This window comes from Gracilibacillus orientalis (assembly GCF_900114645.1).
GTDB classification, from domain to species: Bacteria; Bacillota; Bacilli; order Bacillales; family Amphibacillaceae; genus Gracilibacillus; species Gracilibacillus orientalis.
The window spans coordinates 288,357-343,630 of the sequence record NZ_FOTR01000001.1; the positions used below are offsets into that span (position 1 = coordinate 288,357).

Consider the following 55,274-nt stretch of genomic DNA (forward strand, 5'->3'; position numbering starts at 1 on the left):
TAGACTTGTCCACGAATCGAACCATTGATATCAGGGTCATTTAATAACGCATATTCTTGTTGGAAGGTCATTTGATCTGGAACTAAATATATAATCGGAGGCCCTTGAGGATTTTGTTGTAGTTCTTGTCTTATCTCTTGCAAGCATTGCTCGCTTTTATTCACCGTTGCACTTCCAGTTAAAAATCGCAACAAAGAAAACACCTACTTTCTCTATCTTCACGTCTATTTTATCATACATTATAGCAAACGAATGTTCTGTGGTAAAGCTAGATGTTCCGACGATACGTTTTTATGTAAGTGAGACATAAAAAAGAAAAGTGTACCCATTAATTAGGAATATACTTTTCTTTAATCATTTCTCTCTCTTTTCATTGTATAATACGACGAAATTCTTTGTTATTTTTTCTATATTGGTTCGGAGTTATTCCTGTCCTCTCTTTGTACCTCCTATTGAAACTGGATGCCGACATAAAACCAACATATTCCGCAATTTGATGAATCGGCATTTCCGTATCTGACAGTAGTTTATTAGCTTCAAATAATCTCCTTTGCAATATATATTCTTGAATAGTCACACCGAATTCCTTTTTAAAAAAGTGCGATAAATAATACTTATTCATATGTAATCTTTTGGCGATGTTTTCTAGACTCCAACCTTTATTCCATACCTCATTAATTTCTTTAATGATTTTATCATGAACCACTACTGGCTTTGTTTGCTGCTGTTCAATCGTTAAATGATGTCCTCAATTTTCATCCTTCATTTCTCGACAGATAAATAACAACAATTCTAACAGATATATCTCTAATGCTCCTTTTTGTTGCCAATTGTCTTCACTTTGATCTTCAAGCAGTAAGTGATCCATAATCGTTTGCAGTTTATCTGTTTGCCACACAAATAAATCTAACATAAAATGCGGGAAAAGTAATTGATCTAGAAAATCATAAAACGTCTTTGAAATAGGATGATCAAAAGGAAGAAAATCTTCTGTAAACATAACAACTATTCGCTCATAAGCTGCCTCTTCTCTTAAACTAACTCGATGAAATTCTGAACTTTTAAAAAGAAGTAGCGAGTTTTTTCTTAATCGATATACCTTCTCTTCAAAAACATACAATGCTTCTCCTTCCTTTAACCAAACAATCTCATAGCCTAAGTGCCGATGAAAAATGGGCATCGGTGAGTGATCTTTCTTATAATGAATTAAAAAACCTGGTACATGTTCATCTTGAAATGCTACTTGATGATTCATTTCTTTCATGGAAGATCACCCCCCCTTCCTTTACTATCTTACACAACAGTTTCTCATATAGTTACGAAACGCTTCTGCTTCTACTGTTGATAATTCTCTTCTGGTATCATGAACGATTGCACCAACACCTTGATTGCAATATTCATATAACCTTGCATCCATTGGTGAAAAACCGCCCATTTCTGTCCAGGCTTCAGGTTTAATATGTGCACCCATTTTACATTGATCAAATAGTACACTTGCCACTGCATTTGGATCTCCTCCAGGATGCCATGGTCTACCCAAATAAACGGTTTCATTTTTCATGTCATCTACTTCTTTCAATAAGTTACAAGCTTCGAATAGATAACCATATGGTGTGTGTATTGACGTACTTGCTGCTGTGATAAAGCCATTATTAAAAGTGTCACCTCTATCTAATGAAATAATATCACACGCTTCAAAAACGGCTTGACCTGCACCAAAGATGAAGTCAACTGCCCCTTCGATTATGCAGTCTTTAAAATAATGTGTCCCTTTATCTACAAGCAACGTGTCTTGATAACCTATGAAGCGACAGTTTTCTATTCTAGTCTGATCACTGTCGTCAGCAGTACGAAAGGCAACAGCTTGGATGTTCTTCATTCTAGTGAGATCATCCTCATCCTTCTTGTGTTCAGTCATATAGTCAAAACCGTTCTCAAATGTCATATTAACAGCTGTGAAATTAGCATTTCTGACAATAACACTTGCACTATCAAAAGTACCGTATGTTGTGCCATCATTCTTCTTTGTTCCACTAGCTGCATTATAAGTGATGACAGTATGATCTCTATCTTCTCCAATGAAGGTAATAGCTGGCCACTCAACTTCTAGCTTTTCGTAATAGGTTCCATTTGCAATAAAAACAGTGCCAGATTCCCCTTCCATACTGTCTAAAGCAGCTTGAACAGTAGGAAACACTATTGTTGGTATGCTGCATTATATTCTTCTATGACTTGCTCTCCTCCGTCTTCTTTCCACCTTTCTATTTCTTCGTGGTAGCCATCTAAGTCAAGATCACCAAGCATATAGTTAACTGTGGCATCATCAATGATTTGTTGAAGTGCTCCACCCCTATCACCAAAAGTCTCTGAATCTAGCGGAGCGGTTGGATCATTGATTAAAATATTATTATTATCCATGATTTGCTCATATTGCTTAGCATATAGTTCGTTTTTCGGATATGGCTGAAGGGCATCAACAGTTGATTCATCGCCAATAACAAGGCCAAGCACTGGACGAACTTCACGTTGAGAAAGATCAGATGCAGATTCTATAACCTTTGCTTTTCCCTCCACTACTTCATAGTGTGTTCCTTCTATCCCATAAGTTAACAAATTATAATTTTCTGGTTTCATTAATTCATTGAAAAAGGCTAATACTTTTCTCAAATCTTCTTCCGTTTCATTAGAAGATTTCGGAAATAACACAACAGCACCGTATCCTGAATTAGACCAATTACCAGGGCCATTATTAGGTCCTGAAATACGGTTTTGTACATCTAATGTTGCATCTGGATTATTTCTTTGTAATTGATCTTGCATACCTCCTGCACTACAAATACAACTAATCAATGCCCCTGCTTTACCCGTGAGTAACATATCATTTTGATCGCTTTGACTAGTAGCAGGGAAGTCTAAGTTAACATAGCCATTCTCCCTTAATTTTTTAAAGAAATTCATTGTGTCGGTGTAACCGTCAAACATGAATTCAGGTAATAATTCGCCATCTTTCTCTCCCCAGTTATTCGGTGTTACAAAATAAGAGCTAGTAAATTTAAACCCACCATACACTAGATCTGAGGCGGCCGCTACCCCGATTGTATCATCATCTCCACTTTCATTTGGATCATCTTCGGTAAAAGCTCTAAACATTTCAAACAATTCTTCCGTATTTGTTGGAGCTTCTAAACCGAGGTTTTCTGCCCAATCCTTCCGGTAAATTAAGCCCCAACGAGATGCGGGGCGTCCAGAATATAAAGAATATAACTTATCGTTTACTTTCGTATTATTCAGTACATCTGGATTGAGATTACTTAAATATTCGTAATCTTTGAGGTATGGCTCAATGTTCCAGTATTGTTCTTCATTAATCGAATCTTTCATCTTTTTAAAGGAATCCTGATTTTTAACAAATAGAGCTTGTGGGGCAGTATCAGTTGCGATAACAGCATTCATTTTCTCGTCATATACTTCATCCATTACCCATGTGATGTCTAATGTCGTATTTGTTGATTCTTCTATTTTTTCTATAATAGGATTATCAGATGCTGGTGTTTGAGCTGATGTTAAATTTGCCATAATAGTAATTTCTTCCGATCCACCACCAGTACTCGAACTGCTTGAACAAGCAACACCTAGTATTAAAAGCAAACCAAACAGACCAGTTAACAAAAAATGATATTTATTCATTCTGAACTCCTCCTCAAAATAATAATGCTCTGATAATGGAACCTTGAACGATAAACACTTTCTGTTACACTCAATTATCGTTAATTATTCTATCTATACCAGTGATATAGACTCGTTTTGGTAAGCGCTTCCAACAAGATTGTACCACATTCTTATATGTATGCCATTAACTATCATTGTTAAAAAAGTTTACCGATATTGCTATTAGAGATTTTTTTATGATTGTTGTTTAGGAGGAGTAAACTTGGAGGATTACCGATTAGGTTTTTTAATAGAAATCCTTCATTATCAAAAGGATTAGTAATGCCAGTAAAAATGAAAGTGTGAATGGTCGACAAAGCCTAATGATTTATAAAAGGATTGATCAGCAATAACATACGCCTTTTTGGCACCTAAGGTATAACACCTTTTTAACGCCTCTAATAACACCGCTTGACCAATACCCTTTTTACGATATCCAGGAATTGTACAAACCGGTTCTACATAAGCATAATCGGTATTTGAATTAAACCAGCACCCACAGTAGGCCACATACTCACCATCTTCTTTTTCTGCAACGATATGTATATATGAATTTAAATGAGGTGCAGAAAGCATTCTTTTTTGTTCATTTATCGTTTTTTCATCATCCGGTAGATCTCCATCATTTTCAAACCCTTCCCATAATACTTTTTGATGCTTATATAAATCGGTTTTAGTATTAAGACTTTTCGTTCGAATTCCTTTAGGAAGGGAATAATCAAAACTATTACTCTCTAAATTACTTTCTAAGATGTTTTCAGCATTGTCATTCATTACAAATCCATTACTAACTAAAAAGTCTATGGTGTGACTATCATAATCATTAACTGCAATGCCAAGTCCAGTCTCATTACTGAAATTGTTAAGTGCATATCCTAATATTTCTTTTTCAAGTTCTTCATAGCCTTTCTTGACAGCATAAAACGCCTCTCCGAAATAATGATCAAAGGTCGTCATACCTACTAATTCATTACTAGTACTACTAAACCATAAACCTATTCTATCAGCTAAATTATTTTGAAACTCAGGATGAAATACCATCCATTCCCATCTTGCCCAGTTCCAGTTTATATGTGTGCGATTATCTTTTGATAAATTAATCAAAAAATAACAAACCATGTCATAATAAGAACTATCATAAGTTCTGAATACTATTTTCATTAAAATCCTCCTACGATTGATACTGTTTAATACTTATAAAATCAAATCTACGTCATATTTCTTGTATCATCTCTACCCGATTACCAAAAGGATCCCTGAACTCAAAACGTTTGAAGTTGGGTATTGGTACGGAATCAAATATTTCAATATGATTTTGTTCCAATACTTCCCTCCAATAATCTATATCTTCCACTTGGTAAGCTATGTGTGCTTTTGTTTTTGTTCTATCAATACCATCTTCAGTTCCTACATGTACATCTCTATCACCAACACGTAACCAAAACCCTCCACGGCCTTTTAATGTTTCAGGCTTTTCCATTTCAGGTAATCCTAGTACATCACAGTAAAATTTTCTTCCCTCATCTTCTGCACCCTTTGGAATCGTTATTTGAGCATGATGTAAACCTAAAATCATATTAATTCCTCCTCCATAGTTATCTAGATCATTTAAACAACTCTATAATATTTTCTAATCCCATAAATACTATCCAAACTAAAATGGGTATTCCTAAGCTTTTTATCGCAACATTCCATTGATTAATGTTCTTTTTTCGTAATACATAATCAACTATAAAAAATAAAACAGCTACCAATAAACTATACCAAAGTAAGATTAAACCAAAAAGAATGTGTAAAACAAATGAGAAATAAAGTTTAAAATGTTCTCTAGTATATTTCGCTATCAAACTAGCGACTATATCACTTATGATTGATGTAATCGTGCCATAGACTAGAATTATTGGAAAGCTGTACATCAAATAAATTGGTACAATACCAATAAGAGCTTCAACATAATCTCCAACAGTTTGAATGTTACCACCAAGAGGAGTAGGTACAAATATGGTTAGAATGATCGCATATATTGATCCCGAAATGGAAGCAGCAACCATTTTTCTAGCTATTTGTATTTCGTCTTTCCAATTCATATCAATCATCCTTCTACTACCATTACTGATTCCATTCCTAGAAATAGTTCCTAACCTCTTATACTTCTAGTTTTACCTCTCTTATAGTAACATCTAGTATATCACCCTTCCTAATAATTGGAAACTAGATCTACTGAACTGATAAGTTTTCACTTCATTCCTGTTATCACAACTCTCCTTAAAAAAATATTAATTTTTTTGTTATTTATTGAAACTTTTTACAAATTCCATACGTTAAATATAAAGGAGGCGTCTGTTTAAAAATCACCAATAGAAATCTATGCTTCCGTTTTTTATTGGCAATTTTCTTCATCATTTTAAAAAATACAAGAACAGGGGGAACGAAATGAATTTTTTAAAACGTGGTTTATTAAGTATTACCAGAAGAAAAGGAAAATCTCTAATTTTACTTGCTGTCCTATTTATCTTAGGGAATGTAATTGCTGGTGCCATCTCTATTTCACAGGCGACAGCTAACGTGGAAGAATCAATTAAAGATAAACTCGGAACGGCTGCAACCGTCGAGTTAGATTATGAAGAACTTGAAAGTATGGATGAATCTGAAATGATGAATTTTGAGATTCAAAATTTAGATGAAGAATTAATTAACCAAATTGGTGAGCTTCCTTATGTAAAATATTATGATTATAATACTACGACCTACCTAGCTTCCGAAGAAATCGATAGCTACAATGGAATGGAAGAAGAAGACGGAGAATACATAGAGCAAGGCATGGGTATGGAGTTCCAACTCAAAGGAGTAAATTATGCTCCAGTACTTGATATTGAAGAAGGTAAAAGTAATCTAGTTGAGGGGCGTGTTTTCACCGAGGAAGAGATCGAAAACGGAACTCCTGTAGCGATTATTTCTAAGAAACTAGCTGAAAAAAATAACATCCAGGTTGGAGATACACTTTCATTAATGAACCAAATATATGAATTTAGTGAATCTGGCGAGGAAGAAATTACAGATTCTCGGGATGTACCACTAGAAGTGGTTGGTATTTTTGAACCGCAAACTGTAAATACCGATTCTGAAAACCAAGAACAAGCTGACTTCATGGATATGGAGTTACAAAATACGATCTATGTAGCAAACGAAATCGTTTCGCAAGAAATTAAATATTCTGTAGGCGATCAAGCAGAATACGAGGATTATTTTATCCCAGCCTTTGTATTAAATAAGCCAGAAGATGCAGAAGCATTTGAAGAAGAAGTAACTCCATTACTACCTGAACTATTTATTGTTCGCCATGCAACTGATTCCTATGAATCTATTGCTGCACCGATCGAGTCAATGTCCACTCTATCTAAATATGTACTTATTGTTTCGATTATTACAACAATCCTTATTATTGGTTTAGTTGTCTTATTATTCCTTAGAGATCGAAAACATGAATTAGGTATTTATCTATCCCTAGGTGAATCTCGTATTCGAGTGATTGGACAAATCGTAACAGAAGTTTTAATAGTTTCTATTATTGGGATGACATTATCTTTATTTACCGGAAATTTATTAGCCCAAACAGTCTCTGATTCTATGATTGATAATGACAATAATAATCAGAGAGAAGAACAGATGTATTACTCAGAAATGCAAACAGATCTAACAACAGATGACGTATTAGAAGCTTATGAAGTGAACTTAACTGGAGAGTTCATTTTACTATTTTATGCTGTGGGAATTATCACTATCCTACTCTCAACATTAATTCCTTTAATTTATATTATTCGATTAAACCCAAAAAAAATTATGATGTAAGAGGAGGTTAAACGTATGATCTTAGAAACTAAAGAGTTGAATTATTATTATCAAGATGGGGAAAGTCGTCGCTTTGTCTTAAAGGATACCAATGTTTCCTTTGATAAAGGGAAATTTTATACGATTTTAGGACAATCAGGGTCTGGAAAAACGACTTTGTTGTCCTTGCTTAGTGCAATGGATACACCACACAACGGAGAAGTTGTTTTCGACGGGAAAAACATCCTAGAGATAGGCCATGATAATTATCGTAGAAATAAAGTTGGAATTATTTTTCAAAGCTATAACCTGATACCAACTTTTACAGCAGTTGAAAATGTACTGGTTTCTATGTCCATTACAGAAAATGAATTACCTGATGATCATAAAACTGTTGCTTATAATTTGTTAGATTATATTGGCATTTCCCAAGACAAAGCAAATCGTACGGTTAATAAACTATCAGGGGGAGAGCAACAACGTGTGGCAATTGCGCGTGCCTTATCTACCAACGTTGAACTGATTCTTGCCGATGAGCCTACTGGAAATTTGGATGAGGGAATGGAGCAGGAAATCATTGATATCTTCAAAAAATTAGCACACGAACACAACAAATGTGTGATTATGGTTACCCATTCCAATGATATTGCAATGCAGTCTGAGCAAACATTTTATTTAAAGAAAGGCGTCTTGAATACGAATGAGTGATTTTCTTTCCAATTTTAACAAAGATAATTACGACAAACAGCCTAAAGACGAAAAAGAATCAGTAACTAGTAATCAAACATCTAGTCAGGAACAACCACCTAAGGAATCTTTTTCTCCGGAGCCAAAAAGCGAGAAAAAAGTCCCTAGTGACAGCAATGAACATATTGAAATTGATCCAAATTACCAACGAAAAAAACGCAAAAAATTAATTATTTATATTGCCCTTTCTATCGTTGCATTATTGTTAATTGTATTCTTATATTACAGCATTCGCTATGTGGATATGGAGAATTTTGTTGGCGAACCAGTTGCAGATGCAAGAACATGGGCAAATGAGAACAATATGGAGATAGAACTCTTGCAAGAACACAGTATGGAATACGATGCAAATCAAATTATGGAACAAGATATAGAGCAAGGAAAAAACGTCAAAAAAGGATCGACAATTAACCTGACCAGTAGTATAGGGCCAGATCCTGAAGAACCTATTGAATTACCTGATTTTTCGGAGCTGACTGCAAGCGAAGCCGAGGTCTGGAAGAATGAAAACAAAGCAGAGAACTTACAAATTGTTACAGAATTTAGCGACGAGGTCGAAGAAGGGCAATTCACACGCTTTGTCATGAGTGATGAGGAAATAAGTAAAGAAGAGTATAAACGCCAGGATAACGCTAATGTATATTTTTCAAAAGGGGAAGAAGTTTTTGAAGAAGATATAGAAGTCCCTGATTTTGTTAATAAAAACAAAGAAGAAGTAGAACAATGGGCCGAAACCAATGAAATTGAAATATCTTACAAAGAAGAAGCTGCAAATGATATTGAAGCAGGATTGGTTAGCAAGCAAAACATTGATCCTGAATCTATGATTGCAAAAAACGATGAGATGGAAATCACTATGTCACTTGGAAAAGCTGTCGAAGTACCAAATTTTGCTTCTTTTTCGATGGAAGAAGCCGCAAGCTATGAAGGTTTAACCGTAACAGTTAGACAGCGATTCCATAATAACGTAAAGTATGGAAATATGATCGCTCAATCTATTGAACCAGGAACAGAATTAACTGATCAAGATAACAAAAGCATCACAATCACTTACTCAGAGGGCGAACCTTATTTAAGAGATTACCGTGGACAATTAGAAGGTGATCTACCACGTTTGTTCTATGAAGACTATCAATCAAAAGGAGCAGATATCTCCTACATTGTTAAATATGTTGATGCTTCTGAAGTGAAGGGTACAGTTGTCGGGATGAGCAACTTTAATTCCTTCGTTTCCATGGATTACACAGTAGAAATTCACGTAAGCAATAATGAAGACGCTGATCCTGGATCGTTTGACACTCCTGAGGGAAATGAAGCACCTGAGGAAATCGAAGAGGAATTAAGTCCGGAAACAGAAGGACCGGAAGAAGAACAGATCGAGAAATAAGAAAAATATCCCAATAGTAGTGGGTTAAGCTACTATTGGGATATTTTATATGATTAATGATAAGATTCACTAAGATCTATCTTGGGAAAAGAAATCATATTCCATCCGCTTCGCAGTTTCTTCTGCAACTTTTTTTCCATAAATACGAGAGATAAGATGAAAAGACATATCAATTCCTGCTGATATGCCTCCAGAGGTTATAACAGTACCCTCATCTACAAACTTTACATTACGCTGAACAACTACCAATGGAAACTCCTTTTCCAATCTGTCTTGATCCATCCAATGTGTGGTTGCATTCCTCCCATTTAATAATCCTGCTTTTGCCAAGAGTAATGCCCCTGTACATACAGATGTCATATATTCGACTTGTGAATTTTGCTGCTTAATCCACTCAATCAGGTCAGAATTATTCATTTCGATTTCTTCTGCACCATAACCTCCCGGAACAACAAGAATATCTAATGCAGGATGATCATAAAAATTATAATCGGGTACCACCTTCAGACCATTTCTGGCTTTAATCATCTCTCCATCTTCTGAAATAGTGATCACGTTAAAAGCCTTTGTTTTTAAATCCGGTTTCGATGTTAATGAAAAAACTTCAAATGGCCCTGCAAAATCCAATACCTCTACTTCGTTAAATAGCAAAATGCCAACTGTACGTTGCGACATATTTTTCTCCCCTCTTTCCACATTTCCCTCTTTGATTATCTATATTACACCATAAAATTTCATTAAAATAGTGACTCCTGGTGAATTGATCCGGTCTAAACGACGGGAAGAGCTATAAAATGGCGGCTCCCGTCGAATAGAACCTGTCTAAACGACGAGGAGAGCTATAAAGATTAGTGCGCCCGTATAAAACAAGTGCGACTGGAGCGAATCAACTGAGATAAAGGAATCACGGGGAGTAAGTGACTCGATGATAACTTTCACCTAAAGGCATAAGTGCGACTAAGCCTCTGGTTTCACCAATCGGCAAGTCTTCTTTATCGTAGAGCTATTCGTGAAGTCGCCTAGTTTTTGGCGCTTGGAGCTAGACATCTCCGTTTATGCTTTCTTGCTTCATTTAAAAATCCCAATCCATCATAAACATTAGTGGATTGGGTTTCTAATTAAAGCGCTTACCTTATTTTATTGTATAAATTGAAAGTTAAGCTCTGACATTGGCCAGTAACGGATATCGACTTTTCCTACCACTTTTTCCTCTTCTACGAAACCAATGGCTCTACTGTCATAGCTTTTCGTCCGGTTGTCACCTAATACAAACAGTTTTCCTTCTGGTATGACTTCTTCACCAGTTATTTCTTCTAATGTAAAGTCATCTGTGAGTATCTCATTTGGTTCCCGATATCGATCCAAATATGGCTCATCAATCGCTTCTCCATTGATATACAACATATCATCTCGGTACTCAATATGATCCCCTGGTTTTCCAATTACTCTCTTTACATAATCTTCATTCTTATTCGCATGAAACACAATCACATCAAAACGATTGATATCCATTAAATCATATACCATTTTATTAACCATTAATAAATTTCCATCGTGTAGTGTTGGCTCCATCGACTTACCATTCACTACATAACTCGCAAATAAATAAGATCGAAAAAACATAGCCAACACCAACGCAAAAACAACAATTCGCACAATTGACCAAATACGCTTCTTATCCATAGACTTTCCCTCCAAAGGGACTCTCTTTATTAACTAATTTACCCCATTTGGAAAATTTTAATCCTTTTTACCTCCATTTTTTTCCTCATCTCTTTTTTGCAGGCGCTTCTCTAAATATTTTCCTACTATCCAGAGAATGGAGATTCCTATTGCTAATACTATGGTTTTAACAGGGTTTTGTGCAAAGGAGACAATACTATCTCCAATGAAGGACAAAGTTAAGATCATTACGCCTTTTCCTAATAATACAGCTAATACAAATTGGTAAAAGCCTACCCCTGAAATAGCAGCCACCAAATTAATCACTGCAGAAGGGGAAAATGGAAAACACAGCAAAAGGAATAAGGGTCCAAACCCATGACGCTCTAACCAATTGGTTACCTTTCTCACCTGTTTATTCCTGCTAATCCATTGCAGTAGCCGGATATGCTTGAAACGACGAACCAACATAAACACTGCAATTGCTCCGGAGCTCGCTCCTGTCCAGGACAAAATAAATCCTTCCAATAAACCATATGCCGCTGCATTTGTCATCACAAATACGATAACTGGCAAAAAAGGAAGAAACGCTTCAATAAAAGGAAGTAAAAAGCCTGGAATGGGACCTAAGCTTTCATAGCTTTGCAATAAGAAGTTCATTAACTGTCCAAATTCATTTGCTTCAACTAATTCTTTAATCTCTTCTACATCAATATTCTCTAAGTTACTTATATTATATGTAATCATACCTCGTTTAACTCCTTCAACTGACTAAAAAACATGAGTTATTTTTATTTTAATATTTTTTTCGCTGTTTGCCTAATCTTTTACATAAATCCATGATTTTCTATCTAACTTTTTTACAATTTTGTTGTATTTTTTGAGAATTAAGCATACAATAGAACAAACGTTCCTTGAAAAGGAGGAAATGGAAAATGAGATATTTAAACGAGCAAGAGTGGAAATTAGCATCACGTTTTCTATTTTTATCAATGTCCCTAACGGTTATTAAACATGATTTACAAAAAATGCAGCAACTATCCCCATTTAAAATAAATGAGCCATATATTGCGTTATTAGAGAAGATGGAGAAAAATGCAACAGAAGAGCGAAGACAGTTACGAAAACAAATGCATCAGGAGAAAATTAAAGTCGTCGCAGCAGAGAAAAATGATTCGTTCACTTCTTACTTATTCCTCTGCAAAGGTAAAGAAGAAAAGCGCAATTACTTTAATCCAGCCATTCGTAAAAAAGTCGAGTTGATTTTTGAGGAATTACTTACACATGCCCTTGATTCAGCCCCTTCTTCAAAAGAAGAAGTGAAACTGTGATTTTTTTAAAAATGAATAAAACCAATAAGACAAGTGCCTTATTGGTTTTATTCTACCACCATATCTTATCTCTTTTTATGCCATTTCGATTCTGCTATATGCTGGGAAGTCTCAAGAATGTCTTGCATTTTATTACTGAGTAGGTAGCGGTATTGAGCAGTGCGATACAATTGATTAATCATCGTAGCATAAGATACTTCTAACACTAAATCACGGCCATTTTTAAAAACGACCCGTGTTAAGTGTTGTTCTATTTTTTCTATTTCGAGAACATGTGAATGGGCAATCCACGTACAAGTTTTTCGCAAGGGGGATTCCACTGGAAAAAAGTACATTCCGCACTTGCTAAAAACATAATTATAAAAATATAATAAAACGCCTATATAACAGTATTTAAGGTGTTTGGTGAAAATTAGAATAAAACTATTTTTAGGTTAAAACTGTATCATTTACAGTATCACATAATTAAAGCACCTACTTATTCGGTAGGTGCTTTGTCATATGCTCCATGTTGAATGAGATGCATCCTTTTACGTAAATGATGTTTAAGTGGGTGCAAGTCTCTGTTGGTTAAGTCCTCTATTTCATCCTCATAATAAACGAAACTCTGTCCAATTTCTCTATCTAATATATGCATAGATCTTTGCTGCATTTCTTCCTCGTAAACTGTATGGATTTTAAAACGGTCTTTCTTCTAACTATCCAGCATAGTTATTCCGTCTCCCTTGGATCTTTTAATCTATAATTTCGACATAAATAGTGAATATCCCCCCATTTAATTTACGATTTGCATAAACTTAATGTTTTTAACTACAATTAAACCAAATTTTATAATTACTAAGAAATGAAGAGATTGAAAGGAGTGATTGATATGCCCAATATCAACTTTCGCACACTGAAATAGACAGGTAAGCCTTGATGTAATTGGATAAGCCTGCAATCCAGTGTTGTAGTTGACAAAAAATTTTAAATATTACTACAGCTCTTCTAGCAATCCTGATTGGTAGATTAATAAACAATTTTAAAATTATGGTATATTTGTAATTTATTCTTAAATCTGGTAAACTATCATTAACAATAAAAGGAGGTCATAAGAATGAAAAAACTATTATTATTTCTTATTGTAGGAATTATTGGGTCTCTTGTTTTCGGTTCAATAGTTTCTGCTGAAAGTAGAAGTGAAGAGGTGGATGTGCAAGTTAACGATGAGGACACTGAATTGAGTGAGGTCTTAACATTTGACGAAGTTGTTCAAAAGTTAGCAAAAGATGAGGATATTTCTATAGAGAAAGCCGAACAACGAATTATCGGTTCCAGTTCTTCAACTAAATTACTTCAACAGTCTAGAGAAGCAGAAATAGAGGCTAGGGCTGCTTCTTACAGAACAATCACAAAAGAATTTAGAGTAAATAGTATTTATAAACCTTCCGTTAAATTTTATGTACGAGTTAACGTGCCTTTTGGGCAGTTTGCTGAGATTGAGGAAATTCTTAATGTTGGTATGAATCGAGATGACAGTGGTTATTCAAAGAAATTCAATGGAACTGTATATACTAATTTAGAAGATAAGCATACTATTCACTTTATTGTTAACGGTGATTTTTATAATTATGGCACAACAGTAGTTGATGGTGGAGTAAGTATTGGTGTAGGCAAGGCTGCAACTGTAGAGTTTAATATTTCTCATGCATCTGATCACTATGAATACGTGTATACATCAGATACTTTTGAGTATAGATAAGAGAACTATTTAATACCCTTACTAAAAAATAAGCAAGCATTTAAATCCCCCTATGGAAGTTAATCCAGGGGGATTTTTAAATTAGAGTTAGTCAGGTATTCTTGTGCTGGCAAGGGTAATTATGTGAAAATAGCCTTAATATTATAGAAAATAAAAATTTTTGAAAGGGGTAGTTATAGTGCTTGTAAAAAAGGTCTATTTTTTTAGTATTATTCTATTTGCTTTACTAATTGGATGTGAGGAAAAAGGTCCAGTCGAGCCTGAAACAAATATTTATCAAGGTGAACACCTTACTATAGGTGTTTTGGGTGAAACTCCCCCAATTAGAGAAGAGAATGTCACTTTTCACAACATATCACTAGACCATCTTATAAACAACTCTACACCAGAATTAAATCATATAGATGGTATTTTTATAATAAAAAAATATTTTGAGGAAGTAAGTCAAGAAGAATATGTGGCTTTTTTTAGTGAAACAGAAATTCCTATAGTGTTCATAGAATCCGAAAAATCCTTTGTTCCTTTTATAGATAAAGATCTTAAATATTCAGATGCTCCAACATTTGAAGATCAAATGTATGCAGTTGGTATTAAGAATATAGGGAATATGAAATATGATACATGGGGAATTGGATTATATAATGATACTAAGAATGCTTCCAATATTAAAAGAGCTTATTCAAATATATTTAGAAAAATAGAAAAAGTAAAATAGAACAAAGTAAGCAGAACGGTATTTATATTATCTTTCCAGGTGCTAGCATAATTTTTTATTTAATATTAAAAAGTTTGGAAATTGTTTTTACAAAAGCATTCGGTGAGGACATATCTAATACCATCCATTAGTTTCTATTTTTCTCTTTTGTATGAAGTTTAAATGAGACAGTCAAATGTTGGCTGTCTTTTTCTATTGCTTATTTTTAATGTCAGGGTATACAATAGGAACAAGCGTTCTTATTGATAGGGGTGGATCTGATGAGGAATATAACTGATGAAGAATTCAAAATTGCAAACCGATATTTGTTTTTAAGTATGGCCATTGAAGTGATCCAAAAGGATTTGAATACTGTTCGAACCAATAATATTTTTAAAATAAGCGAACCATACATTCATTTTTTAGAAGCTGTTGAAATGAAAGCTATTGAAGAAAGACGAGAGCTTAAGCAGCAGATGCATAAGAATAGGTTAAGTGTATTACTAACCGATAAGTCAGATCAATTTACGGAATATACGTATTACGCTAAACGTAAAGAAGAAAAACGGAATTATTTTAATCCGGCTATAAGGAAGAAGGTTCTGTTGATTATTGAAGAATTGTTTGAATCGGTTAAGATGAAAGTGAGCAGCTAAGGCTCTAAGACTGGTTAGTTTTAATTGCACTTAAACATCATCATTAAGTATCAATTTTTAAATAGTTCAAAAAAGACTATAAATCTTTACAAATTTCATATTGACTATCGACATCTATAGGAGTAATGTATAGTTATCAATTTCATAAAACTACCTTTTAAGCTTAATTATGTAATATAAGCGGGGGAACCATTTTTGATAAACCATGTTTATCTTGGGGTGAATCTTAACAAACTATGTTAAGAAGGGATACTCTCATTCCCTAATCCGACAGCTAACCTCGTAAGCACTTGTGAGAGAAGGGTTAATGAAACCATTGACCATTCTTATTAAGAGTGGTCTTTTTCTGTTTAGAAAGGAAGATAAATAATGAAGAAACAATACGCAGTATTTGGATTAGGTCAATTTGGCGGAAGTTTAGTTAAATCGTTTGCTAAATTAGGTGAAGATGTAATGGCTATTGATGCTAATCCAAACAAAGTAAAAGAATACTCAAAAATTGCAACACATGCCGTCCACGCAAACGGAGTGGATGAAGATTCTTTAATAGAGATAGGCATAAGAAATTTTGACCATGCTTTTGTCTCTTTCGGAGAAAATATTGAATCTAGTATATTAACATCATTATTATTAAAGGACCTTGGAGTACCAAGGGTATGGTCGAAAGCACAAAATGAATACCATCATAAAGTATTAAGCAAGATTGGAGTCGACAGAGTTATCCATCCAGAACGAGAAATGGCAAAACGTATTGCTCATCATACTGTATCTGATAATATTATTGATTATGTAGAGCTATCCGAAGATTATAGTATGGTGGAAATTGTCGCCACACAAAAATTACATAATAAGTCATTAGCTGAATTAAGTGTTAGAGAAAAATATGGATGTACGATAGTAGGTATCCAAAGAGATAAAAAAATGCTCGTAAGTCCAGATGCTGAAGAAAAAGTATTAAAGGATGATATTTTAATTGTGATGGGTCATAATGCTGATATTCATCGTTTTGAAAAAGTAGGGGTATAAGCTGATGCTGAAGAAATATATAAAGCTTAACCCATCTCAATTACTTCTTTTAGTATTTATTATATCCATATCAATAGGAACATTGTTACTTAAATTACCCTTAGCCACTACCGAATCAATACGGTGGGTAGATGCATTATTCACTGCAACATCTGCTATGACGGTCACCGGATTAGTTGTAGTAGATACGGGGTCGGCTTTTACGCTTTTTGGCCAAATCGTAATTGTATCGCTCATACAATTAGGCGGTTTAGGAATCATGTCCTTTGCGGTCCTGATCTACATAATGCTGGGTAAAAGAATTGGAATAAAAGAAAGATTACTGGTTCAACAAGCCTTAAATCAAACGTCTATTGGCGGCGTGATAAAATTAGTAAGAAACCTATTTTTCTTTTCATTAACAATAGAAATTATAGCCATGCTTTTTATTTCAATACGATGGGTCCCGGAGATGGGTTGGATAAAAGGTTTATATTTTAGTTTTTTTCACTCCATTTCTGCTTTTAATAATGCGGGGTTTTCTTTATGGTCGGATAGTTTAACAGGTTTTGTTGGAGATCCAATCATTAACATTGTTATTTCATTTTTATTTATTATTGGTGGTATCGGCTTTACCGTTTTATCGGACTTATGGTATAAAAGGCGATTTAAAACACTGTCTCTACATTCTAAAATGATGATCGTCGGTACATTTTTTATAAATATCATTGCAATAATTACTATTTTCACTTTAGAATACGGCAACCCTCATACACTTGGAAGCTTGCATTCATTGGGTGATAAACTTTGGGCTTCTTACTTTCAAGGTATCACTCCAAGGACTGCTGGATTTAACACTATAGATATTGGAAATTTAGAGGAAGCAACTATATTTTTCCTTCTTATATTAATGTTTATTGGCGCAGGTAGTGCTTCAACTGGAGGAGGTATCAAATTAACTACTTTCCTTGTCATTATCATGGCCGTAAATAGCTTTTTAAGGAGAAAAAAAGATATTACCATTGCTAGAAGGTCTATTAATCAATCGTTTATTTTAAAGTCCTTAGCCATATCAAGCATGGCCCTCTTTTTTATTTTTTTAGGTATCTTTATATTAAGCATCACAGAGGAACAGCCTTTCATTACTATACTGTTTGAGGTTGTTTCTGCATTTGGGACTGTGGGATTATCAATGGGTATAACTGGTTCTTTAACTGTTATAGGAAAACTTGCAATAGTGATCATCATGTTTGTCGGAAAACTCGGACCACTTACACTTGCTTTTTCATTGGCACAACCAAAAGAAGAAAAAATCAGATATCCTTCAGAAGATATTTTAACTGGGTGACATTAGGTAACAATAATTGTACAGTATAAATTAAAATTCTAAGCCCAGGTTTTCCACGCCGGTGCTTTTTACATATCATGTAGACTTATTAATATATGTGCTACACTTATTATTGATCGTGAATTTATGTACTTAAAGCACCGGGTGTCACCTCAATTGTGGGGGATTTTGTTTGTTAATATCTATAAGCACTTTCACATGTGTTAGCTATTGGTTCATAATAACAATGTTGTTTATATGGCCCTGCAAATGGTTGATCATACCATGTAGGAGGACATTCGCCATACGGATTGAAATACCAAAGAGAATACTTAGAAGGATGTTCTCTCCAATATTTCACAACTTGTCGTGCTAATTTTTTCTCTATCCCCCTTGCAGGGCGATAAAATAAATTACCTTTTTGTACTGCTTCAAAAGCATAATTTCCACCTTGAACTTGAAAGATTACATCTCGTATGGACCGTACATCCTTAAAATCTAAACAATCAGCTTTTGCTCGATTTATAATGACGTTTCCAACCATAAGCATCCCTAACCTTCCTTCACCCTCAGCTTCTGCCCTCATCATCCTTGCAATTAAATCAATATCACTTTGGGTATAAGCCACTCTCGTCACTATTATCACCTCTCAACGTATTGTATGAAAAAAACATTGATAAATGAAAGCTTTTCGTAATTTATATCTAATTGACCATGTATTATTTTCACAAGATTCATTTCCAGGATAAAATTGGTTAATTGTTCATACTAGGTAAGAACCTTAGGTAAAATAAGGTCATCTACAGCAAAAATTGAGTCAGGTTTTTAAATGTGTAAAGATGCACTTAAATTAACTAGGCCGTTTGTTGAAGTGGACAATATAAATATTACTAAAATTTTAAGCCCAGGTTTCCACGTCTGGGCTTTTGTTAACTACATTGAGGTTTACGAATTTGTGCTACAATTGCTATTAATTGTGAAAATGTGTACTCAAACAGATTATTTTAGCTTTAGATGTAGTATGGGATATGGACGACCGGAAGAGTCTATCTCTGATTGGTTTAATATATGAAATCCATTCTTTATATAGAATTTAGTTGCATTTTCATTGTCTTTATTTACATCGACTGTCTTAATATTAAAGTCTTTAATTAAAGAACTAATGATAGCCTGACCGTATCCTTTACCTATTTTATCTGGTTTTAAAAATAACATCTCCAAGTGATGTTCGTTTATTCCAGAGAAGCCAAGTAATTCATCCTTTTCATACCACAATTGGATAGCAAGGTAATCAAAATACGAAGGTATTTCTCGTTTAATTTCTTCTCTATCTTTATCCTTTAAAAAATCATGAGTAGCTAAAACTGATGCTTCCCATATAGTTAAAATTTCATTATAATCTTTCTTATTAGCTTTTCTATAAAACATGAATATCTCTCCTTTTATTTTGAATTATCAACTCCCTTCCCTAAGTAATCTATAATTTTCATATTAATCATCCATGTTTTCGTATGGCTCATAATAAGTTCCTCCACTAAAGTTGATTAAGAAAATTATATTATGTTTTAAAAACTTCTTCAACTAACGCCCAGTTAGTTGAAGTATAAGGAGCGCTTTTCCACTGCGCTCCTTTTATTAACTAGTTAGAACGTCCCTTCATTCAATCGACGTTGTAACTCTTTGACTACAATTGATGGCCTACTTAATTTCTTATCGTAAGTTGTGCCTAAATACTTCTGTAGAAGTCCGATTGTTTCGGGGCCTAGCAATCCATCTACTTTAGCACCGATCTTGCTCTGTAAATCTTTCACTGCCATGCTGCCTTTTTTACCACTGCCAAAGTCAATAGTCGTACCATAAAAAGCATTTGTCACGTTATTACGTACTTGATCGCTTATAATACCATCTACTACAGTATCAAGATATTGTTGCAATGCTCTTGTAGTTGAATTACCCCATTTTCCATCTACTTTTAGATTGGCTTTATTTTCTGTCGTAGCTGATTTCACTTTTGAGTCCGGCGCTTCGATAGCTTTACCTTTAACCATACTTAAGAAGTCATTCCAACTAATACTTCCCTTACCTGCTCGCAATTGTGCAGGGCAATTTTTTGGATACCAGTTATGGTGTTGCTTAACATCATTAATGGATAGGTTGTGCTTGTCCAATAAATGCTTTACTAACTCAGCACCATTTTCTAATGTCTTTTTATAATCACCATCTGAATTGATACATAACTCAATTGCGATTGAGTCAAGATTACCTGGTCCACGTCCATCTGTTGCATGCCAACATTGCGCATCATCTTCAAATGATTGGATAACTTGAGTATCGTCCGCTTGATAATGCCAGGATGCTTCACGAGGGTTACCGTTTAATTGTATCTTGGCATGCGCTACAGCATTTGCACCTTTGTCGGTATTGCCTGTTTGGTGGATAGTTACTGTCTTTTTTCCGTTGTTATTTTCGTATGTTACTTTGTTGGCAATACCATTAGGCACAATCCATTTTTTTATGTTCACCATCTATTTTTCCTCCTCATTATCGTTAAACTCTGATCTAATCTCTTGGCTAATTCCTGTACTATTTTCTTTATCAATCGCTCTTAACTTGTCTGCTAAACCTTTAGGTACTAAAACACCAACCTCAGCCAAGTTTTCAATAATGCTTAAACCTTCATTGGCAATATAAAAAAGCACAGTCGCATAAGTGACTGCACCATTTAAACCTAATATTTGATCTACCACATTGGCCAAAATAATTACTGCAAGTACGAGTAATTTTCTAGCATAACCAAACAATGACTTTCTGGACCACAGCTTTCCATTTTTAATCGCTTTGAATATCCCAGTTACAACATCCAATGCCATCAACAATAACAACAAATGAAGAAACTTAACGTCACCAAACAAATACATTTTTGCTGCTTCTAAATGTTCCAAGTTAAAACCACCCATCTATTTTTCATCTCCTCATTTTTCATTTGTAAGACTCCCCTTCTATCTGTTATTGGGTATAAAAAAAGCACCTCATTAGAGATGCTTTTTTTAAGTAGATTTAACTACCTTAATAACATTATCTTTTGTTTTAATAAACTGGAATGTTTTATATAACGTCTCCGATTGATTATTATATAACTCAATATCACCTGTTCCTAATTGTGTCTCCAAGTCACTAAAGTTTAACTTTTCTCTACTTAAAACTTCTTTAATTATGGTCTCTTTGTATGTCTGTAAATAATCCGTGAAGTAAGATAGTTCTTTTTCATTTAATTCACTTTTAACACTTTCATAATCAAATTCATATATTTGATTATTTATCTCTATTTCTTTCCTTTGTTTTTCGGACTCTTCTTTTCTCCTCTGTTCCTCACGATCACGCTGACTGACTATCGCTTGTTGTTGGCTTGATTTACCTCTCATGTCATATCTAAAACTCATTCATATCCCTCCTCCCTATCAATATTCGACAAAAAGGAGGAAATTCCTGCATAAAAAATACGCCTTAGAATAGGTGCTTTCACTAGACTCATTCGTTGCTTTACACTTTATATACAACGCACAACGCAAAATAAAAACAGTCACAAATGACCTGTTCGTAAAATAGATAATTTAAAGGTTTATTTTTTACAAATTATTACACATGCATTACAATTATATAGATACTATAAGAATATCCCAGATTAAAAAGGAGTAATTTGATTTGAAAACTACTAAATCTGACACTTACCTGAATTTAAAAAAACATTTTGAAACTTCTTTAAATCGAAAGCTGAGTACCAAAGAAAAAGATTTTCTTAGATGGCTTGCTTCTAAGGTACAAGGTTCAGATTAATTCTCGATTCTATCCCTCTACTCCTGATCTCATCCAATAGTAATCCAATGAAATCACTTTCTAAATCCATTTTTACTGCTTGAAAATAAGAATCAATCAATAAATCATTACTTAAATGTTTTAATCCACTCATTTTTTTCTACATCCCTTTGCTTTAATAAATCACACAATTATACAATCTACTATAAAAATAGGGATAAAGCAAGGGATAACATACGCCCTAATCGGCGTTAATCTCATCCAATAAATGTTGTTGTGCTTTTGTTTCCAGTGCACCAATAGAACTGTTATCGTTGTATTCTGCCGCAGTCAATTCAAACACTCCGCTTACATTCACGCTTCTTGTCTCGTTTTTAGCTGAATAGGATATTTTCACGCCTGTAACCTCGCCATTATCGTACTTAGTGTTTACTGCTCTGATTTCAAAGTTCATTATTTATTCTCCTCCTTCGTTTGATTCTATTAAAATAGTATGGATTAACCCTAACGTTTTAGGGGTTGCTTGGATGCTGCCTAGCTCGCTAATTTCGATCTTTTCTACGTTAATTTTCACTTCTTGCCCTAGGAGCTCTTCTAGTTCTCTATTAAAATCCTCTAGCTCGTCTTCTTTCAGTTGAACTCTACCGTTATCCAGGTCTTTCTCCTTGTATTTAGTAACCAGTTTTGAACGCATGTTTTGAGCTGTCTTATATTCTTCATTCACAACTCTTGTAATTCTTTGCAATTTAAAAGCCACCCCAACGGGTAGCTCTTTGTTAACGATATGATTAAGGCCTTCATTCAAATTAAACACTTCTTTTACTGTTACTTGCATCTTAAACTGCCTCCTCTAATTTAGACAATCTGCTAATCAGCTGACTGTTTTCTTCTGTTAAATGAAAAACTTCCATTTCTAGCATGTCGATCCGTCGTTCATGTTCGTTTCGGTAAACCTCTAGCACTCCCCACCGTGGAATGAGACTCTGTACACCCGATAAGGCTACAACGCCCACACGGTCATAAGAAACACTTGCCGGGTTTCCTTCTGTGTCTCTTTCTGCGAGTAAGGGAATGTCGGAAGCCGCCACATCTTCCGCAACTAAACCGACATAATACCTTGCTTGAGCGCTCCCTTCCTCCTCGTATTCTGCTTTATCTTGGAAGGTTACAGGCTGTAGTGATTGAATCTGATCAAGTGTGAACTCTACGTCCTGGATATCCTCTTTTATAGCTCGTCTTGAGCTTGATATCGCTATCCTTGAATATCCGCCGTTATCGCTTGTAAATATACGCATATTAGCCGATCCGGAAGTGGTGGTAAGATTGTCTCTGTCGACTCTCCAAGTTCCGTTTTCTCGCCACTGCATGGGGTAGCGGGTTCCCGTTGATCCGGCTACTTGTCTGATTTGAACGCCGCCCGATCCCACACCGTCACCAGGGTAGGAGTAAAACGTAAGCCTGTTGTTGTACGTTGAGATATAGTTACCGTTACCGTTATCTAAGTCGATTCTAGGTGACTTACCGGAGGCGTTAATCACTATGCTGCCGTTAGGCACTGTTAAATTTCCGTTTATTTCTTGATCCCCGTCAACTTGAACATTGCCCCAAAAATTAACATCGTTCATGAAAGTCGATCCGCTCGGAGCATCCACAACCATTTGATCGACGTAATAGTTAAGCGTGCCACTGTGTGCAATTCCGGACATCCCAAAGCCGGCAGCATCGGTATCGTCTGCAAATGCCACACCGTCATGATATATCCTGGCTAAATTATCCACCTGGGACAGATCGACATTTTCGGTATTAGGGTTGGATATGCCGGACTTGAATCTTACAAATCGGAATTCCTCCCCGTTGAATCGAGAGTTGTAAACTTGATTGTCGATGGTGCTCGTTGATTCTATGAACCCATTGAAAGTAGCGTCTCCACCAAATATATGGCCTGTGAAATTAATTTGACTTGCATCAAAGGTAAACGAGTCAGCTTCTTGCGTGAATATGGATCTCACGTCGTTTTCTTCTACTTTTGATTGGATCTGATTACTCTGTTGCGTGATGGTCGACTCCGCCGTGTCAACTCTGTCCTCAAGCGTGTTGTATACAGACTGTTCAACTTTACTCGTGATTTGACCTTCTAAAGCGTCGATACTTTGCTCTGCGGAGGACGTTCTTGTCTCAATGTCTGTTACGACTGATGCCTCTGCTTTTGAGTCGATTCTTCCTGCTAGTTGTGTTACTTGCGATTCAGCATATTCGTAAACAGAATCGATCTCGCTTTGTACGTCTTCCGGCGCCGGCGTCCATCCGGTAGCTATGTTACCTTTCTCAAATTTTAGCTCCTTCAATTCAAACGAATACCTTAAATCAGATCCCGATTCTTCGTTTCCTATTGTCAGCCTCACTTCATTGTATCCGCTCGGAACAACCCATTTGACACTGGAATACCCCGCTCCTGTGTCGGCAGTTATTTTCGGCCCCGATTTCGAAGTATAATCGTTGTTCTCGTCGTAAAAATCTATTCTTGCATTCCCGCCGTATCCGTTCAGGGGGTTTAAATACACTCGATATACTACCTCGTCACCTGCATTTAATCCGAGGACGTCTAAATCTTCCCGAAAAGTGGTTATTCTCCAGGTGTTATTCATCTCACGTGTTTGGTACACGTCCGAGGTCCCTCTCGCGAGATTCCTTCCGCTGACCTCGATATCAGCAATAGCGCCGGTAACATACGTTTCATCTACTTTTGATTGGATCTGCCCGGCTTGAATACCTAGCTCCGTGTTTATGCTGCCGATCTCTGATATGTTGTCATCTGTCTTTGATTCAACCCTAGAGACCTCTGCCGTTATTTCGTCATAAGCCACCGACAGATTGCCGACTTCGTTGCTTATGGTAGTTACATCACTTGAGAGGTTTTCAACGACTGAACGTTCTGCTTTGGCTTCTATGTTGCCTTCCATAATTTCGAGGCTTGTGTTTATCTCTATGATCTTTACGCCTACAGCAGATATATCGGCGTCAATGTCTTCCGGTGCAAGTTTCCATTCAGTCGCTTTGTTGCCTCTTTCCACTTTTGGGTACGAGTTAACAGGGTATGACACCTGGATGAAGTGCGCTCCGTCCGGCACCGTCCAATGGAATGTATGTGCGTTTGCGGGCCTTCTATCCATATACTCCTCATTTTCATCTAGCCATTTCCAACGCCAATAATTATCGCCGTCGTCTCTTTTCGTGAATGTTAGTACCTCTCCTGGTGTGACTTTTATATAGTCTCTCATAACGCTGTTTCCTGCGTTTCCTGTTATTTCTCCATCCTGGTTTATGTGACTGCCCTCTATTTCGTTCGTTCTTATGACAAGATTTCGGTTTTCATAGCTTAGGTTGTCAAACTCGTCTTGCAACCCTTCGACGACAACCGAATCAGCTTTAAAACTTATAGCCTCCGAATTGGCGCTTATTTGCGTGCCTTGTGTGCTTACTGCATTGTCTAAGGTGCCTATGTCCTGGATGGCTATATCAAGCTGACCTGCCACCTCATCAAACTCATTTCGAACGGTTGTAATTCTCCCGCCCTGGGCTTCTAATTCTTCCGCATTGTTAGCGACATCTACAAGTAAGCTGTTCGTGCTGTCCTGTAACCCGGACACCGTGTCGTTTAGCTCGTTTACTACCTCTGCATCGGCTTTGTATTGCAGTTGTCCGTCCACGTATTCTAGATCGGCTTTATCAAGCAGCTCATTATCAACCTCTATCTTGATTTGATCCGTGTACCAATTCGCATCGTCTTCTGCCTGGTCAGCTTTATCTTGCGCGCCCTGTTCCGACTCAATTACTTCTGTCCAGCCTACATCTGTTTCGATTTTGTCTGCTGCATCATTACCAGGTTTGTCTTTCTCGTCTATTTCCGGTTTAGTATAAGTAGCTTCCGTCAATTCCGACATGCTAATTTTTTGTTGGATTTGTGCTTGCAATGACTTCCATATTGCGTTGACTTCTTCTTCGGTGTATTCTGTGAAATCGCCTAATCGCACTTGCTTTTCCGCTTGATCTTTAATATCTCGATCTTGGAAAAAGATACGTGCGTCTAAATAAAGAGCCGGTTCATAACTGGTATCTCTTATTTGAATGGTATCACCAAAGCGAAATTTTTTGTGCTCTAATCCTGGTACCTTTTCCAAATCGGCAATAGTCCCCTCATATGAAACAATAGCGTTCACACGCTTAGCCAACTCCGCTTCACCAAGTTCGATTAGCCTTTCTTCGGTTGCATTCTCTTCCATTTCAAATTGAGGTTCATAATCTTTAATAATATGGTTGCCGTTACGTGACCACCGTTGGAAAGCTTCTTCATCTTCGACAACCACTTCCAAACGATCACCGTTTTCGTCAGCTGGACCAATGACGTTTAGCGCAGTTACAATTTCTTCTGTATTTTCTACACGTCGTAAACCTAATAAGTCTTTACCAAACTCTACACGTCTACCACGCCATTCACCAACACGCTCTAATAAGTCAACATATCTTCCAGTTCTTTTTCCGTTGTGATGTTCAATTCGGAAATGTAGCTCTAAATTAAAGACAGATGCGAGTCGTTTTAAATATCCATAAGGGTGTGTACGGCTTTCAAATTGGATAGTCCGTACTGCATCACTTTCAATGACTCCTACTCTCCATTCAGTACTATCTAATGCAATTCCTGCATGTTGTCCAACTGTTAATGATGAAGTGGTATGTTCAGGTATGACTTTTGCTGTTCTTAGTTCCGCATAACTAGCATAGCTATATACTTCCAATTCTCTTTCAATACGATCTTCCTGTACTTCATAAATAATAAATTCTAAAAAATCACCATCCTCTCCAGGAATGATGATCCGGTTATTTCCTCCAATAAATGATGAATAGGGTTTATCAGCATGTGTAGTAAAATCAAACGTCTCACTACCATCTTCAAGCGATTTCTTATGGCTATTGGAGATGACGTTTCGATACCTTATATGTGATAATGCTTCATAATTATTACCATCTGCTACAAATACTTGTGACATTTTTTCACCTCAATTCTGAGTTGTGACATCCTTTTATGAGTACCTCCTTCGATATCTGCCGCTAATATTAAAGCTATCGCTTGGTAATGCTGCAATTTCATTATCTCCCTTTTTCAAGGTGAAATAATCCACCCCTAGCATGTTTTCCTCATACACTTCTCCATTGATGTATACTTGGCCGTTATTGGTATGATTAAACGTGATAATATCGCCTGGATAAGCAATGTATGGCGTTTGATCTTCCGTAACTTGAAGTAATTTCTCTACTTTTAATTGATTGACTCGTGCTATATTTGGGTTCGTCCGACCTCTGTATGTTCGGATGTACGCTTGAATATACTTTAATCTTCCTAGCCATTGACCAGATCTATCTTTGAAACGTCTTCGAGTCCAATTTCTTAATTCCCCGTTTACAATCCGGTAAATATTAAATTCAAAGTTAATTCCTTCACGTTTCCATTTGATGAAAAACGTCAATGCAGGACCACTATTTCGGAACTGAAAATTACCGGAGTGTATAAAATAGCGTGTGGTGCTATCAACATACTCACCAACCCTAGCTAATCCGTTACGTTCATGGAAGTTTCGATTCCCGTCATGTATCCCAATTTTACCTAACATGTTCATTCCTTCGTCAAACGCATAAAGCTCGACTCGGAAATTTTGATTTAAATCATTTGTTCGAGTGTCGATGATGGTTGATATTTCAAAATCCTCAATAGCTTCTGGAAGTTCTTTAATGATCGCAGGACCATATCCGTCATTACCACTAACAGGACTACCGTAGTCATCTGCTATAATACCTGTTCCATCATGTGTCATGGTTCCGTTGCTGATAGCTCCGCTGATCGGATCGATTTCAGTTCCGTTTGTCATCCAGCCGTCCATGTTCCCATCTTCTGAAAAAATAAGTTCTCGGCTATCTACTACTTGCACATCATCGTCAGCCGGTTCACCTATCATCATATACTCATTTAGTTGATTTTGAATCATCAAAAAGGTAACAGGAGCAGTTACTTCAAATTCAAATATTGGTTCTGCTTCCGCAGTTCCTGTGTTGGTAATACTGAAATAACCGGATGATGCAATGAATTCTAGTTCCGGACCGTAGCTGTAAGGATCAGGACATAAAAAAGTCAGCGTGCCTCTACGCTGATCTACAAACTTTTGATAATCTTCTATTGTTCCTTCTAACTTAGCAAAATATGTTCGCCCTGGTTCATCGTCTAATTTCAACTCTACTGTTTTACCAGTTAGCAGCCATTCCGCTAATTCATCTTTTTTAGTCAAAGCATCTGCATCATCTTCCACAACAAAGCCAACTGGTTGTGTAATGTAAAGAACATCTATCGTTTCATTTTTTAAATAAGCACCAGGCATACCTGGAACTCTTAACAAGTTATTATTTCTCGGAGCAAAGGGGGCTTTTTGTCTGCCTTCCAATAGATAAATCCACGGTTTTCTTTCGCCGTTGAATGTTAGTGATTTCATATTATTCACCCCCTGAACTTTTCTTTTACTTTTTTATCGCGTTCTTGGAATTCTGTCACACTTTTATAAGTGTACCTTCCAATTTCTCTACCATCCATTTGATTAATCACAGTGGTGTAGATTACTGCTTCACCTTGTGATTGTTGTGGTTGGTTTAATCTATTAGCAATCCGATCAGCTTCACCCGTTGGACTTACGCCCGTAGCATAGCCAGGTATATTATTTAATGAGCTTAGTATTTTCTTTGATTCATCATGCGTGAATATTTGTGTACCTTGAGGTAGATTTGCTAAGCCAAAATCAAACATCCCCCATTGATCTCCGTGTCTCGCTAATTCAAATCCTTTTTCGCCTATCCAGGTTAAACCACCTTCAAAAGAATCATTACCATCATAGTTAAATCTATTAGTTGGCATAGTTTTGTGTTGTAAGGACGGAGTCCGTGCAGTCGGAGCTGACATAGATATTTTCTGAGTAAAAATATCTCTTACATTTTTCCACGCAGCCCTTGCTGAATTAAATAATGAGCTAGTTGACCCTAAGTTTGGGGAAGGCATTGTAATGGCCTGTTTGAAAACATCTTTAATATCACCGTAAATACCTTTGCCTTTTGAATAGATTTTAGCAAACTCTATCGCAGAATTAGCGCCTAGCTTTTCCCATTTACTTAAGATCTCACCTGTCGTAAGATTAACTTGTTCAATTAATTTAGGATTTTGTTCTTTCGCTTCATCAATTACACCTTGATGCCTATTTTCGGCTTCTTTGACCGTTTCATTTTTGCGACGTTCAGCATCTTTTATCAATTGATCTGTCAAACCTTCTTCAATTCCTTCTAACTCATCTCGCATGTTTTCATAGGTCGTTTTTTGTAAATAATACTGATTCTCTGCTTCAGCAATGACCCCTTCTTTTGTTTCAATTGAATTCTTGATCGTATCAGCCATCTGTCTTTTTCCTATATCTTCTGCTTGATCTTTCATTCTTTCCAAAATAACCTGTTGTTCTTGCTCGTTTTCAGATAGTACTTCAATTGCATTATTTTTCATTTCTTCTTGGATTCGGTTAACTTCTTGTTTCTCTTCTGTAGTGGTTTTTCGATTTTCTTCTGCTGCAGTTTTATATATTTCATCAATTCTTGCTGTCGCTTCTTCAGTTGCTTTAATTCGCTCTTCGAAACTTTCGGTTGCACTATTTAATATTTCAGTTTGTTCCTCATCACTAATATCTTTAGCGCCATCAAACATTTCTTGGATAGCAGATAGACTTTCATCTTTTCTTTGCTCTAAACCATCTACAATTTGTTGGCCCATCTGATCAAAGGTGCCGGTTAATGATTCTGCCATTTCTTCAGATACTTCTTTACCACTCCACGCCAATTCATTCAATTGCACAGTAGCTTCATCATTTAATTCCATAAAACCGCCAACAGCTTTTTCTGTCGAATCAGAAACGGAATCACCAAACAAATCTATTTCCGGTATAACGTCTTTTTTCATGTGACTATGGAGAGCAATACCTCCTGCAGTTAAACCAGCTATGGCTAATGTAGCTAATGCAACAGGTCCACCACCTGCGCCAAGTAATCCTAAGCCGCCAGCAAGTGTTGCTTTTCCTGCCGCACCGCCGCCTTTTCCAGACCTACCGATGACACCTGCTAATTTTCCCAGTGTGGTAAACGTTCCTCCAGCAGTCTTAGTAATACCACCTAACATTAAAGATGCTGGTCCGATAGCAGCTGCAAATGCACCCATTTTAATAATGTTATCCTGAGTTGATTTATCGAGGCTACCAAACCAATCTACCAGGTCTGTTAAACCTTCCACACCTCTCGTAAATGCAGGTAACATGTGTTCTGTAAATTGGATTGATAATTCTTCGAAAGAAGATTTTAAACGATTAATATTTCCTTGAGCGTTATCTTGCATTGTTTTTGCCATGTTATCTAAAGCGCCATCTGCTTCTGACACGCTTCCTTTTAAATCACCGTATTCATCATCGATTCCTGCAAGTAGACCTTGGAATGATTTAAGATGCTCTTTACCAGCTATCATAGAAATGTAATTTGCTTTTTGTTCATCTGTCATATCCTTGGTACGATCTTTTACAAGTCGCAACGTTTCTTCCATTCCGATAAACTGGCCATCTGCATCAAAAGCGCTTATTTCTAATTCTTCCAATGCCGTTCCTGCTCGACCAGCTCCGCTTGTAAGGTTAACCATGATAGCATTAAGCGATCGACCAGCTTCACTACCTTTTAAACCTCTATTTGCTAATAAACCAAGCATAGCAGTGGATTCTTCGAGTGGTACGTTAAACTGCGCTAAATTACCGCCTGCTGTAACATAAGCTTGCATCAGTTGATCGATACTCGTATTAGAGCTTCTTGACGCTTCGGCTACGTTATCTAAGTATTTTGGCAAGTCCTGTACCCCGATTTGCAAAGCAGACATGGAGTCTGTGGCTAAATCAGATGCACGCGCTAGATCAATATTACCAGCTTCAGATAAACGAAGAACAGGTTCCAAGCCATCCATCATCTGAGTGGTATCCCAACCAGCGAGTGCCATATAACCTAGCGCATCTGCTGCTTCACTTGCACTCTTGGAAGTCGTGGCGCCAAGTTCACGTGCGCTACCTTCTAATTTTTCAAGGTCTGATCCAGTAGCACCACTAACTGCCTGTACATTGGACATTGACGATTCAAATTCAATACCTGTTTTCAACATAGCTCCACCTAAACCGACAATAGGAGCAGTTACTTTCATACTCATATTTCTGCCGAAAGTGGTCATTTTATCACCGGCAGCCGTTAATTTTTCTCCAGTATTGGTAAGGTTTTTCTCCAGGTTTAGCCATGGGTTGCTTTGACGTTTTATTTCTTCCGTTACGCCTTTAAGAGCATTTTCTGTTTTGTTCATTTCCGCTTGTGCTTTTTGATAAGCAGTCATGGCTTTTTGTGTTTCTTTTGAGTTTTCTCCGGTTGCTTTTTTGCTTTCTTCGTACCGTTTTCTAAGTTCTCTAACTTTCTTCTGTTGCAGTTCAAAAGTTCTGCCTAGCACATCCGATTTCTTTCTTAATTCATCTACTCCACGAGCGAAGCCAGTTCCAGTTGAGGTGACCGCTTTTTGCTCTTGCTGCAGACTTTTCAATTGTCTGTTAACACCTGACATAGATTGGTTAAATTGTGCTGAGTCTAAACTTATGGTGGTTCTTAATGATCCTACGTTTGCCAATGCGATCACCTCCTAGAACAATTTAAGTTGATCAATGTATGTTTTTTCCGGTTGATGCAATTCCAAATAAAAATGGATGTCCATCTCGTCAATTTGACCGAGCGTCCACCCATTCTTTAATAATTGTTTATATAAAGGTTTAATAACCTTCTCTTTTGTTTCTTTCGCTTTTCTAACAAGGGAAGCTTTCACCTCTTCAGGCGTCATTGCTTCCCCGTTTCGTTTCCCTCTTCAGCTTCCTGTTTTTCTTTATCTAATTCTTTTGGTGTTTTACCGGTACGAACATAGACAAATACGTCTGTAATACTTGAGATAACTTCATGTGATGGGATGCCGTCATAAAATTGATTGGTGTCAAATTGGTTATCGAATACATCGCATACAAATCCTACTAGCGTATCCATCTGTTCCACATCGATATCTGAGTAATCAATTGTTTCATCAAATTCATTCACTTTACGGAAATAAAAGCCGCTTACATGTCCTGTTGTATATATCTTCTCTTGTCTTTCGCCGTCCTGATTCTTTTCCTTTAAAATGATCTGCATGTGTAATTCCTCCTACAATTCTGGTGTTTCTTCATATACATCAGAAAACCAATTATCAATAATGGACTGTTCCATGCCTTCGTCGTCCTCATCAACCTGTGCCCCGTGCATATTATCAGAATGACGTCTGATAAAACGGCCATTAATTGTTGGTGTCTGAAATGCTGGTGTCTCCTGTTTTGTTTCGTAATTGGATTCTGGTGGAGTGAATTTACCTTTATACAGCACGACATAACGATATTTACCATTCGCTTTTTCTGAGCGAAAAGCAAGCGCTCCGTATGGCGGTCTATCATCTTCACTATCCATGAGTACGCCATCGCTGTTAATTTTTTTATCTAGTATTTTTGATTGTGCCTGCTTGGTAATATCTTCTGTCTGGACTGTTACGGTAGTTGCTCCTCGTGCTTCTGCGGTTTCTGCAACACCATCCTCTGCTCTTAAATCAGCAGAGTTAAATTGAGGCTGGACATTAGCTGTCATAGCTAATCCAATACGTACCGGTTCTTCATACGTTGTTCCCTCTTCATCATCTTTAGTAATGGGGAAAAAGTGTAAATCTCTTAAACCTACTGTTGCCATTAGTATTCCTCCTCTATTGTGTAAAACCGTAAAACATAATGAAAAAGCTTCGTATCTTCTTCATACGTTTCATGTTCAAAGTTCTTTTTGAATCCTACTTCTTTCAGCAATTGTTTTACTTGTTTCGCATAATTCTTTGGATTACCAGGAGTAAATATATCAACTTGGATATAGACCGTTTCATATGTTTCGTCGTCATCCGCTTGGAAATCTACTTGCGGCAAATAAAAAAAGCGAATGTACTCAGATTCGCTTCCTCTGTATTTCTCGTATGCAACTGGTATTCCTGTTGATTCTAATGTATCGATTATTAATTTGTTCATAATGATGACCCCAAACTCTGACGTAAGCTATTAGCCATTGCTTGTTCTATTAATAATTTTTTTTGCATAAAAGCAGGACCCATGAAAGGTTGTGCTGGCATTCTGGAAGTTCCTATTTCTAACATGTATCCGTAGTAAGCTATCCCTTGATTATCCACATACACTTCTATCTCACCGTTTTCGATTTCCGATATCTCAATATGCTCTTTTAAATTTCCTGTTTTCACTTTAACTAATGACTGTGCACCTTTTTGCATCACTTTAGCACCAGCCGTCAATGCTTTTCCTTTGTCTTTTTCTACGTTTCGCTCCATTTGTTGCATCTGTCTGTTTAACTCTTGAAGTCCTTCTAATTGCATTTCCATTTACGTCACTGCCTTTAAGATCACAAGCATTTCAATTTTTAAACCGTCTTCGTCTTCTATAGATTCTATTTCGTGTTCTTTTTTTCTCCATAAGACAATCAAGCCTTTAGGTCTCTCAGTCTCTAGCAATTTTTTCTGATAGCGAATAGTAAACTCTCGGTTATGCTCCATTTGTGATTGAGCTGCTATAAATTTAGTGTTACCTTTTAACGTTTTTAAACTCCCCCATGCTTTCGCATAGACTAATCCACCAGGTATTGGATATCCATCATCATCTACTGCATTGTTCTGTTTGAATATTAATCGCTGTTTTAAATCTCCTGGATTAATACTCATACCTCTCCCTCCTCTACCGGAGGATAGCAGTAGCGTAGTTCTCTCAATATACTATCCAACGAATGAGGAATTTCATAAGAGTTATTGCCAATCCGAAAAGCTTCACGGTTATCATTCCAGTGTTGGACCAATAAAGCTAGAGCTTGATCATATTGTTCCTGGGCATATTCTGAAGATAAGTTTATTTGACCTATTTTGCTTCTAATACCAGCCTTTGCCTGACGGTAAAATGTCTCTAGTAGATCGTCTTCTTCATCTTCATCAATTCGTAGATACTTTTTCAATCTAGCTAGTTCGTCTACGGTAAGAACCATCTAATCACCTTCTTCCTAAAGAAAAGAGAGCGATATTATTCGCCCTCTTCTGGTGGTTTTCCTTCAGCTGCTTCAATTAAAGATTCAAAATGGTTAACGACTCCACTTCGATTTTTATCAGATTTTTCAGCTTCTAATAATTCTTTCGCTTCTTTTACTGTTAGACCGTCTGCATTCTTTTTAACTTCTTCTACGTTACCATCAAGAATAGATGAATGGTCGTCGTGGACTTCAATTTCCACATATCCTTTCGACGCAATCTCCTTTACTCTTTCCTCGGATCCTTCATAAACAGAATTAGTTTTACCTTTCGGGGCATAAACCTGCTTTGTCTCTTTATCTCTAAAACGCTTAAGAACTTTAGCTTTCATAATTAACTACCTCCTAAATATTATTTTTAAATTAAACTTCTGGTGTTGGTTCAGTTTCCGGTACTACTGTGATATCAATTTGGCCAAATATAACTGCTTCCTCATCCCACTTCGTAACGTCTTCACGCTCAATTACGCGGAATTCAGTAGTGTTACTTCTCCAAGCATTCCCGCCTTCTTTAGTCATATCTAAAAGCATTTGTTGACGATCCCAGTACACGATCGCTTCTTTCAAATCCCCAATAATAAACGGCGCCATACCTGCTTGGGTGGCAATTGTTTTATTAGATAACTTAACAATCGGATGCGTTCCGAAGAGCAATTTACGTGTTGCTTGAGTTGGGTCTGGTTGTAACAATGGACGGCCATTTTTATCTTCTAATTGATCTAGATAGTTAAACCCATCTTGGTTCGTGAAAACTAATGCGCCTTCTGCAAATGCAGGATCTAATGTAACGTTGAGGGTAGTTTTAATCCCTTTGTAATCATCCAAATTTGTTTTATCCAAAGTGTTTAATTGTTGCAAAATAAGATGGTTACTTGTTGCTCGTGATTTTTTAGCAATCCAATTCACTAGATAAGCCCGTAAAGCTTGATCTGTATCAGCTAAAACAGTATTGGCAACAGGCAAGAAACCTGCATAATCTTCGATGCTATAAGATAAACGATCAAACTTAGGCGAATTTACCTCTTCCATAGCGTTCGGATCTCCGTATTCGGACAATGGTGATAAAGGAGTATGATCGGCACGTCTTTCAAGTGTACGGGATCCTTTGTTTGTAGTAACAGGCTCCACCGTTACGTATTGACGTAAATCATCTGTTGTTTGCGCCAACTCATTAATTTGAGTAGAAATATCCTCGGGAATAATATACCCGCCGTCTTCACCATTTTCCGCAGTAAGACGAGCATAGAATTTCTCCATAACCTCCGTTTCGTCATCTGATAATTTATGACCTCGTAAGGCTTTAAAAAATAGTGCACGGTATTCTTTGTCTTTATTTTGTTTCGGATCACCGGGCAACTGGCCACCTCGTGCTTGTGGTTCCGGAACGGCTAATCCTTGGAAATCTTGTTGTAGTGCCAAGAAATTATCAAGATCATTTTTAGCTGCCTTTGCTTTTTCTAATTTTGCTTTTGCTTCTTCATACTTCCCATCATCCTGAAGCGCTTGTGCTTCGTCTTTAAGATCCGCTACACTTTGACGTAACTCTTGCTCGCGCTTGGTCATACCAATGGCGCCATCCATTTTCACCGAAAGAACATTTTTATTTGTTGATAAGCTAAACATTGCACTGGTTAGTGCATTAGTAATTAGTGTTTTCAATTCCTTTTCCTCCTTTTGAGCATAAAAAATAGACCTCTATATACTTAGTAGGTCCAGCTCATTTTGTAATTTGATTTTTTCTACTTCTTCATTTTCTTGGGTAACGGTTGGTGGTTCATTATTTTGTTTATCTGCTAGTAACTTCTGTGGTGTCTTATCGTATCTGTTTAAGACATCACTAGCACATGCAGCGTAATTTTTCGCATCTGCCACTTCAACATTAAAATACTTGGCAGCCTCCTCACCATTTAACCAGGTTTCGTTGTCCAACAATTCTTGTATCGTTTCTTCCGTGATGCCTTCTTTTAAATTTCCCTTGTAGACATTCAATGCTCCGCTTGAAATCGTATCTAAATCATCCGCTAGTTTTCGAAAATCATTGGCATTTCCAACAGCAATCGTCCAAGGATTGTGGATCATAAGAAAAGCATTTGCCGGAATATGAATGGTATCACCGACCATTGCAATAACTGAAGCCATCGATGCAGCTACGCCATCTACATGAACTGTCTTTTTCGCTTTATTGCGACTCAGCATATTGTAAATGGCTAACCCCGCAAAAACGGACCCGCCCGGACTATTAATAAATATGTTTAAATTATCTAGTCCATCTACCTGTTTCAATGCATTTAATACATCCTCTGGCATCACATCTGCTTCATCCCACTTAAAATCGGTGTTATCGATGATCTCACCATAGATATAAAGGTCTGCAGATGTTTCGGTGAGGTTCTTAACCGTCATTAATTGATTTGTGCTTTGAGTACCTGCACTCATGAAAATAGGATAATGTCTAGTCTTCTTCATTTCCCTCACCCCCTTTCAAGCCTGCTTTTCCTAATTGATAATCATCTGCAATATCAAGTGATACATGATTAAGATCTACCCTGTGTTTATCTCCGCCTTCTATTGCATTCTTATCCTCCAGTTCACGTACTTCGTTGATGTTGTATACACCTTTATCAAGCATTATTTGATAATACTCCGCTTGCGTTTTCTTATCTGCTCTTAATAAGCTTTCAAGGTTGAATTTCAAATAATACCTTTTTTGTTCACGTTCAGAAAAACAAACATACGAAAACTCTTCTTCATATTGTTTTAGGTTTGGACTCAACGTAAACATGATTAGAGATAAATTCTCATGCTCAATGTTCGAGTGGGTTGCTCGATCCAATTCGTTAACCATGTGAAGTGGAATATCAAACATAGTAGCAATTTCACTTTTGTCAAACTTCATGCTTTCTACAAATTGAGCATCTTTTAACGGCATCGATATACTTTGGAATTCCAATCCAGCATCTAAAATAGCAATACGTTGAGCATTGTTTAATCCAGTGTTTGCTTTTTCCCACTCACTGCGAACTACATCTTTAGCTTCTGGATTTAACATGCCAGGCACTTTCAACACGCCACTATTAGATGCACCGTGTCTATAAAATTTACCCTTAAATTTCTGAGCCGCTTGACTACTCCCTATTGACTCTCTAGCAACTTGAATAGGCGGCTTACCTTTCAAACCGTCAGTAGATAAAGTAGTGAGATGAATAATATCTCCATGGCCAATCCTTACATATTCACCGTTTGGTAAAGTGGTGTAGTACCATAATTCATTTGTTTTCACATCTACAACCGGATCGGTATTTGCTGGGTTTAATAGCCATAACTCTTTCGGTCTGCCGTCCGCTCCCCAGTTAATATTGATGTACGCATTACCCCAGGTATTACGATGCGTTTCGGTTAAATGCTTGAATTTAAAAGGACTTTGATAAGGGTTCGGTCTATTCTCCAATAACTTCGATACAATATGATTTTTTTCACGTTCCCTACCTTTGCTTGTCCGCTTATACATCTGAAAAGGCAACATCGCAATCGCATTTGATTTGATGTTCACGCATCGATAAACGGTAGGAATTGCTAAAGCTGAATTCACGGTTACTTTTTCACCGCTTGCTGACTCATGACCAAACATCTTCATAAACCATGGAGCTGGATTTTTTAAGTCTGTAGTTTCCCCTTTTGGGGACAGGGCTTGTTTAAATATCAATGTCTATCACCTCCTTCACCTCCTTGCAATGATTATGCCAATTAAGATAAGTACAGCTGCAAGTACATAGTTACCAGCTAAAATGTTAGTGTCGATAACAGAAATTAAGTACGTGTTAATCACTGCAAGAGCGACTCCTGTTAAAATTAAAAAATCCTCCAACCATTTGGCGAAGAACACTGTAAGAAAACTTGTTATGAAATTAGCAATTGTTTTTGCGATGATTATTACCTCCTACATGGTCCAGTTATTTAAGAAATGGTTACTGATATCATTTGATTCGTTACTCATAGATCGTGAAAATGCATTTATAACAGCTGCAATTGGGTCAATTCGCTCTCTTGATTTTGACTTATCCAGCATAATATTTTCTTGAGCATCCTGCTTTTGGATGGCGTTACTTACTGCCCAAGATAGCAACGGGTCATTGAAATGGATTATGTTATTACTATAAACAAATTTACGAAAATCTTTTGTTGGACCTGATAAATGTCTTAGCATTTGTGGAATCTCCACCATCTCAAAACCTTGCATTTCCATCATTTGAGCAAAATGAGTTGCGTTCCATTTATCGTAATTGATTTCTTGGATATCATAGCCTTCATCACGTAAATTTAATATATACTGTTCGATATAACTATAATCAACTACACTGCCTGGTGTAGTAGTTAAAAATTCTTGTTTTTCCCATAAGTCAAAAGGAACTCGATCGCTATTAATTCGCTCCTGTAATTTATCCTCTGGCATAAAAGAATGTTGCCTTACCGCAAATTTGTTATCTGGTAATCGGAACACTAAACCAACACTTGATAAGTCTGTTGTAGTAGATAAATCAATACCAACCCAAACTGGATATTGCTTTAAATCAATTTCTTCAGACTCGCATTTTTTCCATTTAGACATTTCCATATATCCATCTTCTTTTGCATCAACCCAGATATTCATGTTTTTCGTTAAAAAGTTTTTCATTTTTTCTGGGACATCCAACGCTACTTTTAATTGCTTACGTATATATTCAATGCCATTTTCATAAGAACATAAAATAGGATTGGCTTTTGGCCAGTTTTCTTCATTTTTTATGTCATCATCTTTATCCAATTCATTAATCATCACAAAGTAGTTATCATTTTCAATCGGATCGTTGGGATCTAATATTCTTGAAACATATTGATACTCGACACGATAACAAGGTTTATTTAAGTCGAACCCTGCAGTAGTAATAATCATGAGTAACGGTTGTAGCCTTGCACCCATACCGGAATCACCTATATCGTATATCTCCATTGTTTCATGCGCATGGTATTCATCGATAAAGAATGCGCTTGGGTTTGTACCGTCACCGGTTTTTCTATCCTCTTTACTTAATGGCTTTATGATGGATCCGCTTTTCAAATGTGTAATAGTGCCATAAGCAACTTTAAAACGTTCACGCAAGTCTGGATTGCCCATGATCATAGCTTCTATTTCTTCCCAAACAATTTTAGACTGGTCTTTTTTAGTTGCAGCACAATAGACTTCTGCAGAAGGCTCACCAAATGCTGATGCTTCATAGCTACCAGAAGCACCTAATGATTGTGATTTAGCATTCTTTCTACCTACTTGCCAGTACCCTTTATTGAATCGTCTTAACTCAGTATCTTCATGAACCCATCCATAAATATTGCCGAAGTTAAATTCTTGTATGATGTGAGGTTCAATGTACTGACCCGCTAAAACGCCTTTCCGATGTTTGAATAATCTCATCCAATCAAGAAATAATTCACCGCGATCTTCTTCAAAAATATAAGGGAAGTCTTCAGTTCCTTCTCTTTCGATGTCATATAAAAAACGCTGACATGCCCACCTGTGTTTTTCACAAGCAATCACTTCACCGCTTAATACCTCTTCGCTATATTTTATTAGTCGTACTCTAAGTCCAGGTTCTGCAGCAACGTTATGCATTTATACATCACCGAACTTCTTTTCAAACTCTGATTCAGTCTTTTTATTTTCCGTTTTTGGAATAACCAATTTTAAGCGAGATGTAATTGTCAGACCAAGATCACTGGCGGCAGCACGACATTCGTTGAAGAGCGTATTTTTTACTCGCATTAACTTTGGATAATCCTCATTAGCAAAAGCCTTCTTCTTGCCGTTCATCTCGACGATTTCAGTTGGTTTTATTTTCTTTATGTGCCTGATCAAGTCAAGGTATTGGGTTTTCGAGTCGATGTACCTGGCTAAACTATCGACATCTAAATTTGAAAAAATATCGAGTCGCAAAAGTTCGTAGGCGATACGATCAAATTCCTCTCGTTGCTTTTTGGTTAGGTACCTCGGAGCTTCAATATTATCGGTGTAGCCCTTCACCTGATTTTCCTGCTCTTGCCGCTTCTTAATTTCGTCTTTTGTTAAGTGATTTGATTTTCCTTTGCCCTGGATTACGGATAATGGTTGTTTATTTCTTCCAGCCATCAATTACACCTCCTTCAAAAAATATTCAAAAACGGATTTTTGTGAGCGTTTGAGGGCGAGTCGCTCTAGAAAAACCGATTCATAAAAAATTAACCCCGGGGGCCTGTCTTATGTTCGCGGTTGTGACAAGCGTGACAAACTGACTCCAAGTTACCGAGATCGAAACGTCTTGACCAATCAACAAGTACTTCAACGATGTGATGGACCACGTCAGCACGCTTCAATGTACCTCGCTTTAAGCATCGTTGACATAGCCCTTTGTCTCTTTCATATGCTACAGCCCTTAGTCTCTGCCATTGATACGATTTATAGAATCCATCAATATTTTTGTCTCTAGATTTTCTATAAATTTTCTGTGATATTTCCTGTGCGCTTTTCTTATGGATTTCACAGTACGTTTCCCTGGTCAGTATTCCACAGCTGATTTCTCCACAAGGTTTCAGTGGTTTGTTAACCATGTTTCTCCACATCAGCTTTCAATGTCTGAGACATAAACCGCACCTTGGTTCTTAATTTATCTAGCCTGTTTTTCTGCTTGATTTTTAAGGGTGCCTTTTTCTGCAGAGTGCTAATTTCTGCCGTGATATTTTTTATGGCATCATTTTCATAATGCGTTGTATATTTATGTTGGCAGTTTGGACATGCAATATAATGCCTTTCGATGTCATCCTTTATCTTATCTTGCTTGATGTCTTTGATCTGATCTACATTAAAAGTATTATTGCAGTTGTCACAGCTTAGTTTCATGATTGATCACCACCACAATCTTTATTGATCACAACTTTCATATCGCTCTTTCTTATTTCGTCTTCAGGGATATTATGAAGATCGGATAAGGTTTTAATTATCACGTCGGTGTTATGTTTCTTCTGTTGTTCTTCCAACTCTTTCAACACTGCAGTAGTTTTCTTAGCTTCACGTTGGACTGCTTTTAATCCTTTGAGTGCATCCTCGCAATCGACTCTAATGTTAATTGCTGTATGATCTTTACCAGATGCCCAGTCGACACCTTGATAGTCTTTCACTTTCTTCATTCTCCTGTTTCTAACAGTTTCACCTGACTTAGTTATCGAAGGACTAACTGGTCCGTTGCACAGATAACATGAAAGACCATCTGTAAAATTAAACTGTCGTTCGGTGAATACTTCTCTAAAACCGCAAGAAAAGCACTCTAATGTAGTTAATTTACCTTCGCACGACTTATTGTCTGCCATGATCTACACTCTCCTTTTTATATAATAAAAAAGACACCTCGTGTTGAGATGTCTTAATTGTTTTTATTAAAATTTATTATGTAGTAACCAAGTGATGTGGCATATACTAAAGATACTTCATATTCATTTTCTGTATATTTATCAGAATATACTTCTTCATCTGTCTCAAACGTCTCACTTATTCGTTCTGTTAAATTAAACATATCAAGGTCTAGCGCTTTAGGGATCAGAGAAGCGTAAACAACACTGTCTTCTGAATCATTATGGAACGCTATTTCATATCCAATTAACTCTCCGTTTTCATTATACTTAACGTTTATCTCTTCCTCTTCGTCATGGATTAGTTGCTTATAGCTATCTTCCTCATTGCGAATTTCTTGTATATCACTATGAGATATCTCAGGCACCCCAAACTCTGTGCTATCTGCATAATCATTAAAAGCTGCAATAAACTCATCTCGTTCTCGGATTGCTTCTTCAGTAATGTCAAAGCCTTCTAATGGTTCACCTTCGACTTCTTCTGTTTTACTCTCTATTTCCTCTGTTCCTTCTTCTTCATTTTCCTCAACCTCAAAACCACAAGCAGTTAAAAATAAAACACTTATTAAAACAAATAATAACTTTTTCAAACCCACCACTCCTAAGTATGTACTACCTAGGATTTTATCACTAGTTGGTTTGTTTTTCCATAATAAAAAGGCACCGACCGAATAAGCAGTGAATGCCTTTTCGCACTAAAAATAGACACCTTGTTATGAGATGTCTTTTTATTTCTTTATAAATTTTTGATCTATATTTTCTATTACAATACCATTATTTGATATACGATCAACGTAAGTGTTTTTTTGCTTTTTAGTTTTCTTAATTTGTCTCTTAACTATTCTGTATTTTAAACTTAACTTAGAAATACGATTGATTGGTATTACGAAATCCTGTAGATGTATTTCATTTTTAGTAAATGTTATTGGTGACCAATATAGATTATTAAAAAAGTCTTGCGATATCACAAATGCACCAACATATTTTTTGGGACTTTCCATTGAAGTGATCATTTCATTACTAATCTGTTCTCTAGTTAATTCAATCTCTGTTTCCCTAATCATTTTACTTTCTAGACCTGAAATTGGTTTTGATAAAAAGTAATGTTTTCGTTTTTGTTTATCAACAACTATTAATAATAAAAACGTCTTTATAGCCACTCCATTACCAAAATTTTTCACACTTACTCCTACCTTAAAAAAATTTTCATCCTTATGAGAATAAGTTTCTTTATAATTGGTAATTATGACTCTGGGTGAGTCTGTAGCTATTACATTTTTTTTAGCGTATATAACAGTTCCTAGGGTTATTAGTACCAATATGATATTTATACTCATATTTAAATAATCTGAAGTTTCCACAATAACACACCCTTTCTTTCTATGAACTTTATTCGACACAAAAGGTAATTATTCCTGCTTATTTTGCAGGGATTTATAATTAATATGTCGAATGTACTAGTAAAGGAGGTGAGAGTGTGAAAAAATATATTATTAATCATGGTTCAGGTAAAGAAATTCATCGTCGTGATTACCGCACAGCTAATTGTCAACTTGATGAAATAATCAACAAAGAAGGAACAGATGATTATAACTATGTTTATAGACTTTTACAAAAAAGTTATAACGGTTGCTATTGGTGTTATCGTAGTCAACACACTGGATAATTAGAAAAAAGGAAGAGGAGGTCCAATACCTCTTCTTTTTTTAGTTATCTATTTCATTTAATCGATGCCACTCTTCACATTCTTGAAATGTAACACACCCTGTTTTAAGTTGCATCTGCCATACTCCGTTTTGTTTACCATCAACGTAATGATAAGGGTAAGGTTTGTATCCCGCCTTTTTTGATTTTTCCACACTTTCTTCCTTTATTAGAGTTATAGGTGGGGAATGATAGGTTTTCCAATTACCAAATGCATTTTTGTATTCAACAATTTGACCAGCTTTCCCATGGCCACAACAACAACCTAAAGTTATAATTCTGTTCTTATTCAACAATTGGATCTCATCAGCAATACATGCATCTACTGCCACGACATTTTCACTTTGATCTGGATTTATGACTTTTACTTTTTTGTAAGTACCATGCCAGCACATTGTATCACCTCATAAATAGTATCTACATAATTATTATGTTTATAAACATAAAAAAGACACCCACAATCAATCTGTAGCGAGTGTCTTTTACTATTTCCCTATACTAGCACAATACACAGATTTACCCCTATAAAACGGACATTATTCGGACAATCTATCTCCATCCTAAAATCTCTATAGTAGCTTGTACAATTTCATTCCTCCATCTTCTTGCTTGTCGTTCGCTAATATTCAGTTGAAAAGCTATTCCGATCCATGTTAACTTATTATTTCTTTTCCAGTATCTTAACCGGATTAAATCTTTATAATTATCTGGAGATTCATTATAAACAGTTTCAATCGCACTAGTAACCTCTCGAAGGTAACTCAATTGCTTATGTGTTGTTAATCTCGTAGCGGTTCTTTCTGTAGGATTACCAGGCATTCTTACAGAGTTAGTACCTTTGACAATAGTCGGGTCATCTGGGTCCTCTTCAAATGGATGTAGAATGGAATCTTCTAATAATTTAATTTCTTTCAATGTCTTATGATAATTAAACCATTCTGCTTCAACTTTTTTAAATGTGGATTTTGTAATTTGTAGTTCTTGCAATTTAATCCCTCACAATCTAGTAATTCGTATAGTTGCTACCATCCGCTTCGTTGATCTTAAATTTATACTTAAGCGCATTTATTTCTTCTCTTGTAGTGATAAATGCTGTATTCCATTTTCTTGCGTTACCGTATGCTTCCGCTTCTTCATGTCTTATTTGAATAACTGCTTTTTCAGCCATAGCATTCTTGTGTTTTTTAGCTGCTAAATATGCTTCCGTATGTACTTGTTTGCGATAAGCATATAATTGTTTGTTTAGTTCGGAGAAGATACTTGCCAAGCGACCGATAAAAACCAGTTGCTCAGCAAGTACATTTATTCTAGTGACAATATCATCATCCGCTATTTGTCTTAACTTTACCTGGTACCGTTTGAATTCACGTAAATTTTCATCGATCTTCTCATCAATTGTCCTTCCCATGATAGCGCTCCATTTCTTTCCGTAAATGACGATCGGTTAATTTACGAAAGTACTGTTCACTATATCCGCTAACTAAAGATAATTGTTGAATTATGGACTCTCGTTTACTTTCAGTCATCCTAACAACTCCTAATTCCCTGTAATTCTTTCATTCTAAGAACTTCCCTATTTTTATTGATTCGCTCTATGCCATATTCACAGTATTCATTTTCAAGCTCAAATCCAATCCAATTTCGTTGTGTATTATCACATGCAACAGCGGTTGTAAAACTTCCCATGCAATTATCCAAAACTACATCACCTTTGTTTGTATATGTCTTTATAAGATACTCAAATAATGTGAAAGGCTTCTGGGTTGGATGAAAAGTTTTACTGTCTCTTGCAAAATCTAAAATTGATTTAGGGTAATTTGTATGTGTGGTCGTATATTCTTTCATGAGACTTGTATCATCTTCTTTAAAAATACCACCTACACGTTTCCTTCTACTTTTTCTCACTTTAAGAAGTGGAACAATACCTTGCGGATGATAAGTTGGTAGCTTTTTATAAAATACACAGATGTTTTCATGATTTTTTAAAGGCATCTTTTTAGCATTCTGAAAACCGGTTGTATGTTTCCCCTTTTTCCATATCCATTCATACCTGAACCAACTCATATTACTTGCAATTAACTTAGAAGTGAATGGCTGACTTGCGGTTAGTACAATTGCTCCGTGATCTTTAATAATCCGCTTATACTGTTCCCATAGTACATCAAAAGGAATAATTTCATCCCACCGACAATTAGTAGTACCGTATGGTAAATCACATAGAATCATATCTATTGATTTATCCGGAATACACTTCATTCCTTGAATGCATTCCATGTTATAAATAGTGTTTTTCTCAATATTCATTTCTTTTCCCCTTTCAAGATGCTATAATGAATCTCGAAGAGGAACATTTGTTCTTTGTTGGTTCTATCCTGTCTCAACGAATTTATAATACTAGTTTCTTGGTTAGAGACAGGGTAGTAACTATTTATTCATTTTCCTTTCAAGTTCCGTTACTCTTGTAATTAAGTTGGCCATATGATGTGTTACTGCATCTTTAGCTATTACTTTACTGTTTGATTTCTTTATATCTAAGTAAAATTGTTTTGTTTTTTCATACTTCGTCAATTTTGAAACGCTCCCTATCTCCCTTTATAAACGAACTACATATTAATTTTCTAAGTAACCTAGATCCTTAGCGACATAAATAATTGCTTGCATATCCTCTTCTGGATATCCCCAATGAGGACAGTACAGACCGCCGTACCCATTGTTGTGATTTGTATATTCACCCTTAACTATAAACTCTCTAAAATCATTGACTAATCCCCACATAGTTCCACCATGCGAAAAACCTCTATGTTCGTTTTGCACAGTGTTGTAAGCATAAACACGTTCACCTGTGTAATCATCAATAAAATAAACTTTACTCTTTTCGATAACCATTTCAGCGTATCTATTTTTGTCTTCATTGTAGAAAAATTTACGTCCTCTCGAAGCAATTTCACGAATTATTTTATTTATTACTTGAAGTCTTTCTTCTTTAGTTTTAGGTATCAATTTCATTCCCCTTCCTACTTCGTTTTTTTCGTCAAATTCATATTACTTCACAAAAATAATGTAGCTAAACTTACGCGGTTTACTATCAAATGTATTTATTATCTTTAATTCTTCACCGTCACTGTTTTTCTCTTCTCTCTCCACTACATATAATCATAAGATCACCTGGTCAAAAGGGCAAATCATCATCAGAAATATCCATTGGTTCTCCGCTGTCTTGGAATGTGTTGTTATCACTGGTATTTCCTTGATTGCTCTGATTTGTATTTTGATTCGGTTGATTTTGATTATTTTCTTGAGTTGAATTGCTGTTTCCTTGACCGTTATTAGATCCGCTCTTTGTTTCTAAAAACTGAATTGAATCTGCTACTACTTCTGTCATGAATATTCGCTGACCATCTTGGTTATCAAAGTTACGCGTTTGAATACGACCATCTAAACCAATTAAACTTCCTTTACTCATATAGTTTGCTAGATTCTCAGCTTGCTTTCTCCAGGTTACACAATTAATGAAGTCTGCTTCTCGTTGTCCTTGCTGATTGGAGAATGGTCTATTACAAGCTACGGTGAATTTAGCAACCGCTATTCCATTTGGTGTATATCTTAAGTCTGGATCTTTGGTTAATCTTCCTACTAGTACTACTCTGTTTAGCATCAGTTTGCCTACCTCTCTTATTTGTTTTTTAATACGAAATTACGCTTCCTTTTCGAGAATGTACTCCGTTCCTTCTTGTCCGTTCCCGCAATTAAATGGATTTGACGTCACGACTACCCATCCATCATTCAAAGCTTTATTTAATGCCATTGTTGGATTTATAAAATTCTTCGGATATGTCCTTACTACTTTTTGTTTTTTCAAGTTATTCACCTCACTATTTGTTTTGTAATGCATTATTAGCAGCTGTAACGGCAACTTCGATTCCAGAAACATATCCACCGTCTGGTTGTTCAATTTTAGATATATATTCTAGCCACTCTTCATACCGTTTGTTTTGTTGTTCTAATTCTTTAACGAGATCAATAATAATATTTACAACACTTTCACCCAACCTGTTAGTCCTGCCATTAAGAAAATAATGTAACTGTGCATAATCTTTAGCGTCATGTTTTCTTAGCATTTCTAACTCTTGCTTTTCTCCCATTTTCACAAGGAACCATTCATATTGTGTTGGGGTTAATTCATAACTTCTTATTTCTTCAGTAATACCGTCAACATTTATTTCTACTTCTTCCATGATTTTGTCCAACCGTTCTTGATCGTTCATTTGATCACTCCTGTTCTTCCATCATTTCAATTTCATGTAATAAACCTTCTAAAGCTTCAATAGCACCTTTACCGTAATCGTCTTGCATAATCCTGTGCATTGATTTAAAGTTTTCGATTTTATCTTTGATATGCTCTTTAACTTCTTCTATGTTCATGTGATCACTCCTCTTTATACCTAGGCTTTCTGCTACCAGGTGGAAGTTTAGCAGCATCTTCCACTTTCCATCCTCGATATTTCACTCTTGAATAAAATTCACTTGTTGGTATTCCTCTTTGCTTGGCCCAACTCAAGTACATGTAATAGGTTTTTCCTAATTTCATATGAGATCACCTCATATGTTATTATCTAACTCAAACAAATTAAACTGTCTCATTTGCTCTGCAGCAATAGGGTTCATCCAAAGTATTTCTGACTTTTTCGCTCCAGCTTCCGCTAAAACTTGTTTTTCTTCAATATGCCAATCTTTTAAGAAATCTTGATATAATTCATTTTTATAACCTGAAAGAAGTACTGGTCCCTCATGATCTGTTAATACCTCGAGTAGATCTACATGGTCCTGATCTTTCATTTCGTGCGCATAATGCCTATTAGATCTTGTTGAAATGATATAAGGTGGATCGGCATAGACTAATACGTTTTGCCTGTTATATCTTTGGATAAGTTGTAAAGCTCCCTGATTTTCGATTTGAGCATTTTTTAACCTGGTAGCAACTTCGGTAATTACGGTAGGTATCGCGTCCCATTGTTTTGCGTTCTTGGGACTGTTAACTGATATGGAAGAACGCCAACCGGTTATGTCTGATGTTTTGGCTCCTATTGCTTGCCAACATCTTATTAAGAATCGTCTAGCATCTTCGAGCGGATCCGGATGCACCAAATAGCTTTCTTTATATTCTTGTCTTGATAGCGGAGTAAAGGCTATTAACCTAGCAAGCTCTTCAGGATAGTCACGTATTACTCTGAATAGATTCACCACACGGCCATCTATGTCATTTATTGTTTCAATCTTCACTGATGCTTTATTAAAAAATACTGCTCCGCTCCCGAAGAATGGTTCCAGGTATACTTCATGTTTTGGCATATGATCAATAATCCACCGAGCCATACCCCATTTACTGCCTGGATAGTTCAATATTCTTTTCAACGTCTCACCACCTAATTTTCTAAATAAATACCGTACATTCTTGAACTTTTTTCCGCTATTTCACGGATAGATGGAGTACATAATTGCGTTATCTCTTGAGTGCTTTTTCCAAGGTATTTCGCAACAAATGATTTACTACCAAAGACAATAAAAGTGTCTCCTTTGTATATAGCAACATCACGCTCGATTTTATTTTGACATTTTCTCACGTTTTGAGTTGCTGCCTTTTTGTAACTCCATCCTTGCTCTTTTACTCTTCGCCAATATAGATTGGAATGTATTCCGTTGTCTTTCGCAATTTGCAACCACTTATAATATTCTTTATTCATTACGATCACCTACAATAAATCACCGTTGTGATCTAAGTATTTATCTCTCCATTTTTCAAACCATCTTCGAATTTCATCTTTTCTATGAGCTAATCGATGACAACTTATACAAACAGATGCACCATTTCTTTTCTCACCAGTTCCACCGTCCGATTTATAGATAATGTGATGCGGTACTCTTTCCAAGTAATAAGATCCACATCTAACACAACGCCATTGATCACGCTCGAATATTTGTTTTTTTACTTTTGGACTGAAGTCTTTGCTTTTTTTGATTTTTTTGCCTAGTTGCTGCTCTTTTGAATATGGTGAAATTTCTCCCAGTTTCATCATTACAATCACCTTGCTTGTACAATTTTTCGTAACAGTTCCAGCACAGTTTATCTCCCCAAAATATCGCCTGTTTTTCTTTGCATTCCACACATTTCAACTGCAGCACATCCTTAGAATTTATTTTGTAAATCCTCTAGTACTCTGCAACGATATGTTCTGTTTTTCTGATTCTTTTTAACTTGATGAATATCTTGAATCACATCATCTAGTTCGCCTAAGTAATTTCTAGTCTTCTTACAGAATGAGAGAAGCGGTTCAATTTGTTCATTTTCATTCTTGAGCGTTCTTCTCTTTGTTCTAGCCTTTTTTAATTGTTTTGATAATTTCCAACCTTCATGTGCATTGAAGCTAGAAAACTCAATCACATGAAGCAAGTCCTGTATTTCATTTTCTAATTGACTGACTTCATTTTTATTTTTGTTAAATGTATCTGGCAGATCTCGAATTGCGTTATTTATAATACTTGCTGTTTGTTCAACATCCGCTAAATTTCCCAATTGATCACCTCTCCAGTTAAAGCGCTAGTTTGTTTTTGCTAAATAATCTTCTAGGAGTTGATCCGCTTCTGCAGCATTTCTTTGTTTTTCTTCGTCTGTGATCTGAGATTGCTTTCCTTGTGATCGTTCCTGTTTTTGTTTTTCATACCAATCTGGAACAATATCTTTTTGCGGTTTGTTGTTATAGGAACCAGATCTCTGTTTAAGTTGATTTTGAAACCTTCGTGCATCATCAAGATTTTTGACACCGTACTCTTTCCAGTTCTTTAAAACAGCTTCTACAAAAGCGGTTCCTTTCGCTTCTTTTTGAGCGGATAGTTTCAAGGCAGCTAAGAGTAGTTCTTTTCCCCATTCATCAAAAAACTGAGTAATCAATTCGATATTGAAAGTTGTTTCCGTTATCCCTTTTTGCAAATTATCTCGATAGAAAAGAATAACTTCCTCAAAATCAGAATCACGACCACCACCACTAAGATCTTCTTGTTGTTGTTGTTCTTCTTTTTCTTGTTGTTCTTCTTTTTCTTCTTCTTTTTCTTGTCCACCTGTCGCTGACGAGTCGTTAGTCGATTCGTTTGACGAGTCGTCTTGCGTGTCGTTCCCCGATTCGTCACAAGGTATGAAGAGTATTTTTATTTCTTTTTTATCAATGCGTTCCCCAACAAATCGTATTAGATCTGTATCTTTCACTTCATTTAATTCAGACTTCACACAGTCGATAACAGGTTTTCCTCCACGATTAAGGTTATATTTGCCCCAGTTTTTAATTGCAACTTCTCTTGTTTCAACATTATATTTAATTAATTGATGATGATTAATAAATCGATCCATTATGGCATTTATACTCTCGAAGGAATAACCAGTATCAAATGCTATTTGCTTTTTAGTAATTTGATATATACCAATTTGTGTTGTTTTGGAGTTTGTTAGTAAATATAAATAGAAAAATTTATCTTCGGGAGAAAATTCTTCAACTACTTTTGGATCGTTCCAGAATTCAGTGTGTACCATTCTAAATTTAGCCATTTTTATCCCTCTCTTGTTCGTTTTGAGATCTTTAGTGTATAATCAATGAGTAGGGGATGCTGTAACATCACCCTACATGATTCATTTGATTTCTTTCTAAAAGAGGATAAATCCCTCTCTTTTTAAGAATCTCATGAATGAATAAACGTCCTTTTTGGGTCCACCTGGTATGCAATTTGGTACCGGTGGATCCATCGTGCTTTTTGTATTCCGTTGTTTTTGATTTGGTATAACCTTCTTGTTGATGTTTGCCATATAGCAACCATTGACCATTCATTTTGTACTGGACCTTATCCTCATGTAGTATCTGATTCAGCTTCTGACCACTAAGACCATAATCTTTCGCTATTTGCGTAATATTGACTGAATCCTTAGATTCTAAGATCTTATCTACATAACTGACTTTTGGTTCGTATTCTTTCACACGTTGCTCCAACATCAACTTTTCTTTCTGTTCCTCAATCCAACGTTCAGCTCTCTTAATTGGATCTTCTATAGTGTAAGAAGCATTTCCCATTTCATATTTACCTGTTTGTCGAATTGATGGTATTACATCGTGAGTTACCCATCGTTTGAATCTTTTGGCTTCTGCTTTCCGACTACCTAGTACGAGATTGTAAAGTCCGAATTCATTTACAACGTTGACGTTTCCTTGACGACCTATATTGAACATAGACCGTTCATCATCATCTAATCTTTGTAATGCTTGAGTAGGATTTTTTATTTCTAAAATTTCACAAGCATCTTTAGCAACAAACCAAGTTTCGTTATTTTGATCGATAATTCTTAGTTGTTGACCTTCAAATATTTTAGTTAATTCATTCATTGACCAATCACCCTCCTCAGAGAGGATAACGGTACAACCGCTATCCCATTATGATAAAATGTGTATGTTCCCTGATTCGATTTCTTCTGCTAGATTTTCAGTTAAATAGTCTCTTATATTATCCATAGCTTCATTTCTCCATGCGCCGCCATCCGCTTCGAATAATCCGCAAGCAGGACCACCTGACTGCATACGGAAAACAAAACTACTCTCCGGTTGTTCGACATCAACAAATGTTCTATATGGTGCTAATAGGGCAGGATTAGGAACCGCTACTTCCGCTATATTTGCTACACCTGCTCTTGCTGTAACAGTCTGTGAAATACCGTCATCTCCAACATTGTTAACAGCTTCCTCTTTGATGTTTCCGACCACTTTTAAAAGAATGTCTTTATCCTCATTTTTCACAAAACATGATTGCAATAAGATGTTAAATCTTTCAACATCATAGAAACTACCGTAACTAATTTTAGGTAATAGGGCATTTGCTTCTACCCAAACCGATCTTTCTGCATCTAGATTTAGTGATGACATTAAGCGGACCTTAGCCGGACTCACAACATGAATTAAAAAATTTTCTTCTCCGTCAAATTGTGATTTCGCATAATGCACAAGTGCAGATAAAGTACTTACTTCAATTTCTGCTGGTAGCGGTTCTTTTAACAAGCGGACATCTCCAGTTACATAAGTTTGTCCATTTTCACTAAATGTTTCTCTGTTTCCTAGTCCGACAATATATTCAATTGCTTCTCTAATCATTTATTGTTTCCTCCCTCTTTTTGAGCGCGATAATCAATCACATTTCCGGTATCTTCTCTTAGTTCTGTATCATCAGTATCAAAGTATGTTTGACCTTTAATACCTGATTTCAATTCAGCACCTACTGTTTTGCCTTTTTCATCTCGATCAATGATAATAACTGACCCCACATTTTTACGTGGAGCGGGTGTTGATTTAACCTGGATTGTACAATTTGCTAATTCTCTTTCCTCATTTGTTTCTAGAGTTAGGTTCATTTGTAACTTCCGCTTCACTTTATGATCAGTGTTAGGATCCGCTATGTTCTCCAGTAGCTTTTGAAGTTCATAATTGAAATGTTCAGCAACCGCTCCATTAGCAAGATCATTAAGATCAACAATTAAATCTTTTTGAGCCATTTGATTTCACCTCGATTCATTATGTATTTGTATTTGATGCTAGTCGCATCTTGATGACCACAAACAGAGAATAAGGGTTAAATGAAGAGGCTAATCTGTGTGTGCTGTTTATGGCCATCAAGACAGGACTACCATATAGAGCCTGTCCATGCCATTTCTTTCAAAACCAATTTCGTCTGGCGTTTAACTCTCTATCTGACAATTGGCGATATAATCCGTCTTGTGCTGCATCAACTGCCATTTTGTCTCTATGCATTCTTATCAGTTCTCTTCTGAGTGACTGTAAATGATTAAAATGCATTTCTGATTTAGTGAATTCACCTTTATCTAAGCACTCCATCGATAACTTAAAGTACTTGTCCATTTCCGCTCGATAAAGTAATGATAAGGCTCTATCCTTTTTTAGAAATTGATCAGTGAATGGCATGTTACTCATACTCCAATAACTTGGGATTTTCGTATATGTTCCTCTGAACCTCCGAAAATGAATGGATCGCTCCAAGAACATCATCATCAACCATAAAGCATCCTTGGTGATATCTGACTACATCCCCCCAAGTATTATCTACGATGACGAAATCCCCTTCATAAATCTCTTTTCCGTTCTTGTCGGTTAATCCTGTATATTGACCGATTGATTCGCCATGAACTTCCATCCAACCGGAATCCATAAATATGAAATACTCATGTTTCTTTCCAGCTAACTTTGCAAATTCATCAGTGAATGTCCTCACGAAAATTCCTGTACCATACATCCACTGACTTCCGATCATTTCTTCAATTGCATATCCGCGAACCTTAATCTCTCTCATTCCTTATCCTCCGATCTCTCAGCGATTTCAGACTGCAATTTTCCAATCGCAAGGTTATATAATCCAACTAGTAAAGCCAAAACTATGAAACTAATAAGTAACCATTGCATCTGCTGTTACCTCCCTTTGGTCTTTGACCTCCATATAGAAGTTAAATAAGAACTCATTATTCTTTTTAAACTCCCGCATTGCGTAAGAGTCATCAGTCGGTATTTCGAATGCCTCTTCCATGTCAGAAATTAATCTATTTAATGAATCGATCTTTTCTAACTGATTGACGCTACTGCGTTTGATGCTGTTGAAACGATGAATGAGATCGATCATGTATCCAATCCGCATTTGCTTCACCCCAAAGTTCCATTTGTGTAATATTTAAACCATTCTCCGTTTTTGAAATAAACCTCGAAACATCGTTCTGGGATATTTCGTTTTACTTTTGTGATGTTGCGTATGGCGTATTGGTCACACTCTTCAGTTCCTATTGCGCTCATGTGTTGCTTGTATGTGTTCATAAACATCTTCAGTTCACTTTCAGTTAGATGTAATGCAGTTGGTATTCCTGTCATTTAATTCACGCTCCTTTTAGTTAAATAATTCATCCAACGTGCAGCCGTAATAAATCGCTAGCTTCTTGGCTTCAGTAATCGTAAATTCACTCTTACCATTTTCTTTCAAGTAGTAAGTTTGCTTATCGATGTGCAATATTTTAGCTACATCACATTGTTTAAGTTTGTTTTCCTTTCGTTTAATTAAGACTTGAGGAATCATGCTAATTCGCCTCTTTTAGCTTTCATACTTTCACTCCTTTATTTGTTCAATTTTTTTGAACTTTAAGATTAAAAAAATAACGAGGAATATCCGTCGAATCTATCGATAGTATTTCCACCGCTTTTGCAATTTCAACTTGTTTCCAACCTACTTTGCCATTGAGTTTTAAGGATACGGAACGCTCCGAAAGCCCCATTTCCTTTGCGAAATTGTACTGGCTACCGAACCTTTCGATGATCCGCCCGTTCAAACTAGAGTAGTCAAAAGTCATGTGATCACCTCCTGTTTAAGTTCAATTAATTTGAACTTAAATACATCTTAACATCATAATATTTAAACGTCAACACAAAAGTTCAATAAAATTGAATAAAAGTATTGAACAAAAGTTCAATCTACTATATAATTGAACTATGCTATTGAGAATGTAATTATTTGGCAGGAGGTAACTATAATGAAAGAAACAACCGGACAACGGTTAAAGCAATTAATGAGAGAAAGGAATATAAAGCAAGTAGATATCCTTAATCTTGCTCAAAAATATTCAAAAGATGGTGTGAAAATATCTAAAACTGATCTAAGTCAGTATGTGAACGGTAAAACAGAACCAAGACAAGATAAACTGTATATCTTAGCTGAAGCTTTAAATGTTAGTGAAGCGTGGCTAATGGGATACGACATCAGCAGAGAACGTATCTCGGATGAACAACGACAAAATCAAATAGACGAGAATGATGATGAGGATACAATAGCCGCGCATCATGATGGAGGCGACTGGACCCAGGAAGAGTTAGAGGAGATAGAGCGTTTTAAAGAGTTTCTAAAAAA

78 protein-coding genes and 1 riboswitch (2 of these 79 cut by a window edge) are annotated in these 55,274 nt (G+C 36.2%); of the genes, 11 read left to right on the forward strand and 67 right to left on the reverse strand.

All coding sequences use genetic code 11. The features are described from left to right. The 8 genes from addB to BM121_RS01335 form a co-directional block, all read right to left on the reverse strand. Positions 1-194 carry the beginning of a helicase-exonuclease AddAB subunit AddB gene (gene addB / locus BM121_RS01300; protein ID WP_281244806.1) on the reverse strand. Its footprint begins 3,280 nt before the window's first position, so only the first 194 of its 3,474 coding nucleotides appear in the window; it begins with the start codon at positions 192-194; its stop codon lies beyond the left edge, outside the window. A gap of 176 nt (positions 195-370) precedes the next feature. After that, complete coding sequence (locus BM121_RS22635) at positions 371-706, reverse strand: helix-turn-helix transcriptional regulator (RefSeq protein ID WP_091480016.1); 336 nt, start codon at positions 704-706, stop codon at positions 371-373. Positions 707-748: 42 nt separating this feature from the next. After that, complete coding sequence (locus BM121_RS01310) at positions 749-1,264, reverse strand: AraC family ligand binding domain-containing protein (RefSeq protein ID WP_091480020.1); 516 nt, start codon at positions 1,262-1,264, stop codon at positions 749-751. Positions 1,265-1,288: 24 nt separating this feature from the next. Then, positions 1,289-2,197, reverse strand: a complete 909-nt coding sequence (locus BM121_RS01315; RefSeq protein ID WP_091480023.1) for a pectinesterase family protein — start codon at positions 2,195-2,197, stop codon at positions 1,289-1,291. Further along, positions 2,197-3,687 (reverse strand): extracellular solute-binding protein, encoded by a 1,491-nt coding sequence (locus BM121_RS01320; protein WP_091480027.1) that lies wholly within the window; start codon positions 3,685-3,687, stop codon positions 2,197-2,199. The genes BM121_RS01315 and BM121_RS01320 overlap by 1 nt, the downstream gene beginning before the upstream one ends. A 297-nt stretch (positions 3,688-3,984) precedes the next feature. Beyond that, positions 3,985-4,869: a GNAT family N-acetyltransferase gene (locus BM121_RS01325; RefSeq protein WP_091480030.1), complete on the reverse strand. Its 885-nt coding sequence runs from the start codon at positions 4,867-4,869 to the stop codon at positions 3,985-3,987. Between the two features lie 52 nt (positions 4,870-4,921). Then, the gene (locus BM121_RS01330; RefSeq protein ID WP_091480033.1) at positions 4,922-5,284 is read right to left on the reverse strand and encodes a VOC family protein; all 363 of its coding nucleotides are present in this window, start codon (positions 5,282-5,284) and stop codon (positions 4,922-4,924) included. A 28-nt stretch (positions 5,285-5,312) separates the two neighbouring features. Then, positions 5,313-5,795: a hypothetical protein gene (locus BM121_RS01335; RefSeq protein WP_091480036.1), complete on the reverse strand. Its 483-nt coding sequence runs from the start codon at positions 5,793-5,795 to the stop codon at positions 5,313-5,315. A gap of 346 nt (positions 5,796-6,141) precedes the next feature. Here BM121_RS01335 and BM121_RS01340 point away from each other — a divergent pair, with 346 nt between their 5' ends. Genes BM121_RS01340 through BM121_RS01350 form a run of 3 tightly spaced genes read left to right on the forward strand, consistent with a single transcriptional unit; the run spans position 6,142 to position 9,670 of the window. Continuing rightward, positions 6,142-7,557, forward strand: coding sequence for an ABC transporter permease (locus BM121_RS01340; protein WP_091480038.1), 1,416 nt, complete (start codon positions 6,142-6,144; stop codon positions 7,555-7,557). 15 nt (positions 7,558-7,572) lie between these two features. Continuing rightward, positions 7,573-8,244, forward strand: a complete 672-nt coding sequence (locus tag BM121_RS01345) for an ABC transporter ATP-binding protein (protein WP_091480041.1) — start codon at positions 7,573-7,575, stop codon at positions 8,242-8,244. Continuing rightward, positions 8,237-9,670 carry a PASTA domain-containing protein gene (locus BM121_RS01350; protein WP_091480045.1) on the forward strand — a complete coding sequence of 478 codons (1,434 nt, stop codon included), beginning with the start codon at positions 8,237-8,239 and terminating at the stop codon, positions 9,668-9,670. Before BM121_RS01345 ends, BM121_RS01350 begins: the two co-directional genes overlap by 8 nt. A gap of 69 nt (positions 9,671-9,739) precedes the next feature. Here BM121_RS01350 and BM121_RS01355 read toward each other — a convergent pair whose 3' ends face one another. The 3 genes from BM121_RS01355 to BM121_RS01365 all read right to left on the reverse strand — a co-directional run bounded on the left by BM121_RS01355 (position 9,740) and on the right by BM121_RS01365 (position 12,079). Further along, the gene (locus BM121_RS01355; RefSeq protein ID WP_091480048.1) at positions 9,740-10,345 is read right to left on the reverse strand and encodes a DJ-1/PfpI family protein; all 606 of its coding nucleotides are present in this window, start codon (positions 10,343-10,345) and stop codon (positions 9,740-9,742) included. 462 nt (positions 10,346-10,807) lie between these two features. After that, on the reverse strand, positions 10,808-11,353 hold the full coding sequence (gene lepB / locus BM121_RS01360; RefSeq protein WP_091480051.1) for a signal peptidase I: 546 nt from the start codon (positions 11,351-11,353) through the stop codon (positions 10,808-10,810). A 57-nt stretch (positions 11,354-11,410) separates the two neighbouring features. Continuing rightward, complete coding sequence (locus BM121_RS01365; protein ID WP_091480053.1) at positions 11,411-12,079, reverse strand: TVP38/TMEM64 family protein; 669 nt, start codon at positions 12,077-12,079, stop codon at positions 11,411-11,413. Between the two features lie 188 nt (positions 12,080-12,267). Here BM121_RS01365 and BM121_RS01370 point away from each other — a divergent pair, with 188 nt between their 5' ends. Beyond that, positions 12,268-12,663, forward strand: coding sequence for a YhjD family protein (locus tag BM121_RS01370; RefSeq protein ID WP_091480056.1), 396 nt, complete (start codon positions 12,268-12,270; stop codon positions 12,661-12,663). A 65-nt stretch (positions 12,664-12,728) separates the two neighbouring features. On the opposite strand, the gene BM121_RS01375 is transcribed toward BM121_RS01370, so the two are convergent. Together BM121_RS01375 and BM121_RS21895 are read right to left on the reverse strand one after the other, a co-directional pair. After that, entirely contained in the window at positions 12,729-12,998 is a 270-nt protein-coding gene (locus tag BM121_RS01375; RefSeq protein WP_281244807.1) for a competence protein ComK, read from the reverse strand. A 143-nt stretch (positions 12,999-13,141) separates the two neighbouring features. Beyond that, positions 13,142-13,315, reverse strand: a complete 174-nt coding sequence (locus BM121_RS21895; RefSeq protein ID WP_175495272.1) for a hypothetical protein — start codon at positions 13,313-13,315, stop codon at positions 13,142-13,144. Between the two features lie 444 nt (positions 13,316-13,759). Between BM121_RS21895 and BM121_RS01380 the strand changes: the two genes are divergently transcribed. The 5 genes from BM121_RS01380 (at position 13,760) to BM121_RS01400 (ending at position 18,107) form a co-directional block, all read left to right on the forward strand. Further along, positions 13,760-14,404 carry a hypothetical protein gene (locus BM121_RS01380; RefSeq protein WP_091480059.1) on the forward strand — a complete coding sequence of 215 codons (645 nt, stop codon included), beginning with the start codon at positions 13,760-13,762 and terminating at the stop codon, positions 14,402-14,404. Between the two features lie 178 nt (positions 14,405-14,582). Continuing rightward, entirely contained in the window at positions 14,583-15,119 is a 537-nt protein-coding gene (locus tag BM121_RS01385; protein WP_091480062.1) for a hypothetical protein, read from the forward strand. Between the two features lie 260 nt (positions 15,120-15,379). Continuing rightward, positions 15,380-15,754, forward strand: coding sequence for a YhjD family protein (locus BM121_RS01390; protein WP_091480065.1), 375 nt, complete (start codon positions 15,380-15,382; stop codon positions 15,752-15,754). 150 nt (positions 15,755-15,904) lie between these two features. After that, a riboswitch (cyclic di-AMP (ydaO/yuaA leader) is annotated at positions 15,905-16,058 on the forward strand. Positions 16,059-16,123: 65 nt separating this feature from the next. After that, positions 16,124-16,780 (forward strand): potassium channel family protein, encoded by a 657-nt coding sequence (locus BM121_RS01395; protein WP_091480068.1) that lies wholly within the window; start codon positions 16,124-16,126, stop codon positions 16,778-16,780. Between the two features lie 4 nt (positions 16,781-16,784). After that, positions 16,785-18,107, forward strand: a complete 1,323-nt coding sequence (locus BM121_RS01400) for a TrkH family potassium uptake protein (protein ID WP_091480072.1) — start codon at positions 16,785-16,787, stop codon at positions 18,105-18,107. Positions 18,108-18,282: 175 nt separating this feature from the next. Here the strand turns inward: BM121_RS01400 and BM121_RS01405 are convergent, their stop codons facing one another. The 29 genes from BM121_RS01405 to BM121_RS01545 form a co-directional block, all read right to left on the reverse strand. Beyond that, positions 18,283-18,723 (reverse strand): cell wall hydrolase, encoded by a 441-nt coding sequence (locus BM121_RS01405; protein WP_091480075.1) that lies wholly within the window; start codon positions 18,721-18,723, stop codon positions 18,283-18,285. 362 nt (positions 18,724-19,085) lie between these two features. Further along, positions 19,086-19,514 (reverse strand): GNAT family N-acetyltransferase, encoded by a 429-nt coding sequence (locus BM121_RS01410; protein ID WP_091480079.1) that lies wholly within the window; start codon positions 19,512-19,514, stop codon positions 19,086-19,088. A gap of 215 nt (positions 19,515-19,729) precedes the next feature. After that, entirely contained in the window at positions 19,730-20,611 is an 882-nt protein-coding gene (locus BM121_RS01415) for a peptidoglycan recognition protein family protein (protein WP_091480082.1), read from the reverse strand. Continuing rightward, the gene (locus BM121_RS01420; protein WP_091480085.1) at positions 20,612-21,043 is read right to left on the reverse strand and encodes a phage holin family protein; all 432 of its coding nucleotides are present in this window, start codon (positions 21,041-21,043) and stop codon (positions 20,612-20,614) included. A gap of 90 nt (positions 21,044-21,133) precedes the next feature. Next, entirely contained in the window at positions 21,134-21,526 is a 393-nt protein-coding gene (locus BM121_RS01425) for a hypothetical protein (protein WP_091480091.1), read from the reverse strand. Positions 21,527-21,897: 371 nt separating this feature from the next. Beyond that, positions 21,898-22,053, reverse strand: a complete 156-nt coding sequence (gene sda, locus BM121_RS01430; protein WP_091480095.1) for a sporulation histidine kinase inhibitor Sda — start codon at positions 22,051-22,053, stop codon at positions 21,898-21,900. An 87-nt stretch (positions 22,054-22,140) separates the two neighbouring features. Then, positions 22,141-22,353, reverse strand: a complete 213-nt coding sequence (locus BM121_RS01435) for a hypothetical protein (RefSeq protein WP_091480098.1) — start codon at positions 22,351-22,353, stop codon at positions 22,141-22,143. A 3-nt stretch (positions 22,354-22,356) separates the two neighbouring features. Then, on the reverse strand, positions 22,357-22,734 hold the full coding sequence (locus BM121_RS01440) for a hypothetical protein (protein ID WP_091480102.1): 378 nt from the start codon (positions 22,732-22,734) through the stop codon (positions 22,357-22,359). A 1-nt stretch (position 22,735) separates the two neighbouring features. Further along, complete coding sequence (locus BM121_RS01445; RefSeq protein WP_091480104.1) at positions 22,736-26,944, reverse strand: phage tail spike protein; 4,209 nt, start codon at positions 26,942-26,944, stop codon at positions 22,736-22,738. A gap of 33 nt (positions 26,945-26,977) precedes the next feature. Then, complete coding sequence (locus tag BM121_RS01450) at positions 26,978-28,435, reverse strand: distal tail protein Dit (RefSeq protein ID WP_091480107.1); 1,458 nt, start codon at positions 28,433-28,435, stop codon at positions 26,978-26,980. A gap of 5 nt (positions 28,436-28,440) precedes the next feature. Further along, on the reverse strand, positions 28,441-31,671 hold the full coding sequence (locus BM121_RS01455) for a phage tail tape measure protein (protein WP_091480110.1): 3,231 nt from the start codon (positions 31,669-31,671) through the stop codon (positions 28,441-28,443). 12 nt (positions 31,672-31,683) lie between these two features. Then, a complete protein-coding gene (locus BM121_RS01460) occupies positions 31,684-31,878 on the reverse strand; it encodes a hypothetical protein (protein WP_091480114.1) in 195 nt (64 codons plus the stop codon). Beyond that, positions 31,875-32,219, reverse strand: a complete 345-nt coding sequence (gpG, locus tag BM121_RS01465) for a phage tail assembly chaperone G (protein ID WP_091480117.1) — start codon at positions 32,217-32,219, stop codon at positions 31,875-31,877. Before gpG ends, BM121_RS01460 begins: the two co-directional genes overlap by 4 nt. A gap of 12 nt (positions 32,220-32,231) precedes the next feature. Further along, complete coding sequence (locus BM121_RS01470) at positions 32,232-32,801, reverse strand: major tail protein (protein ID WP_091480120.1); 570 nt, start codon at positions 32,799-32,801, stop codon at positions 32,232-32,234. Beyond that, positions 32,801-33,124: a hypothetical protein gene (locus BM121_RS01475; RefSeq protein ID WP_091480124.1), complete on the reverse strand. Its 324-nt coding sequence runs from the start codon at positions 33,122-33,124 to the stop codon at positions 32,801-32,803. Before BM121_RS01475 ends, BM121_RS01470 begins: the two co-directional genes overlap by 1 nt. Beyond that, positions 33,121-33,489 carry an HK97-gp10 family putative phage morphogenesis protein gene (locus tag BM121_RS01480; RefSeq protein ID WP_091480127.1) on the reverse strand — a complete coding sequence of 123 codons (369 nt, stop codon included), beginning with the start codon at positions 33,487-33,489 and terminating at the stop codon, positions 33,121-33,123. The genes BM121_RS01475 and BM121_RS01480 overlap by 4 nt, the downstream gene beginning before the upstream one ends. Beyond that, positions 33,490-33,825 carry a phage head closure protein gene (locus BM121_RS01485; protein ID WP_245780699.1) on the reverse strand — a complete coding sequence of 112 codons (336 nt, stop codon included), beginning with the start codon at positions 33,823-33,825 and terminating at the stop codon, positions 33,490-33,492. It lies immediately after the preceding gene. Further along, entirely contained in the window at positions 33,822-34,139 is a 318-nt protein-coding gene (locus tag BM121_RS01490) for a head-tail connector protein (RefSeq protein WP_091480131.1), read from the reverse strand. Before BM121_RS01490 ends, BM121_RS01485 begins: the two co-directional genes overlap by 4 nt. Before the next feature lie 35 nt (positions 34,140-34,174). Then, the gene (locus BM121_RS01495) at positions 34,175-34,510 is read right to left on the reverse strand and encodes a hypothetical protein (protein ID WP_091480135.1); all 336 of its coding nucleotides are present in this window, start codon (positions 34,508-34,510) and stop codon (positions 34,175-34,177) included. Positions 34,511-34,541: 31 nt separating this feature from the next. Then, entirely contained in the window at positions 34,542-35,741 is a 1,200-nt protein-coding gene (locus BM121_RS01500; protein ID WP_091481222.1) for a phage major capsid protein, read from the reverse strand. Positions 35,742-35,873: 132 nt separating this feature from the next. Next, complete coding sequence (locus BM121_RS01505; RefSeq protein WP_245780701.1) at positions 35,874-36,644, reverse strand: head maturation protease, ClpP-related; 771 nt, start codon at positions 36,642-36,644, stop codon at positions 35,874-35,876. Then, positions 36,631-37,881 carry a phage portal protein gene (locus BM121_RS01510; RefSeq protein WP_091480138.1) on the reverse strand — a complete coding sequence of 417 codons (1,251 nt, stop codon included), beginning with the start codon at positions 37,879-37,881 and terminating at the stop codon, positions 36,631-36,633. The genes BM121_RS01505 and BM121_RS01510 overlap by 14 nt, the downstream gene beginning before the upstream one ends. A gap of 234 nt (positions 37,882-38,115) precedes the next feature. Further along, a complete protein-coding gene (locus BM121_RS01515; protein ID WP_091480140.1) occupies positions 38,116-39,822 on the reverse strand; it encodes a terminase large subunit in 1,707 nt (568 codons plus the stop codon). Further along, positions 39,823-40,335 (reverse strand): phage terminase small subunit P27 family, encoded by a 513-nt coding sequence (locus tag BM121_RS01520; RefSeq protein ID WP_091480142.1) that lies wholly within the window; start codon positions 40,333-40,335, stop codon positions 39,823-39,825. A gap of 89 nt (positions 40,336-40,424) precedes the next feature. After that, on the reverse strand, positions 40,425-40,805 hold the full coding sequence (locus BM121_RS01525; protein ID WP_342714384.1) for an HNH endonuclease: 381 nt from the start codon (positions 40,803-40,805) through the stop codon (positions 40,425-40,427). Beyond that, positions 40,786-41,082, reverse strand: coding sequence for a hypothetical protein (locus BM121_RS01530; protein WP_091480147.1), 297 nt, complete (start codon positions 41,080-41,082; stop codon positions 40,786-40,788). The genes BM121_RS01525 and BM121_RS01530 overlap by 20 nt, the downstream gene beginning before the upstream one ends. Continuing rightward, a complete protein-coding gene (locus BM121_RS01535) occupies positions 41,079-41,549 on the reverse strand; it encodes a hypothetical protein (protein WP_091480150.1) in 471 nt (156 codons plus the stop codon). Before BM121_RS01535 ends, BM121_RS01530 begins: the two co-directional genes overlap by 4 nt. A gap of 53 nt (positions 41,550-41,602) precedes the next feature. After that, positions 41,603-42,178: a hypothetical protein gene (locus tag BM121_RS01540; RefSeq protein ID WP_091480153.1), complete on the reverse strand. Its 576-nt coding sequence runs from the start codon at positions 42,176-42,178 to the stop codon at positions 41,603-41,605. Positions 42,179-42,316: 138 nt separating this feature from the next. Beyond that, positions 42,317-42,949 (reverse strand): hypothetical protein, encoded by a 633-nt coding sequence (locus BM121_RS01545; protein WP_091480157.1) that lies wholly within the window; start codon positions 42,947-42,949, stop codon positions 42,317-42,319. Positions 42,950-43,065: 116 nt separating this feature from the next. Here BM121_RS01545 and BM121_RS01550 point away from each other — a divergent pair, with 116 nt between their 5' ends. Continuing rightward, a complete protein-coding gene (locus BM121_RS01550; protein WP_091480160.1) occupies positions 43,066-43,254 on the forward strand; it encodes a hypothetical protein in 189 nt (62 codons plus the stop codon). A gap of 40 nt (positions 43,255-43,294) precedes the next feature. Here BM121_RS01550 and BM121_RS01555 read toward each other — a convergent pair whose 3' ends face one another. From BM121_RS01555 to BM121_RS01655, 25 genes are all read right to left on the reverse strand, one after another. Beyond that, a complete protein-coding gene (locus BM121_RS01555) occupies positions 43,295-43,687 on the reverse strand; it encodes a hypothetical protein (RefSeq protein WP_091480162.1) in 393 nt (130 codons plus the stop codon). A 154-nt stretch (positions 43,688-43,841) separates the two neighbouring features. Next, positions 43,842-44,279, reverse strand: coding sequence for a transcriptional regulator (locus tag BM121_RS01560; RefSeq protein ID WP_091480165.1), 438 nt, complete (start codon positions 44,277-44,279; stop codon positions 43,842-43,844). A 16-nt stretch (positions 44,280-44,295) separates the two neighbouring features. Further along, on the reverse strand, positions 44,296-44,700 hold the full coding sequence (locus BM121_RS01565) for a hypothetical protein (RefSeq protein WP_245780702.1): 405 nt from the start codon (positions 44,698-44,700) through the stop codon (positions 44,296-44,298). After that, positions 44,684-44,818 carry a hypothetical protein gene (locus tag BM121_RS22515; RefSeq protein WP_281244808.1) on the reverse strand — a complete coding sequence of 45 codons (135 nt, stop codon included), beginning with the start codon at positions 44,816-44,818 and terminating at the stop codon, positions 44,684-44,686. The genes BM121_RS01565 and BM121_RS22515 overlap by 17 nt, the downstream gene beginning before the upstream one ends. A gap of 1 nt (position 44,819) precedes the next feature. Further along, entirely contained in the window at positions 44,820-45,596 is a 777-nt protein-coding gene (locus BM121_RS01570; protein WP_091480167.1) for a DNA-methyltransferase, read from the reverse strand. Between the two features lie 120 nt (positions 45,597-45,716). Further along, a complete protein-coding gene (locus BM121_RS21900) occupies positions 45,717-45,860 on the reverse strand; it encodes a hypothetical protein (RefSeq protein WP_175495273.1) in 144 nt (47 codons plus the stop codon). Positions 45,861-45,902: 42 nt separating this feature from the next. After that, positions 45,903-46,298, reverse strand: a complete 396-nt coding sequence (locus BM121_RS01575; RefSeq protein WP_245780703.1) for a hypothetical protein — start codon at positions 46,296-46,298, stop codon at positions 45,903-45,905. 163 nt (positions 46,299-46,461) lie between these two features. Beyond that, positions 46,462-46,947 carry a single-stranded DNA-binding protein gene (ssb, locus tag BM121_RS01580; protein ID WP_091480170.1) on the reverse strand — a complete coding sequence of 162 codons (486 nt, stop codon included), beginning with the start codon at positions 46,945-46,947 and terminating at the stop codon, positions 46,462-46,464. Positions 46,948-46,986: 39 nt separating this feature from the next. After that, complete coding sequence (locus BM121_RS21905) at positions 46,987-47,151, reverse strand: hypothetical protein (protein WP_175495274.1); 165 nt, start codon at positions 47,149-47,151, stop codon at positions 46,987-46,989. A gap of 13 nt (positions 47,152-47,164) precedes the next feature. Then, a complete protein-coding gene (locus BM121_RS01585; protein WP_091480174.1) occupies positions 47,165-47,557 on the reverse strand; it encodes a hypothetical protein in 393 nt (130 codons plus the stop codon). 4 nt (positions 47,558-47,561) lie between these two features. Beyond that, a complete protein-coding gene (locus tag BM121_RS21910) occupies positions 47,562-47,714 on the reverse strand; it encodes a hypothetical protein (RefSeq protein WP_175495275.1) in 153 nt (50 codons plus the stop codon). Positions 47,715-47,718: 4 nt separating this feature from the next. Next, positions 47,719-47,880: a hypothetical protein gene (locus BM121_RS21915; protein WP_175495276.1), complete on the reverse strand. Its 162-nt coding sequence runs from the start codon at positions 47,878-47,880 to the stop codon at positions 47,719-47,721. An 11-nt stretch (positions 47,881-47,891) separates the two neighbouring features. Continuing rightward, on the reverse strand, positions 47,892-48,704 hold the full coding sequence (locus BM121_RS01590) for a DNA adenine methylase (RefSeq protein WP_091480178.1): 813 nt from the start codon (positions 48,702-48,704) through the stop codon (positions 47,892-47,894). An 11-nt stretch (positions 48,705-48,715) separates the two neighbouring features. Then, entirely contained in the window at positions 48,716-49,033 is a 318-nt protein-coding gene (locus BM121_RS01595) for a hypothetical protein (protein ID WP_091480181.1), read from the reverse strand. A gap of 9 nt (positions 49,034-49,042) precedes the next feature. Then, the gene (locus BM121_RS01600) at positions 49,043-49,363 is read right to left on the reverse strand and encodes an HNH endonuclease (protein WP_091480185.1); all 321 of its coding nucleotides are present in this window, start codon (positions 49,361-49,363) and stop codon (positions 49,043-49,045) included. A 113-nt stretch (positions 49,364-49,476) separates the two neighbouring features. Then, entirely contained in the window at positions 49,477-49,863 is a 387-nt protein-coding gene (locus BM121_RS01605) for a hypothetical protein (protein WP_091480189.1), read from the reverse strand. 24 nt (positions 49,864-49,887) lie between these two features. Further along, entirely contained in the window at positions 49,888-50,886 is a 999-nt protein-coding gene (locus BM121_RS01610) for a DnaD domain protein (protein ID WP_091480193.1), read from the reverse strand. Positions 50,887-50,953: 67 nt separating this feature from the next. Then, positions 50,954-51,712 (reverse strand): phage antirepressor, encoded by a 759-nt coding sequence (locus BM121_RS01615; protein WP_091480197.1) that lies wholly within the window; start codon positions 51,710-51,712, stop codon positions 50,954-50,956. Positions 51,713-51,760: 48 nt separating this feature from the next. Continuing rightward, positions 51,761-52,471 (reverse strand): hypothetical protein, encoded by a 711-nt coding sequence (locus BM121_RS01620; RefSeq protein WP_091480201.1) that lies wholly within the window; start codon positions 52,469-52,471, stop codon positions 51,761-51,763. Beyond that, entirely contained in the window at positions 52,468-52,869 is a 402-nt protein-coding gene (locus BM121_RS01625; RefSeq protein ID WP_091480204.1) for a replication terminator protein, read from the reverse strand. The genes BM121_RS01620 and BM121_RS01625 overlap by 4 nt, the downstream gene beginning before the upstream one ends. 160 nt (positions 52,870-53,029) lie before the next feature. Next, positions 53,030-53,296, reverse strand: coding sequence for a hypothetical protein (locus BM121_RS01630; RefSeq protein WP_091480208.1), 267 nt, complete (start codon positions 53,294-53,296; stop codon positions 53,030-53,032). Between the two features lies 1 nt (position 53,297). Then, complete coding sequence (locus tag BM121_RS01635; RefSeq protein WP_091480212.1) at positions 53,298-53,681, reverse strand: YopX family protein; 384 nt, start codon at positions 53,679-53,681, stop codon at positions 53,298-53,300. A gap of 90 nt (positions 53,682-53,771) precedes the next feature. Continuing rightward, entirely contained in the window at positions 53,772-54,020 is a 249-nt protein-coding gene (locus BM121_RS01640; protein ID WP_091480216.1) for a hypothetical protein, read from the reverse strand. A gap of 243 nt (positions 54,021-54,263) precedes the next feature. Then, positions 54,264-54,449, reverse strand: coding sequence for a helix-turn-helix transcriptional regulator (locus BM121_RS01650; protein WP_091480222.1), 186 nt, complete (start codon positions 54,447-54,449; stop codon positions 54,264-54,266). Between the two features lie 46 nt (positions 54,450-54,495). Next, positions 54,496-54,720, reverse strand: coding sequence for a DUF739 family protein (locus tag BM121_RS01655; RefSeq protein WP_091480226.1), 225 nt, complete (start codon positions 54,718-54,720; stop codon positions 54,496-54,498). A gap of 180 nt (positions 54,721-54,900) precedes the next feature. Between BM121_RS01655 and BM121_RS01660 the strand changes: the two genes are divergently transcribed. Continuing rightward, positions 54,901-55,274, forward strand: the 5' portion of a protein-coding gene (locus tag BM121_RS01660) for a helix-turn-helix domain-containing protein (protein ID WP_091480230.1). Its footprint extends 16 nt past the window's final position; only the first 374 of its 390 coding nucleotides appear in the window; its start codon is at positions 54,901-54,903; the stop codon falls past the right edge of the window.

Bases quoted from the DNA above. Each gene is read 5' to 3' on its own strand.
- BM121_RS01310 (WP_091480020.1), bottom strand. From the start codon at position 1,264: ATGAAAGAAATGAATCATCAAGTAGCATTTCAAGATGAACATGTACCA.
- BM121_RS01320 (WP_091480027.1), bottom strand. From the start codon at position 3,687: ATGAATAAATATCATTTTTTGTTAACTGGTCTGTTTGGTTTGCTTTTA.
- BM121_RS01325 (WP_091480030.1), bottom strand. From the start codon at position 4,869: ATGAAAATAGTATTCAGAACTTATGATAGTTCTTATTATGACATGGTT.
- BM121_RS01330 (WP_091480033.1), bottom strand. From the start codon at position 5,284: ATGATTTTAGGTTTACATCATGCTCAAATAACGATTCCAAAGGGTGCA.
- BM121_RS01335 (WP_091480036.1), bottom strand. From the start codon at position 5,795: ATGAATTGGAAAGACGAAATACAAATAGCTAGAAAAATGGTTGCTGCT.
- BM121_RS01340 (WP_091480038.1), top strand. From the start codon at position 6,142: ATGAATTTTTTAAAACGTGGTTTATTAAGTATTACCAGAAGAAAAGGA.
- BM121_RS01345 (WP_091480041.1), top strand. From the start codon at position 7,573: ATGATCTTAGAAACTAAAGAGTTGAATTATTATTATCAAGATGGGGAA.
- BM121_RS01350 (WP_091480045.1), top strand. From the start codon at position 8,237: ATGAGTGATTTTCTTTCCAATTTTAACAAAGATAATTACGACAAACAG.
- BM121_RS01355 (WP_091480048.1), bottom strand. From the start codon at position 10,345: ATGTCGCAACGTACAGTTGGCATTTTGCTATTTAACGAAGTAGAGGTA.
- lepB (WP_091480051.1), bottom strand. From the start codon at position 11,353: ATGGATAAGAAGCGTATTTGGTCAATTGTGCGAATTGTTGTTTTTGCG.
- BM121_RS01365 (WP_091480053.1), bottom strand. From the start codon at position 12,079: ATGATTACATATAATATAAGTAACTTAGAGAATATTGATGTAGAAGAG.
- BM121_RS01370 (WP_091480056.1), top strand. From the start codon at position 12,268: ATGAGATATTTAAACGAGCAAGAGTGGAAATTAGCATCACGTTTTCTA.
- BM121_RS01375 (WP_281244807.1), bottom strand. From the start codon at position 12,998: ATGTACTTTTTTCCAGTGGAATCCCCCTTGCGAAAAACTTGTACGTGG.
- BM121_RS21895 (WP_175495272.1), bottom strand. From the start codon at position 13,315: ATGCAGCAAAGATCTATGCATATATTAGATAGAGAAATTGGACAGAGT.
- BM121_RS01380 (WP_091480059.1), top strand. From the start codon at position 13,760: ATGAAAAAACTATTATTATTTCTTATTGTAGGAATTATTGGGTCTCTT.
- BM121_RS01390 (WP_091480065.1), top strand. From the start codon at position 15,380: ATGAGGAATATAACTGATGAAGAATTCAAAATTGCAAACCGATATTTG.
- BM121_RS01395 (WP_091480068.1), top strand. From the start codon at position 16,124: ATGAAGAAACAATACGCAGTATTTGGATTAGGTCAATTTGGCGGAAGT.
- BM121_RS01400 (WP_091480072.1), top strand. From the start codon at position 16,785: ATGCTGAAGAAATATATAAAGCTTAACCCATCTCAATTACTTCTTTTA.
- BM121_RS01410 (WP_091480079.1), bottom strand. From the start codon at position 19,514: ATGTTTTATAGAAAAGCTAATAAGAAAGATTATAATGAAATTTTAACT.
- BM121_RS01415 (WP_091480082.1), bottom strand. From the start codon at position 20,611: ATGGTGAACATAAAAAAATGGATTGTGCCTAATGGTATTGCCAACAAA.
- BM121_RS01420 (WP_091480085.1), bottom strand. From the start codon at position 21,043: ATGGGTGGTTTTAACTTGGAACATTTAGAAGCAGCAAAAATGTATTTG.
- BM121_RS01425 (WP_091480091.1), bottom strand. From the start codon at position 21,526: ATGAGTTTTAGATATGACATGAGAGGTAAATCAAGCCAACAACAAGCG.
- sda (WP_091480095.1), bottom strand. From the start codon at position 22,053: ATGAGTGGATTAAAACATTTAAGTAATGATTTATTGATTGATTCTTAT.
- BM121_RS01435 (WP_091480098.1), bottom strand. From the start codon at position 22,353: ATGAACTTTGAAATCAGAGCAGTAAACACTAAGTACGATAATGGCGAG.
- BM121_RS01440 (WP_091480102.1), bottom strand. From the start codon at position 22,734: ATGCAAGTAACAGTAAAAGAAGTGTTTAATTTGAATGAAGGCCTTAAT.
- BM121_RS01445 (WP_091480104.1), bottom strand. From the start codon at position 26,944: ATGTCACAAGTATTTGTAGCAGATGGTAATAATTATGAAGCATTATCA.
- BM121_RS01450 (WP_091480107.1), bottom strand. From the start codon at position 28,435: ATGAAATCACTAACATTCAACGGCGAAAGAAAACCGTGGATTTATCTA.
- BM121_RS01460 (WP_091480114.1), bottom strand. From the start codon at position 31,878: ATGACGCCTGAAGAGGTGAAAGCTTCCCTTGTTAGAAAAGCGAAAGAA.
- gpG (WP_091480117.1), bottom strand. From the start codon at position 32,219: ATGCAGATCATTTTAAAGGAAAAGAATCAGGACGGCGAAAGACAAGAG.
- BM121_RS01470 (WP_091480120.1), bottom strand. From the start codon at position 32,801: ATGGCAACAGTAGGTTTAAGAGATTTACACTTTTTCCCCATTACTAAA.
- BM121_RS01475 (WP_091480124.1), bottom strand. From the start codon at position 33,124: ATGAACAAATTAATAATCGATACATTAGAATCAACAGGAATACCAGTT.
- BM121_RS01480 (WP_091480127.1), bottom strand. From the start codon at position 33,489: ATGGAAATGCAATTAGAAGGACTTCAAGAGTTAAACAGACAGATGCAA.
- BM121_RS01485 (WP_245780699.1), bottom strand. From the start codon at position 33,825: ATGAGTATTAATCCAGGAGATTTAAAACAGCGATTAATATTCAAACAG.
- BM121_RS01490 (WP_091480131.1), bottom strand. From the start codon at position 34,139: ATGGTTCTTACCGTAGACGAACTAGCTAGATTGAAAAAGTATCTACGA.
- BM121_RS01495 (WP_091480135.1), bottom strand. From the start codon at position 34,510: ATGAAAGCTAAAGTTCTTAAGCGTTTTAGAGATAAAGAGACAAAGCAG.
- BM121_RS01500 (WP_091481222.1), bottom strand. From the start codon at position 35,741: ATGACCAAGCGCGAGCAAGAGTTACGTCAAAGTGTAGCGGATCTTAAA.
- BM121_RS01505 (WP_245780701.1), bottom strand. From the start codon at position 36,644: ATGAAGAAGACTAGACATTATCCTATTTTCATGAGTGCAGGTACTCAA.
- BM121_RS01515 (WP_091480140.1), bottom strand. From the start codon at position 39,822: ATGCATAACGTTGCTGCAGAACCTGGACTTAGAGTACGACTAATAAAA.
- BM121_RS01520 (WP_091480142.1), bottom strand. From the start codon at position 40,335: ATGGCTGGAAGAAATAAACAACCATTATCCGTAATCCAGGGCAAAGGA.
- BM121_RS01525 (WP_342714384.1), bottom strand. From the start codon at position 40,805: ATGTGGAGAAACATGGTTAACAAACCACTGAAACCTTGTGGAGAAATC.
- BM121_RS01530 (WP_091480147.1), bottom strand. From the start codon at position 41,082: ATGAAACTAAGCTGTGACAACTGCAATAATACTTTTAATGTAGATCAG.
- BM121_RS01535 (WP_091480150.1), bottom strand. From the start codon at position 41,549: ATGGCAGACAATAAGTCGTGCGAAGGTAAATTAACTACATTAGAGTGC.
- BM121_RS01555 (WP_091480162.1), bottom strand. From the start codon at position 43,687: ATGTGCTGGCATGGTACTTACAAAAAAGTAAAAGTCATAAATCCAGAT.
- BM121_RS01565 (WP_245780702.1), bottom strand. From the start codon at position 44,700: ATGGGAAGGACAATTGATGAGAAGATCGATGAAAATTTACGTGAATTC.
- BM121_RS22515 (WP_281244808.1), bottom strand. From the start codon at position 44,818: ATGACTGAAAGTAAACGAGAGTCCATAATTCAACAATTATCTTTAGTT.
- BM121_RS01570 (WP_091480167.1), bottom strand. From the start codon at position 45,596: ATGAATATTGAGAAAAACACTATTTATAACATGGAATGCATTCAAGGA.
- BM121_RS01575 (WP_245780703.1), bottom strand. From the start codon at position 46,298: ATGAAATTGATACCTAAAACTAAAGAAGAAAGACTTCAAGTAATAAAT.
- ssb (WP_091480170.1), bottom strand. From the start codon at position 46,947: ATGCTAAACAGAGTAGTACTAGTAGGAAGATTAACCAAAGATCCAGAC.
- BM121_RS01585 (WP_091480174.1), bottom strand. From the start codon at position 47,557: ATGAACGATCAAGAACGGTTGGACAAAATCATGGAAGAAGTAGAAATA.
- BM121_RS21910 (WP_175495275.1), bottom strand. From the start codon at position 47,714: ATGAACATAGAAGAAGTTAAAGAGCATATCAAAGATAAAATCGAAAAC.
- BM121_RS21915 (WP_175495276.1), bottom strand. From the start codon at position 47,880: ATGAAATTAGGAAAAACCTATTACATGTACTTGAGTTGGGCCAAGCAA.
- BM121_RS01595 (WP_091480181.1), bottom strand. From the start codon at position 49,033: ATGAATAAAGAATATTATAAGTGGTTGCAAATTGCGAAAGACAACGGA.
- BM121_RS01600 (WP_091480185.1), bottom strand. From the start codon at position 49,363: ATGAAACTGGGAGAAATTTCACCATATTCAAAAGAGCAGCAACTAGGC.
- BM121_RS01610 (WP_091480193.1), bottom strand. From the start codon at position 50,886: ATGGCTAAATTTAGAATGGTACACACTGAATTCTGGAACGATCCAAAA.
- BM121_RS01615 (WP_091480197.1), bottom strand. From the start codon at position 51,712: ATGAATGAATTAACTAAAATATTTGAAGGTCAACAACTAAGAATTATC.
- BM121_RS01620 (WP_091480201.1), bottom strand. From the start codon at position 52,471: ATGATTAGAGAAGCAATTGAATATATTGTCGGACTAGGAAACAGAGAA.
- BM121_RS01625 (WP_091480204.1), bottom strand. From the start codon at position 52,869: ATGGCTCAAAAAGATTTAATTGTTGATCTTAATGATCTTGCTAATGGA.
- BM121_RS01630 (WP_091480208.1), bottom strand. From the start codon at position 53,296: ATGCCATTCACTGATCAATTTCTAAAAAAGGATAGAGCCTTATCATTA.
- BM121_RS01635 (WP_091480212.1), bottom strand. From the start codon at position 53,681: ATGAGAGAGATTAAGGTTCGCGGATATGCAATTGAAGAAATGATCGGA.
- BM121_RS01640 (WP_091480216.1), bottom strand. From the start codon at position 54,020: ATGCGGATTGGATACATGATCGATCTCATTCATCGTTTCAACAGCATC.
- BM121_RS01650 (WP_091480222.1), bottom strand. From the start codon at position 54,449: ATGATTCCTCAAGTCTTAATTAAACGAAAGGAAAACAAACTTAAACAA.
- BM121_RS01655 (WP_091480226.1), bottom strand. From the start codon at position 54,720: ATGACTTTTGACTACTCTAGTTTGAACGGGCGGATCATCGAAAGGTTC.